Annotated in this window: 54 protein-coding genes (2 of these 54 cut by a window edge); 34 read left to right on the forward strand and 20 right to left on the reverse strand. The window is 64.2% G+C overall.

Features of this window, described 5'->3' with window-relative positions; genetic code table 11:
- A protein-coding gene (locus tag RQ479_RS18465; RefSeq protein WP_376702116.1) for an NADP-dependent malic enzyme crosses the window boundary here: on the forward strand, nt 1-1,897 show its 3' portion. It extends 383 nt beyond the left edge of the window; the window shows 1,897 of its 2,280 coding nt (coding positions 384-2,280); its start codon lies off the left edge, out of view; its stop codon occupies nt 1,895-1,897.
- Nucleotides 1,898-2,078: 181 nt separating this feature from the next.
- Here the strand turns inward: RQ479_RS18465 and RQ479_RS18470 are convergent, their stop codons facing one another.
- The gene (locus RQ479_RS18470; protein WP_352464283.1) at nt 2,079-3,071 is read right to left on the reverse strand and encodes an adenosine kinase; all 993 of its coding nucleotides are present in this window, start codon (nt 3,069-3,071) and stop codon (nt 2,079-2,081) included.
- 218 nt (nt 3,072-3,289) lie between these two features.
- Between RQ479_RS18470 and RQ479_RS18475 the strand changes: the two genes are divergently transcribed.
- Entirely contained in the window at nt 3,290-4,180 is an 891-nt protein-coding gene (locus RQ479_RS18475) for a DMT family transporter (protein ID WP_376702117.1), read from the forward strand.
- A gap of 79 nt (nt 4,181-4,259) precedes the next feature.
- On the forward strand, nt 4,260-4,955 hold the full coding sequence (locus RQ479_RS18480) for a sulfate transporter family protein (protein ID WP_376702118.1): 696 nt from the start codon (nt 4,260-4,262) through the stop codon (nt 4,953-4,955).
- On the opposite strand, the gene RQ479_RS18485 is transcribed toward RQ479_RS18480, so the two are convergent.
- The 4 genes from RQ479_RS18485 to RQ479_RS18500 form a co-directional block, all read right to left on the reverse strand.
- Nucleotides 4,952-5,950 carry a proline racemase family protein gene (locus tag RQ479_RS18485; protein WP_376702119.1) on the reverse strand — a complete coding sequence of 333 codons (999 nt, stop codon included), beginning with the start codon at nt 5,948-5,950 and terminating at the stop codon, nt 4,952-4,954. The two genes, RQ479_RS18480 and RQ479_RS18485, sit on opposite strands and share 4 nt — an antisense overlap.
- Nucleotides 5,947-6,750 (reverse strand): isocitrate lyase/phosphoenolpyruvate mutase family protein, encoded by an 804-nt coding sequence (locus RQ479_RS18490; protein ID WP_376702120.1) that lies wholly within the window; start codon nt 6,748-6,750, stop codon nt 5,947-5,949. Before RQ479_RS18490 ends, RQ479_RS18485 begins: the two co-directional genes overlap by 4 nt.
- A 77-nt stretch (nt 6,751-6,827) precedes the next feature.
- Nucleotides 6,828-7,685 carry a hypothetical protein gene (locus RQ479_RS18495; RefSeq protein WP_376702121.1) on the reverse strand — a complete coding sequence of 286 codons (858 nt, stop codon included), beginning with the start codon at nt 7,683-7,685 and terminating at the stop codon, nt 6,828-6,830.
- Between the two features lie 73 nt (nt 7,686-7,758).
- Nucleotides 7,759-8,169, reverse strand: coding sequence for an SRPBCC family protein (locus tag RQ479_RS18500; protein ID WP_376702122.1), 411 nt, complete (start codon nt 8,167-8,169; stop codon nt 7,759-7,761).
- An 81-nt stretch (nt 8,170-8,250) separates the two neighbouring features.
- On the opposite strand from RQ479_RS18500, the gene RQ479_RS18505 reads away from it, so the two are divergent.
- On the forward strand, nt 8,251-8,835 hold the full coding sequence (locus RQ479_RS18505) for a TetR/AcrR family transcriptional regulator (RefSeq protein ID WP_376702123.1): 585 nt from the start codon (nt 8,251-8,253) through the stop codon (nt 8,833-8,835).
- A gap of 33 nt (nt 8,836-8,868) precedes the next feature.
- On the opposite strand, the gene RQ479_RS18510 is transcribed toward RQ479_RS18505, so the two are convergent.
- The 3 genes from RQ479_RS18510 to RQ479_RS18520 all read right to left on the reverse strand — a co-directional run bounded on the left by RQ479_RS18510 (nt 8,869) and on the right by RQ479_RS18520 (nt 10,565).
- The gene (locus RQ479_RS18510) at nt 8,869-9,525 is read right to left on the reverse strand and encodes an HAD family hydrolase (RefSeq protein WP_376702124.1); all 657 of its coding nucleotides are present in this window, start codon (nt 9,523-9,525) and stop codon (nt 8,869-8,871) included.
- Entirely contained in the window at nt 9,525-10,010 is a 486-nt protein-coding gene (gene dut / locus RQ479_RS18515) for a dUTP diphosphatase (protein ID WP_376702125.1), read from the reverse strand. Before dut ends, RQ479_RS18510 begins: the two co-directional genes overlap by 1 nt.
- An 84-nt stretch (nt 10,011-10,094) precedes the next feature.
- Complete coding sequence (locus RQ479_RS18520) at nt 10,095-10,565, reverse strand: Lrp/AsnC family transcriptional regulator (protein ID WP_376702126.1); 471 nt, start codon at nt 10,563-10,565, stop codon at nt 10,095-10,097.
- A gap of 115 nt (nt 10,566-10,680) precedes the next feature.
- Here RQ479_RS18520 and RQ479_RS18525 point away from each other — a divergent pair, with 115 nt between their 5' ends.
- Both RQ479_RS18525 and RQ479_RS18530 read left to right on the forward strand, forming a co-directional pair.
- On the forward strand, nt 10,681-10,896 hold the full coding sequence (locus RQ479_RS18525; protein ID WP_023717932.1) for a DUF6356 family protein: 216 nt from the start codon (nt 10,681-10,683) through the stop codon (nt 10,894-10,896).
- 172 nt (nt 10,897-11,068) lie between these two features.
- Complete coding sequence (locus RQ479_RS18530; RefSeq protein WP_376702127.1) at nt 11,069-12,442, forward strand: amidase; 1,374 nt, start codon at nt 11,069-11,071, stop codon at nt 12,440-12,442.
- On the opposite strand, the gene RQ479_RS18535 is transcribed toward RQ479_RS18530, so the two are convergent.
- The gene (locus RQ479_RS18535) at nt 12,436-13,512 is read right to left on the reverse strand and encodes an NAD(P)/FAD-dependent oxidoreductase (RefSeq protein WP_376702128.1); all 1,077 of its coding nucleotides are present in this window, start codon (nt 13,510-13,512) and stop codon (nt 12,436-12,438) included. The genes RQ479_RS18530 and RQ479_RS18535 overlap by 7 nt on opposite strands.
- A 117-nt stretch (nt 13,513-13,629) precedes the next feature.
- On the opposite strand from RQ479_RS18535, the gene RQ479_RS18540 reads away from it, so the two are divergent.
- From RQ479_RS18540 to RQ479_RS18550, 3 genes are all read left to right on the forward strand, one after another.
- Nucleotides 13,630-14,220, forward strand: coding sequence for a TetR family transcriptional regulator C-terminal domain-containing protein (locus RQ479_RS18540; RefSeq protein ID WP_376702129.1), 591 nt, complete (start codon nt 13,630-13,632; stop codon nt 14,218-14,220).
- Between the two features lie 4 nt (nt 14,221-14,224).
- Complete coding sequence (locus RQ479_RS18545; RefSeq protein WP_376702130.1) at nt 14,225-15,151, forward strand: haloalkane dehalogenase; 927 nt, start codon at nt 14,225-14,227, stop codon at nt 15,149-15,151.
- 92 nt (nt 15,152-15,243) lie between these two features.
- On the forward strand, nt 15,244-16,836 hold the full coding sequence (locus RQ479_RS18550) for a peptide chain release factor 3 (protein ID WP_376702131.1): 1,593 nt from the start codon (nt 15,244-15,246) through the stop codon (nt 16,834-16,836).
- A 259-nt stretch (nt 16,837-17,095) separates the two neighbouring features.
- Here the strand turns inward: RQ479_RS18550 and RQ479_RS18555 are convergent, their stop codons facing one another.
- Complete coding sequence (locus RQ479_RS18555) at nt 17,096-17,569, reverse strand: VOC family protein (protein ID WP_376702132.1); 474 nt, start codon at nt 17,567-17,569, stop codon at nt 17,096-17,098.
- A gap of 287 nt (nt 17,570-17,856) precedes the next feature.
- Between RQ479_RS18555 and ilvD the strand changes: the two genes are divergently transcribed.
- The 4 genes from ilvD to RQ479_RS18575 all read left to right on the forward strand — a co-directional run bounded on the left by ilvD (nt 17,857) and on the right by RQ479_RS18575 (nt 22,743).
- A complete protein-coding gene (gene ilvD, locus RQ479_RS18560) occupies nt 17,857-19,701 on the forward strand; it encodes a dihydroxy-acid dehydratase (RefSeq protein ID WP_376702133.1) in 1,845 nt (614 codons plus the stop codon).
- Between the two features lie 28 nt (nt 19,702-19,729).
- Nucleotides 19,730-21,004, forward strand: a complete 1,275-nt coding sequence (locus RQ479_RS18565; RefSeq protein WP_376702134.1) for an amidohydrolase family protein — start codon at nt 19,730-19,732, stop codon at nt 21,002-21,004.
- Between the two features lie 114 nt (nt 21,005-21,118).
- Nucleotides 21,119-22,039, forward strand: coding sequence for a DMT family transporter (locus RQ479_RS18570; protein ID WP_376702135.1), 921 nt, complete (start codon nt 21,119-21,121; stop codon nt 22,037-22,039).
- A gap of 230 nt (nt 22,040-22,269) precedes the next feature.
- On the forward strand, nt 22,270-22,743 hold the full coding sequence (locus RQ479_RS18575; protein ID WP_352464320.1) for a DUF805 domain-containing protein: 474 nt from the start codon (nt 22,270-22,272) through the stop codon (nt 22,741-22,743).
- 126 nt (nt 22,744-22,869) lie between these two features.
- Here RQ479_RS18575 and RQ479_RS18580 read toward each other — a convergent pair whose 3' ends face one another.
- On the reverse strand, nt 22,870-23,772 hold the full coding sequence (locus RQ479_RS18580) for a phosphotransferase (protein WP_376702136.1): 903 nt from the start codon (nt 23,770-23,772) through the stop codon (nt 22,870-22,872).
- Between the two features lie 103 nt (nt 23,773-23,875).
- Between RQ479_RS18580 and RQ479_RS18585 the strand changes: the two genes are divergently transcribed.
- Nucleotides 23,876-24,508, forward strand: a complete 633-nt coding sequence (locus tag RQ479_RS18585) for a class I SAM-dependent DNA methyltransferase (RefSeq protein WP_376702137.1) — start codon at nt 23,876-23,878, stop codon at nt 24,506-24,508.
- Nucleotides 24,509-24,526: 18 nt separating this feature from the next.
- Here the strand turns inward: RQ479_RS18585 and RQ479_RS18590 are convergent, their stop codons facing one another.
- Nucleotides 24,527-26,980, reverse strand: coding sequence for an FAD-dependent oxidoreductase (locus tag RQ479_RS18590; RefSeq protein ID WP_376702138.1), 2,454 nt, complete (start codon nt 26,978-26,980; stop codon nt 24,527-24,529).
- Nucleotides 26,977-27,861 (reverse strand): phosphotransferase family protein, encoded by an 885-nt coding sequence (locus tag RQ479_RS18595; RefSeq protein ID WP_352464769.1) that lies wholly within the window; start codon nt 27,859-27,861, stop codon nt 26,977-26,979. Before RQ479_RS18595 ends, RQ479_RS18590 begins: the two co-directional genes overlap by 4 nt.
- 435 nt (nt 27,862-28,296) lie before the next feature.
- Here RQ479_RS18595 and RQ479_RS18600 point away from each other — a divergent pair, with 435 nt between their 5' ends.
- Complete coding sequence (locus RQ479_RS18600) at nt 28,297-29,073, forward strand: DeoR/GlpR family DNA-binding transcription regulator (protein ID WP_376702139.1); 777 nt, start codon at nt 28,297-28,299, stop codon at nt 29,071-29,073.
- Here RQ479_RS18600 and RQ479_RS18605 read toward each other — a convergent pair.
- Complete coding sequence (locus RQ479_RS18605) at nt 29,070-29,966, reverse strand: NAD(P)/FAD-dependent oxidoreductase (protein WP_376702140.1); 897 nt, start codon at nt 29,964-29,966, stop codon at nt 29,070-29,072. The genes RQ479_RS18600 and RQ479_RS18605 overlap by 4 nt on opposite strands.
- Complete coding sequence (locus RQ479_RS18610) at nt 29,956-30,405, reverse strand: RrF2 family transcriptional regulator (RefSeq protein ID WP_376702141.1); 450 nt, start codon at nt 30,403-30,405, stop codon at nt 29,956-29,958. Before RQ479_RS18610 ends, RQ479_RS18605 begins: the two co-directional genes overlap by 11 nt.
- 89 nt (nt 30,406-30,494) lie before the next feature.
- On the opposite strand from RQ479_RS18610, the gene RQ479_RS18615 reads away from it, so the two are divergent.
- From RQ479_RS18615 to RQ479_RS18640, 6 genes are all read left to right on the forward strand, one after another.
- Entirely contained in the window at nt 30,495-31,421 is a 927-nt protein-coding gene (locus RQ479_RS18615; protein ID WP_023717947.1) for a LysR substrate-binding domain-containing protein, read from the forward strand.
- A 200-nt stretch (nt 31,422-31,621) separates the two neighbouring features.
- A complete protein-coding gene (locus RQ479_RS18620) occupies nt 31,622-32,776 on the forward strand; it encodes an ABC transporter substrate-binding protein (protein WP_376702142.1) in 1,155 nt (384 codons plus the stop codon).
- 189 nt (nt 32,777-32,965) lie between these two features.
- Entirely contained in the window at nt 32,966-33,964 is a 999-nt protein-coding gene (locus RQ479_RS18625) for an ABC transporter ATP-binding protein (RefSeq protein ID WP_376702143.1), read from the forward strand.
- 14 nt (nt 33,965-33,978) lie between these two features.
- Complete coding sequence (locus RQ479_RS18630) at nt 33,979-34,929, forward strand: ABC transporter permease (RefSeq protein WP_376705971.1); 951 nt, start codon at nt 33,979-33,981, stop codon at nt 34,927-34,929.
- Nucleotides 34,919-35,734 carry an ABC transporter permease gene (locus RQ479_RS18635; RefSeq protein ID WP_352479858.1) on the forward strand — a complete coding sequence of 272 codons (816 nt, stop codon included), beginning with the start codon at nt 34,919-34,921 and terminating at the stop codon, nt 35,732-35,734. Before RQ479_RS18630 ends, RQ479_RS18635 begins: the two co-directional genes overlap by 11 nt.
- Before the next feature lie 26 nt (nt 35,735-35,760).
- The gene (locus tag RQ479_RS18640) at nt 35,761-37,188 is read left to right on the forward strand and encodes a gamma-aminobutyraldehyde dehydrogenase (protein WP_376702144.1); all 1,428 of its coding nucleotides are present in this window, start codon (nt 35,761-35,763) and stop codon (nt 37,186-37,188) included.
- Nucleotides 37,189-37,209: 21 nt separating this feature from the next.
- Here the strand turns inward: RQ479_RS18640 and nhaA are convergent, their stop codons facing one another.
- From nhaA to RQ479_RS18665, 5 genes are all read right to left on the reverse strand, one after another.
- Complete coding sequence (nhaA, locus tag RQ479_RS18645) at nt 37,210-38,403, reverse strand: Na+/H+ antiporter NhaA (RefSeq protein WP_376702145.1); 1,194 nt, start codon at nt 38,401-38,403, stop codon at nt 37,210-37,212.
- Between the two features lie 91 nt (nt 38,404-38,494).
- Entirely contained in the window at nt 38,495-39,058 is a 564-nt protein-coding gene (locus RQ479_RS18650; protein WP_023676342.1) for an ActR/PrrA/RegA family redox response regulator transcription factor, read from the reverse strand.
- Between the two features lie 63 nt (nt 39,059-39,121).
- Nucleotides 39,122-40,447: an ActS/PrrB/RegB family redox-sensitive histidine kinase gene (locus tag RQ479_RS18655; protein WP_376702146.1), complete on the reverse strand. Its 1,326-nt coding sequence runs from the start codon at nt 40,445-40,447 to the stop codon at nt 39,122-39,124.
- A 90-nt stretch (nt 40,448-40,537) separates the two neighbouring features.
- Nucleotides 40,538-43,156, reverse strand: coding sequence for an ATP-dependent helicase HrpB (hrpB, locus tag RQ479_RS18660; protein ID WP_376702147.1), 2,619 nt, complete (start codon nt 43,154-43,156; stop codon nt 40,538-40,540).
- Between the two features lie 73 nt (nt 43,157-43,229).
- The gene (locus tag RQ479_RS18665; RefSeq protein ID WP_376702148.1) at nt 43,230-44,120 is read right to left on the reverse strand and encodes a DMT family transporter; all 891 of its coding nucleotides are present in this window, start codon (nt 44,118-44,120) and stop codon (nt 43,230-43,232) included.
- A gap of 27 nt (nt 44,121-44,147) precedes the next feature.
- Between RQ479_RS18665 and RQ479_RS18670 the strand changes: the two genes are divergently transcribed.
- From RQ479_RS18670 to RQ479_RS18730, 13 genes are all read left to right on the forward strand, one after another.
- Nucleotides 44,148-44,837, forward strand: a complete 690-nt coding sequence (locus RQ479_RS18670; protein WP_376702149.1) for a PIG-L deacetylase family protein — start codon at nt 44,148-44,150, stop codon at nt 44,835-44,837.
- Nucleotides 44,838-45,049: 212 nt separating this feature from the next.
- Nucleotides 45,050-46,381, forward strand: coding sequence for an ABC transporter substrate-binding protein (locus RQ479_RS18675; RefSeq protein WP_376702150.1), 1,332 nt, complete (start codon nt 45,050-45,052; stop codon nt 46,379-46,381).
- A 112-nt stretch (nt 46,382-46,493) separates the two neighbouring features.
- On the forward strand, nt 46,494-47,441 hold the full coding sequence (locus RQ479_RS18680; protein ID WP_031211681.1) for a carbohydrate ABC transporter permease: 948 nt from the start codon (nt 46,494-46,496) through the stop codon (nt 47,439-47,441).
- Complete coding sequence (locus tag RQ479_RS18685) at nt 47,438-48,388, forward strand: carbohydrate ABC transporter permease (RefSeq protein ID WP_376702151.1); 951 nt, start codon at nt 47,438-47,440, stop codon at nt 48,386-48,388. The genes RQ479_RS18680 and RQ479_RS18685 overlap by 4 nt, the downstream gene beginning before the upstream one ends.
- Nucleotides 48,385-48,585 (forward strand): hypothetical protein, encoded by a 201-nt coding sequence (locus RQ479_RS18690; RefSeq protein WP_023717960.1) that lies wholly within the window; start codon nt 48,385-48,387, stop codon nt 48,583-48,585. The genes RQ479_RS18685 and RQ479_RS18690 overlap by 4 nt, the downstream gene beginning before the upstream one ends.
- Nucleotides 48,586-48,588: 3 nt before the next feature.
- Nucleotides 48,589-49,701 carry an ABC transporter ATP-binding protein gene (locus RQ479_RS18695; protein WP_376702152.1) on the forward strand — a complete coding sequence of 371 codons (1,113 nt, stop codon included), beginning with the start codon at nt 48,589-48,591 and terminating at the stop codon, nt 49,699-49,701.
- Nucleotides 49,694-50,707, forward strand: a complete 1,014-nt coding sequence (locus tag RQ479_RS18700; RefSeq protein WP_376702153.1) for an ABC transporter ATP-binding protein — start codon at nt 49,694-49,696, stop codon at nt 50,705-50,707. Before RQ479_RS18695 ends, RQ479_RS18700 begins: the two co-directional genes overlap by 8 nt.
- A 67-nt stretch (nt 50,708-50,774) precedes the next feature.
- Nucleotides 50,775-52,418 carry a dihydroxyacetone kinase subunit DhaK gene (locus RQ479_RS18705; protein WP_376702154.1) on the forward strand — a complete coding sequence of 548 codons (1,644 nt, stop codon included), beginning with the start codon at nt 50,775-50,777 and terminating at the stop codon, nt 52,416-52,418.
- An 81-nt stretch (nt 52,419-52,499) separates the two neighbouring features.
- The gene (gene dhaL, locus RQ479_RS18710) at nt 52,500-53,102 is read left to right on the forward strand and encodes a dihydroxyacetone kinase subunit DhaL (RefSeq protein ID WP_376702155.1); all 603 of its coding nucleotides are present in this window, start codon (nt 52,500-52,502) and stop codon (nt 53,100-53,102) included.
- Complete coding sequence (gene dhaM / locus RQ479_RS18715) at nt 53,099-53,488, forward strand: dihydroxyacetone kinase phosphoryl donor subunit DhaM (RefSeq protein WP_352448466.1); 390 nt, start codon at nt 53,099-53,101, stop codon at nt 53,486-53,488. The genes dhaL and dhaM overlap by 4 nt, the downstream gene beginning before the upstream one ends.
- A 22-nt stretch (nt 53,489-53,510) precedes the next feature.
- Nucleotides 53,511-53,813 carry an HPr family phosphocarrier protein gene (locus RQ479_RS18720; RefSeq protein ID WP_292659371.1) on the forward strand — a complete coding sequence of 101 codons (303 nt, stop codon included), beginning with the start codon at nt 53,511-53,513 and terminating at the stop codon, nt 53,811-53,813.
- Nucleotides 53,797-55,413, forward strand: coding sequence for a phosphoenolpyruvate--protein phosphotransferase (gene ptsP, locus RQ479_RS18725; RefSeq protein ID WP_376702156.1), 1,617 nt, complete (start codon nt 53,797-53,799; stop codon nt 55,411-55,413). Before RQ479_RS18720 ends, ptsP begins: the two co-directional genes overlap by 17 nt.
- Before the next feature lie 8 nt (nt 55,414-55,421).
- Nucleotides 55,422-55,654: the 5' portion of a hypothetical protein gene (locus RQ479_RS18730; protein ID WP_376702157.1), read on the forward strand. 190 nt of this gene lie beyond the right edge of the window; 233 of the gene's 423 nt are visible here — the first part of the coding sequence; its start codon is at nt 55,422-55,424; its stop codon lies beyond the right edge, outside the window.

Raw genomic sequence — 55,654 nt, forward strand, 5'->3', positions numbered from 1 at the left:
CAACTGCGTGCGCTTTCTCGGGCCCTCTTTCGGCGGCATCAACCTCGAGGACATCAAGGCGCCGGAATGCTTCATCATCGAGCAGCGGCTGCGCGAGCTGATGGACATCCCGGTCTTCCATGACGACCAGCACGGCACCGCCATCATCTCGGCCGCCGGCCTGATCAACGCGCTGGAAATCACCGGCCGCGACATGAAGACCACGAAAATGGTCTGCAACGGCGCCGGTGCTGCCGGCATCGCCTGCATCGAATTGATGAAGGCGATGGGCTTTGCGCCCGAAAATATCATCCTTTGCGACACCAAGGGCGTCGTCTTCCAGGGCCGCACCGAAGGCATGAACCAGTGGAAGTCGGCGCACGCCGTGAAAACCGGCGCGCGCTCGCTGGCCGAGGCGCTGGACGGCGCCGACGTGTTCCTCGGCCTCTCGGCCAAGGGCACGCTGACCACCAGGATGGTGCAGTCGATGGCCAAAAACCCGATCATCTTCGCCATGGCCAATCCCGACCCCGAGATCACGCCGGAGGAGGTCGCCGAGATCCGCACCGACGCCATCATGGCGACGGGACGGTCCGACTACCCGAACCAGGTCAACAACGTGCTTGGCTTCCCCTACATCTTCCGCGGCGCGCTCGATGTGCGGGCGACCACCATCAACGACGACATGAAGATCGCCGCCGCCCGGGCGCTGGCGGAGCTGGCGCGCCAGGACGTGCCCGACGACGTCGCCGCCGCCTACCAGGGCAACCGGCCGAAATTCGGCCCCAACTACATCATCCCGGTGCCGTTCGATCCGCGGCTGATATCGGCGATCCCGATCGCGGTCGCCAAGGCGGCGATGGACTCCGGCGTCGCGCGCAAGCCGATCCTCGATCTCGATCGCTACGCGCAGGAGCTTTCCGCCCGCCGCGACCCGATCGCTTCGACGCTGCAGCGCATCTACGACCGGGTGCGCCGCCAGCCCAAGCGCATCGTCTTTGCCGAGGGCGAGGAGGAGCAGGTGATGCGCGCCGCCGTCTCCTATGTGAACCAGCGGCTCGGCACCGCCATCCTGCTCGGCCGCGACGACATCATCAAGGAAAACGCCAGGAACGCCGGCATCGACCTCGGCAAGCAAGGCATCGAGATCATCAATGCGCGGCTGTCGCGGCGCAACTCCGTCTACACCGACTATCTCTACGAGCGCATGCAGCGCAAAGGCTTCCTGTTCCGCGACTGCCAGCGGCTGATCAACAACGACCGCAACCATTTCGCCGCCTGCATGGTGGCGCTGGGCGATGCCGACGGCATCGTCACCGGCGTCACCCGCAACTATTCGACGGCGCTCGACGATATCCGCCGCGTCATCGACGCAAGGCCCGGCCACTGCGTCATCGGCGTATCGATCGTGCTCGCGCGGGGTCGCACCGTGCTTGTCGCCGACACCGCCGTGCACGACATGCCGAATGCCGAACAGATCGCCGACATCGCCGAGGAGGCCGCCGGCTTCGCCCGCCGCATGGGCTACGAGCCGAGGCTCGCCATGCTCGCCTATTCGACCTTCGGCCATCCGCAGGGTGAACGCTCCGAGCGCGTCCAGGAAGCGGTGCGCATCCTCGACAAGCGCCGCGTCGATTTCGAGTATGACGGCGAGATGGCCGCCGACGTGGCACTCAACGCCCGCGCCATGGCGCAGTACCCGTTCATCAGGCTGACCGGCCCGGCCAACGTGCTAGTCATGCCGGCCTTCCACTCGGCCTCGATCTCGACCAAGATGCTGCAGGAGCTCGGCGGCTCGACCGTCATCGGCCCGCTGCTGGTCGGCCTGAACAAGCCGGTTCAGATCGTCTCGCTGAACGCCAAGGATTCGGATATCGTGAATATGGCGGCGATTGCGGCGTATAGCGCGGGGGCTTGAGGAGCGGTCTACGGCAGCGCCCTTTCCTTCTCCCCTTGTGGGAGAAGGTGGCCGAGCGAAGCTCGGTCGGATGAGGGTGTTCCAGCTTAGCCCGGCGGCACTCCGTCCAACACCCCTCAACCGTCTCGGCGCTGCACGCCGATCCACCTTCTCCCACAAGGGGAGAAGGAAAGAGGTGCTGCTACAGCAATCCCGCCTGTTCGGCCTCGCGGCGCAGATTCTGCCTTGGCCTTGGGCCGATTTGCTGGATGACCAGTCCGGCCGCTAGCGAGCCGAGATCGCCGCACTGCTTCAGGCTGCGGCCTTGCGTGTAGCCGTAAAGGAAGCCGGCGGCGTAGAGGTCGCCGGCGCCGGTCGTGTCGACCAGTTCGCGGATCCTGGTCGCCTCGATGGTGACGGTCTCGTCGCCGCGGACGATGACCGAGCCCTTTTCCGAGCGGGTGACGGCGGCGATCTTGCAATCCTTGCGGATCTGCGCCAGCGCCTCGTCGAAGGACGCGGTCTGGTAGAGCGACTTGATCTCGTGGCTGTTGGCAAAGACGATATCGACGGTGCCGGAGCGCATCAGGTCGAGGAACTCGTCGCGGTAGCGGTCGACGCAGAACGAGTCCGACAATGTCATCGACACTTCGCGCCCGGCGGCGTGGGCGAGCTTGGCCGTCTGCCGGATCGCTTCCTTGGCGCGCGGCGGGTCCCATAGATAGCCCTCGAAATAGGTGACCGCGGCGCCCGACGCCTTGTCGGCCTCGACGTCCTCCGGGCCGAGCTCGATGCAAGCGCCGAGATAGGTGTTCATCGAGCGCTCGCCGTCCGGCGTGACGAAGATCATCGAGCGCGCCGTCGGCGGTTCGCCGTTGAGCGGCCTGGTGTCGAAGGCGACGCCCTGGGCATGGATGTCATGCGCATAGATTTCGCCGAGCGCGTCGTTGGAGACCTTGCCGAAGAAGGCGGCGCGACCGCCGAAGGAGGCGACGCCCGCCGCCGTGTTGCCGGCGCTGCCGCCCGAGGCTTCAATGGCCGGGCCCATGCGGCTGTAGAGCAGTTCGGCGCGCCTCGTGTCGATCAAATTCATCGCCCCCTTGATGATGCCGTTGGTCTCCAGGAACGCCTCGTCGCACTGGGCGATGATGTCGACGATGGCATTTCCGATACAAAGCACGTCATAGTCCGGCATCAATTCATGTCTCCGCCAAAAAACCACCGGCTTTCTGCCACGCCGGGCGCGGGCGGGTCTAGCGGTTTGATGCGGCTTTGCCTAGTCGCCAATGCGGCGATCCGACGAATGTCGGCATAGCGACCATCGTTGGATGGCGGCCGAAGCATTTCCCGCGTGCCTGGCTTACAAGCAGGGCCGAGATGAGCGATGCCCAGAGGTTCCCGCCGGCCATGTCCATGAAAACCGACACGAGGATCGAGCTGGTGCTGCTCGTCGTATTGGCGGTGCTGTGGGGCGCATCCTACAGCTTCATCAAGATCGGCGTCGCGACGATCCCGCCGGTGACGCTGATCGCCGCGCGAACCCTGATCGCGGGTGGCATCCTGTTCGCCCTGATCCGCTGGCGCGGGCTGGCCTTGCCGGGTGACGCCGCAAGCTGGCGCCGGTTTGCATTCCAGGCATGCCTCAACAGCGTCGTGCCGTTCACGCTGATCGCTTCGGCCGAGCGCTCGCTGGACGCCGGGCTGGCCACGATCCTCAATGCGACCTCGCCGATCTTCACCTTTCTGCTGACCGCCCTCATCACCCGCCACGAACCGGCGACCATGCGCAAGCTGTTCGGCGTCGCGGCGGGAATAGCCGGAATATGCCTCGTTGTCGGCGCCCCGGCGCTAGGCGGCCTCGGACAGCAATTGTTGCCGCAACTTGCCGTGGTCGCGGCGACGATCTGCTATGCAGGCGCTGCCGTTTTCGGCCGCGGCTTCAGGGGGCTCGACCCGATGGTGCCGGCCGCCGGTTCGATGCTCTGCGGCGCCGCGATGCTGATCCCGTTGAGCCTTGCGTTCGACAGGCCATGGACCCTGGCGCCATCGACAGCTTCGGTCCTTGCGCTGCTCGGGCTTTCGGTGTTTTCGACCGCGCTGGCCTTCTCAATCTATTTCCGCCTCCTGCACACACTAGGCTCCGTCGGCACCACCTCGCAGGCCTATCTGCGGGTGCCGATCGGCGTCGCTATCGGAGCCGTGTTCCTTGGCGAAAGCCTTGCCCCGAACGCGTGGTGGGGAATGGCCCTGGTCGTCATCGGCGTGGCGGCCATGACCATTCCCCAGGCGAAGGTCGCGCGCTAGGGCGCTTGCGGCCTGCCCTGTCTCCGCCTATTCCGGAGATATCAGCCACGGGCATGTTTGACAGGGAATTGGAAACGCCGTGATCCTCGATGCCGCCCGCGCCGCCTTGAGCCGGCTGTTCTCGCCCGAATTCCGTTCCGTGTTCGTGAAGACGCTGGGGCTGACCTTGCTGGCGCTGGCGGCGCTGTGGTTCGGGATCAAGGGGCTGTTCGAATGGCTGGCCTGGCCGTGGATCGATGCATGGCTGCCCGCCCTTCCCTCCTGGGCCGGATGGGTGGGCGCCGTCGTCGCCGGCATCGGCCTTGCACTGGGGCTGGCGCTTTTTATCGCGCCGGTGACGGCGATCATTGCCGGCCTGTTCCTCGACGACGTCGCCGAGACGGTCGAGCGCACCGACTATCCCAACGATCCGCCCGGCCGCGCCGTGCCGGCGCTGCGCTCGCTGGTGCTGGCGATCCGCTTCTTCGGCGTCGTCATCCTCGGCAATATCGTCGCCCTGCTGCTTCTGCTGGTGCCGGGCATCAACATCGCCGCTTTCTTCATCGTCAACGGCTATCTGCTCGGGCGCGAGTTCTTCGAGTTCGCCGCCATGCGCTTTCGCCCGGAGGCCGAGGCCAAGGCGCTGCGCAGAAAGCACGCGGTCACCGTGTTCCTGGCCGGGCTGGTCGTCGCGGCCTTCCTCGCCGTGCCGCTGCTCAACCTTTTGACGCCGCTATTCGCCGCCGCCATGATGGTGCATCTGCACAAGGCGATCTCGGCGCGGGAAAGGAGCTAGCGCAGCAGAAAGCCGCGCCCCAGCTCGTCGTCGTCCTCGACGATGAATTCGGCTCGCCCTGAGTAATAGGCGCGGCCGCCGACGCGGGCGATGATGGCGTCATGCGGCCCGGCTGTGGCCGTGCGTACGATCGCACCGGAAAAGCGCGAGCCGGCGATGCTCTCGAAGGTCCGTGCCTGCCCGATCGCGATGTCGCCCTTGGCATGCATGGCCGCCAGCCGCGCGGTGACGCCCGAGCCGGTCGGCGAACGGTCGACCTCGGCCTCGGCGAAAACGCAAATGTTTTTGGTCGGCGTATCGGAGAACGCATCCTGTCCGTCGGTCAGGATTGTGCCGTAGAGAAAGGCGAGATCGGCATGGTCGGGATGCGACAGCGGAAATTCGGCCTTGAGCCTATTGGTCAGCGCCGTCGCTGCATCGACGAAATCGCGCACCCGATTCCTGCCGAATTCCAGCCCGAACTGGCGGCAGTCGGCGAGCGCATAGAAGGCGCCGCCATAGGCGATGTCAAAGCCGACCGCACCATAGCCCGGCAGTTCGATCCGCTGGTCGCGGGCGAACAGAAACGCCGGCACGCTTTCGAAGGACACCGCACCGGCCTTGCCATTCCTTACTTCGACAGAAGCGGAGACCAGCCCGCATGGCGCCTCGATATTGACGGTCGTCAGCGGCTCGCGTGGCGCCACCAGCCGCTCGTCGACGGCGTAGCGGCCGAGCGCGACGATGGCGTGGCCGCACATCGTCGAATAGCCCTCATTGTGCATGAACAGCACCGCGAGGTCGGCGCCCGGCAGGTCGGGCTCCACCAGCAGCGCGCCATACATGTCGTAATGGCCGCGCGGCTCGAACATCAGGATCTTTCTGAGATGATCGAGATGGTCGCGCACATAGGCACGCTTTTCGAGGATCGTGCCCTTGGGAATATTGGGATAGCCGCCGGTGACGATCCGCAGCGGCTCGCCGCCGGTGTGCATGTCCACGACGGTGAGGGTCATTCGCCGGGCTTGGCAAATAGCGCCTGCAGCTTGCCGAACGGCATGGCGGCGCGGGTGAAGCCGAAGGTGCCGTCCTGCTGGATCTCGCGCGCCGCGGTCTCCAGCATGCCAAAGGCGAAATTGGTGAGCCATGGGCCGAGCGAGACGCGTTTTACCCCCGCCATGGCCAGATCGGCGATGGTGAAGCCGGGCTTGGCCATGACGTTGACCGGCTTGGTCAGCGCGGAGCAGACGGTTCGAACCATCTCGATGTCGCCCAGCCCCGGTGCATAGAGCACGTCGGCGCCGGCTTTCTCGAAGGCCTGCAGCCGCTTGATCGTATCGTCGAGGTCGGGCTTGCCCCACAGGAAATTCTCGGCCCGCGCGGTGAAGACGAAATCGCGTTTCAGCGCCCGTGCCGCTTCCGCCGCCGCCGCGACGCGCTCGACGGCATGCGCAAAATCATAGATCGGCTTGTCGGGCTCGCCGGTATGGTCCTCGATCGAGCAGCCGGCGAGGCCTGCCGCCTCGGCGGCGAAGATGGTTTCGCCGGCACTTGTCGCGCTGTCGCCCTTGCCCTTTTCGAGGTCGGCCGAAACCGGCAACCCGGTCGCCGCCGACACTTCACGGCAATGATGGATCATTGCCTCGAACGTCACCGCGCCATCGGGCAGGCCACGCGAAAAGGCAAAGCCGGCGCTGGTCGTGGCCAGCGCCTTGAAGCCGAACGAGGCCAAAAGCTTGGTCGTGCCGACGTCCCAGGAATTGGCCATGACGAAGATCGAGGCATGCAGGTCGCGAAAAATCTTGCCCTTGTCCATGGATGCTCCCCTCCAGTGCAGAATGTGAGGCAAATTCTAGCCCGGCGGAAGGCGCCGGGCAAACAAATGCGGTTGGCTCAGAAGCGTTTGGCGTTCTCATCTGCCAATCGGTCCAGCGCGTCGGAATCCTTGACGTAGCGCGAAGCGTTTTTGTCCCAATGGTAGGTGACGGAAATGTCGCGCGAAGACGCCTCTGGCGGCGGCTGGCCGTCGCAGCTTTCTTCTCCCGGCAGCGTCGCGTCGGTCACCGTGACCTTGATGGCTGCATAGGGCTGGCCGTCGGCGATCGCCTGGAAGGCCGCATTTTGCGTCCTCCTATGAGTGCAGAGGTTTTCGTCGAACGTATAGATCATGTCGATCAGCTCGAACCTGTCGTTACGGACCATGATCAGCGGCGTGATCCCATAGCCCTGGCTCGAATTGAAATGCATGCTCATGCTGATGATGGCGTCGTCACCAGGCCCGATCGGCAGCTTGCCCGGATCGCGAAGATAGGTGATGCGGTCGACGGCGACATTGACCGCGTCGAGCAGCGCCGGCTTGCCGATGATGTCGTAGAGCGCCAGCACGGCATAGCCCTCGGCACTGTCAGGCGAGTCGCCAAGGTCGAACAGCATGGCCAGCCGCTCCTTGCCGCCGGCCTTGATGCCGAGCACGCCGGCATTGGAAAGACCCGACGTCGCCGGCGGCGAGCCGCCGTAATCCGGTCCAGCGATGTGACGCATCTCGATCGGCATCGAACCCCGGAAAAAGCCGTCCTTGTCCGCGGCCAGATCGGGAATGACCATCCTGGCAAGATCGAGATAGGTGACATCGCCGTGGCCGGGGACAGCGCTGCCGAGCTCCGGGAAGCTGACGGCCTCTGCGCTGGCCGTCGTCCAGAGACAAGGGAGCAGCAGGCAGGCAAGGAGGAAACGAAGCAGGGGGAAGGTCATGCGCACGCTCGTTATCTCGGGCGCGCAAGCTAGAGCATTTTGCGGCCAAGAGGAAACACCTGGCGTTGCGTCACTATGTTGGTTTGGCTTCGGTCGCCAGGTTCTGCTGGAAAACCGTCACCAGCTGATCCATGGCGGCTGCGAGCCACGCGCCGAGTTCGTCGGGCAGGGTGTCGTGGATCCAGACCAGGCGGCTCCGGCCCTCGCCCGCGGCAAAGACCTGCATGGAGGTATTATCATGGGTAACTTCGTCGCCGAGCCATCCCCACACGATCCGCCGGTTCCGCTCGTCGCGCGCGATGAGCCGCTCTCGCACGATCTTGCCGTCGGCGAAAGTAAGGGCCCGTACGTCGCCCTCATCCACGCGGCAGTCGACAAAAACGCCTGGGGCTATCCGTTGGGCGCCGCCGGCGAAGTCGCCCACCGTCGCCCATACGCTTTCCGGTGAAGCATCTACGATGATTTCCCTGAATATCGAAGCCATGTTCGCTTTTCCTCGATTTGTAGGTAGACCTGTCTGTCTACATGTGGATGTATACAGACCTGTCTGCTATACAGTCAAGGCATGTCCGCAGCCCGAATCAACGATCGTCCCGAAAGTCTTGCGCGCCGTCGCATCCTCGATACGGCGACCGCGCTGTTTTCTCTGGAGGGGGTGCGCGCAGTCGGCATCGACCGCATCATCGCCGAGGCCGGCGTTGCCAAGGCGACGTTCTATCATCACTTCGCGGCCAAGGACGATCTCGTCCGCGCCTACATCGAGGAGCTCAGCAAGGGGGGACGGGCGGCAATCGCGAGACTTGGCCGGCGGCCACCTCGCCAGATGATGCTTGCCACATTCGATCTCATCGCCGATGCGGCGGATCAGCCGGGCTATCGCGGCTGCCCGTTTCAGAACGCCGCTGCCGAATATCCCGACCCGAGGAGCCCGGTTCGCGAGGCGATCGACCAGCATCGTCACTGGAAGTGGGGCATTCTCAAGGAGTTGCTGATCGCGGACGCAAATCCTGATCCGGACCGCACCGCGGACGCGCTAACGGTGGCGGCGGACGGCCTCCTTGTCGTCAGTCATCTCGACAGGCCGGCCAATCTGCGCAGTCTCATACGCGACACGGTCGACCGAGTACTTGGAGCCCCACGCCCGGTCTGAGACCGGGTGCGCATGCAGCCTGCGCAAAGGCGATCAGTGGATCGGCACCAGCCCGGCCAGTTCGCGCATGTCGTCGAACAGGATGCCGCCGGCTTCGCTCAGTCCGTCACGGTCGGAAAGCGGGTCGCCGTGGTAGGAATAGACGCGCATGCCGGCGGCGATGCCGGCTGCCGTGCCGGCGACGCTGTCCTCGATGACGATGCAGTCGGCGGGCGCGAAGCCCATCGTCGCTGCCGCATGCAGGAAGAGATCGGGGAACGGCTTGCCGCGCGACACCATCGTCGAGCTGAACAGCGCATGCTCGAACAGCGGCAGCAGCCCGGTCTGGCCGAGCGTGATGTGCATTTTGGACACCCGTGCCGACGAGGCGACGCAGGTGGCGATGCCGGCGGCGTGTACGGTTTCGATAAACTCGCGAACGTACGGGATGGCCTCGACGCCATGCACGAACAGGTCCGGCAGGCCGGCGTTCCAGCGCTCGACGAAATCGGCGCCGAGGCTGACGCCGGTCGCCTCGACTTCCTTCTGCACCGAGACCATGCTGCGGCCGGAAAAATTCTTGCGGCAATATTCGAAGCTGGCCGGAAAGCCGGCCGCGGTCAGCCACTCGGCGAGGCGCCGATTGGCCAGGTTCTCGGTATCGACCAGAACCCCGTCGCAATCGAAGATGACGAGCTTGGGGATTTTCATCAGGCCGTGCCGGTCGATCCGAAGCCGCCCGAGCCGCGCGTTGTACCGCCGGCCAATGTGCGCTCCTCGACGGTCGCCCGCGTCACCGGGGCGAAGACGATCTGGGCGATCCGCATGCCGCGCGTTACCGCGAAATCCTCGTCGCCGAGATTGATCAGCAGCACCTTGACCTCGCCGCGGTAGTCGCTGTCGATGGTGCCCGGCGTATTGAGGCAGGTGAGCCCGTGCTTGAAGGCAAGACCGGAACGCGGCCGGACCTGGCCTTCGACGCCCTCGGGAATTTCCAGGACCAGCCCGGTCGGCACCAGCGCGCGCTTTCCCGGCAGAATCAAGAGCGGCCTGTCATCCGGGACGGCGGCGCGCAGGTCCATGCCGGCGGCGCCCGAGCTCTCATAGGCAGGAAGCGGCAATCCCTCGCCATGCGGCAGCCTGACGAAGCCGACAGCCGGACCGATCACGGAGGTAGGATAAAGTGCTGCGCGCATGAGGCTGATCCTATCGTCGCGAACGCCGGTTCAGTCAACTCGGCGGCAATGCTATCAACGGCTTTCTTTCAGCACAGTTCCGCTTCAGCGCAGTTCCATCGGAACGACCGTGGTCTCCTTGATCTCCTCCATGACGAAGGAGGCCGAAACGTCCGATAGCGCCACCTTGGCGATTAGCCGCTGATAGAGCCGGTCGTAGGCTTTGACGTCGGCGACGCGGGCGCGCAGGACATAGTCAAGATCGCCGGACATGCGGTAGGCGCCGGTGATCTCGGCAAAGCCGGTCACCGCCGCCCGGAATCTTTGCAGCCAGTCCGGATCGTGGTTCGAGGTGCGGATCAGGATGAACACGGAAAGGCCGAGCCCAAGCTTGTCGGCATCGACCAGCGCCACCCGGCCGGTGATGACGCCGTCCTCCTCCAGCCGCTTGACCCGGCGCCAGCAGGCATTGCGCGACAGCGATATTCTTGCCGAGAGCTGGTCGACGGACAGCGTGCCGTCGCGTTGCAGCTCGGCCAGCAGTCTCCGGTCTATTTCGTCGATTTCCGGCAGCATGTGGGATGTTTGTCCCAAAACTTGGCTTGAGACAAGGACAATTTGAGACCGATCAACCGAATAGCCGTGGCAGGATATTCATTGCCGGCTCTTCATGCCGGCAGGAGGGATCGACATGACAGCACGGCTCGCAAGACTTTTCACCTCTCACCCGGCCGCGGTCGGCGAGAGCTATTTCGGCCATATGGCTTTCGCCGCATGGTTCTCGTCGCGATTGTTCATGGCGGCCTTTGCCGCGCTCATTCATGCTTTCTTGCCGTTTCTGTTCGAGACCACGGCAAGCGGCATCATCCGTGAGCTTTACGAGCGGACGCATAACAGGGGACGGTAAGCCGTGGAGGTGCCGATCGCGGCGAGGCCGCTGGACAGCGCCGACCCTCAACGGATCCCGGCAGCGCAATCCCGATCAAGCGCCGCCGTCGTCGAAATGCCGAGCCAGGCTTGAAGCCGCGCCGCAATCCGCCATTTTGAGGAGCGCGGCGCGATAGCCCGGAGCATTCACCATGGATATCGTCTTTTCCTCGACCACCAAACTGGCCGCGGCCATCCGCGACCGTACGGTTTCCGCAATAGAGGTGCTGAACGAGCACCTGGCGCAGATCGACAGGCACAATGAGGCGGTTAACGCCGTCGTAATCCTCGATCGGGACTGTGCGCGGCAACGCGCCGGCAAGGCCGACGAAGCACAGGCGCGCGGCCAGGCACTTGGGCCGCTGCATGGCCTGCCGTTCACACTGAAGGACACGCACGAAACCGCTGGCATGAGAACCACCGTCGGCTTCCCGGCCTTCGCCGACTATGCCCCTAGGGCAGACAGTCCGGTCGTTGCCCGGCTGAAGGCGGCAGGCGGCATACTGGTGGGCAAGACGAACGTGGCGACAATGCTAGGTGACTGGCAGTCGAGCAATCCGCTGTTCGGCCGCACCGGCAATCCCTGGAATCTCCAGCGCACCGCCGGCGGCTCCAGTGGCGGTGCGGCGGCGGCGCTCAGCACCGGAATGACGTCTTTCGAGGTCGGCACCGACATGCAGGATTCGATCCGGCTGCCCGCTGCCTTTTGCGGCGTCTACGGCCTCAAGCCAACCGAGCACCGCGTCTCGCTCGCCGGCGCCTTCCCCGATCCAGGCGGGGCGCCGCGCAGCGTACGGCTGATCTCCTGCCTCGGACCGATGGCGCGCAGCGTCGAGGACCTGGCGCTGATCTACGGCCTCATTGCCGGGCCGGATGGAAGCGATACCGACCTTGCGCCGGTACCGGTCGAAACCACGCCGGAGCTGGATCTCAGGAATTTGCGTATTGCCGTCGCGCCGTCCTTTCCAGGCTTGCCGGTGGCCGGCGAGATCAGCGCGGCGGTCGAAAGCCTGGCAAAAGAGCTTCAGGCCGCGGGCGCCATCGTCGAGGAAGCTAAATTGCCGGAGTTCGACCTGCACGACGACCTGAAGCAGGGCGGCGTCCTGATCGGCATGATGCTGGAGGCGGCGCAGCCCGAACCGCCGGAAAAGCCGACCCCGGTCTCGCGCTGGTTCGAGGCGCTCGCCCGCCGCGACCGCTCCATCCTGGCGTGGGAACGGTTCTTCGACGGCTGCGACGCCTTGCTGTGCCCCGTCGCCATGGTCACCGCCTTTCCGCATTGCGAGCCGGGAACGCCGATCGAGGTCGACGGCAGCGAGCAAAGCTACTGGATGCTGCCGGCCTATGGTGCGGTGTTCAATTACAGCGGCCATCCGGCACTGTCGCTGCCCTGCGGACAGGACAGTAATGGCCTGCCCATCGGACTACAGCTTGTTGGCAAACGCTGGTCGGAGTCGCGCCTGCTCGGGATCGGCAGGGCAATCGAGCCGCTAACCGGCGGCTTTCGCCGCCCGCCCGGTTATTGAGTAAACCGCCCCGGTCCGTAGGGATCAAGCAGCGGATCGCGCTCGCCGTCGAGGACTTCGCGGGCGGCGAACAGACCGACGGCCGGGGCCAGCGTGATGCCGGAATGCATGACCGCGACGTAGACGCCGCGCACGCCTTCGGCGCGGCCGATGATTGGAAAGCCATCGACCGGCGTCGGCCGGTAGCCAATGGTGTGGAAATCGAGTTCCAGCTCGTCCGCGCCGCGCAGCATCGCCTTCATCGCCGCAAACAGGTCGTGGGCGGTGGCCGCGGCATCCATGCCGGGATCGGCGCCGCCGAAATCCGAGCCGGCGATGATGCGGCCTTCCGCCGTCTGGCGCATATGCAGGCGGTCGCCGATCACCAGCCCGTTGAGCAGCTTTTCGTAAGGGCGCGAATGCACGATCAGGCCGGGTGGCGTCTCGATCGGCAGTTCTATCCCGGCTGTTGCCGCTAGTGCCGGAGAGCCGGCTCCGGCCGCGATCACCACCTCGTCGGCAGCAATCCGCCCGCCGGATGTATCGACGCCGGCCATCCTGCCGTTGCCCTGCACAAGCGAGGTCGCGGTGACTCCCGTCAGCAGCCGCGCGCCGCGCCGTTCGGCGTCGGTCAGCAGTGCTTGCGTGGCGGCGACCGGCTCGGCGACACCTTCCTCGGCGATGTAAAGGGCGAAAGCGGGAAGTTCGACTACGCTAGGCTCGATGCGCGCCGCCCCGGCGCGATCGACACGCTCGATGCCATAGCCCCATGAGGAGTGTTCGGCGGCATAGGCCTCGAGTTCGGCTGTGGGCAGGTCCCAGCACAAACCACCGCACCATTGCAACGGGATGCCGGGCACCTCGTTCGCCAATCGCGTCCATTCGGCCATCGACCGAATGCGCAGGCGGAAATAGACCTCCGGATTGCCCCAGCTGGCATTGATCCAGGCAAAGGAATTCGGTGTCGCGACGCCGCCGGCGCCGCTGCCGGCAATGACCGTCACCTTTGCTCCGGCCCTCGTCAGGTGCCAGGCGATGGAGGCGCCGATGATGCCGGCGCCGATGACGATGACTTCTTTCGCCGCTGTCATGCTTCACTCCTCGTTCCAGCGCCACCACTGCGATGCCATTGCCCGTGGGTTCTGCCAAGAGCGCGCGGTATCAAATATGCCTCTTGACTTTAATACGTACGTACGTATTGTTTCGATATGGCCAGACATTCACTTCGCGAAAAACTTCTCGACGCCGGTTTCAAAACCATCTGGAATTCCGGCTATTCGGCCGCCGGTGTGCGCGACATCGTCGCCGCGGCCGATGCCCGCCCGGGGTCCTTCACCAATCATTTTGCATCCAAGGAGGCGTTCACCGGCGAGGTGCTGGATCGCTATTTCGCCTATGTGAGCGGTTTGGTGGAGCAGGCCCTCGCCCGGGACGGCACGCCCCCGGTCGGGCGCTTGCGCCGCTATCTCGAAATCATCACGTCGAAACTGGAGGCGCATGATTGGGCACGGGGCTGCATGATCGGCAATCTCAGCCTCGAGACGGCGGCTCACAGCGAGGCGCTGAGGCTGCAACTCGTCGCCATTTTCGAACGCTGGCGCAAGCCCTTCGCCGAGTGCATCGCCGAGGGCCAGGCGGCCGGCGATATCACCGACGCGTTCGATGCCGAGGATCTCGCCGATTTCCTTTTGAGTTCCTGGCAAGGCGCGATGCTGCGCATGAAGGTGGAGCGCAGTCCCGAACCGCTCGAGCGTTTCAAGAACATCGTTTTCAAAACAGTCTTCGCAAAAAGGAGCTGATCCGATGAACCCTAAACTCGAAAAGCAGCAATCCCGCACAATGTTGCCGCGCTCGCAAGTCGCGGTACTCGATTCCACCATCTCCTATGTCGAGGCAGGCACGGCCGGTCCGACTGTGCTCTTCCTGCACGGCAACCCGACGTCGTCCTACATCTGGCGCAACATCATCCCGCATGTGGCGCCGTGCGGCCGCTGCATCGCGCCCGACCTGATCGGCTATGGCCAATCCGGCAAGCCGGACATCGACTATCGCTTCTTCGACCACGTCCGCTATCTCGACGCTTTCATCGAGACACTTGGCATCACCGACATGGTGGTCGTCGCGCAGGACTGGGGCACCGCGCTCGCCTTCCATCTCGCCGCACGGCGGCCGCAGCGGACCCTCGGCCTCGCCTTCATGGAATTCATCCGCCCCTTCGAGAGCTGGGACGATTTCCACCAGCGTCCGCAGGCGCGCGAATTGTTCAAGGCAATGCGCACGCCTGGCGTCGGTGAGAAGCTTGTCCTGGAAGACAACGTCTTCATCGAAAAAGTGCTGCCGGCCGCTGTGCTGCGCACCATGAGCGATGAAGAAATGGCCGCGTACCGGGCGCCATTCTCGACGCGGCAATCGCGCAAGCCGATCCTGCGGCTGCCGCGCGAACTCCCGATCGAAGGCCAGCCCGCCGATGTCGCCGCCATCAGCGAGAACGACCATCGGGCGCTCCGGCTTTCCTCCTACCCGAAGCTGCTTTTCTCAGGCGATCCTGGCGCCCTCGTCTCGCCGCAGGCGGCACGGGAATTCGCGGCGGGCCTGAAGAACTGCCGGTTGATCGATCTCGGACCCGGCGCGCACTATCTGCAGGAGGACCATGCCGACAGGATCGGCGCCGCAATTGCCGAGTGGATTCCCGAGGTGGCCTCCCAGAGCCATGCGGCCGAACCGGCCTGACGGGACGTGAACCGGCGGCTGCGGCGGCCGGAGAGGTCGACAGCACTGCACTCCGCTGCTAGAAGCCCGGCCTCACACGGAAATCCTGAAAAATGTCCGAAATGATTACAGAAGCGGTATCGCGCCGCCGCACTTTCGCGATCATTGCCCACCCCGACGCCGGCAAGACCACGCTCACCGAAAAGCTGCTTTTGTTCGGCGGCGCCATCCAGCTTGCCGGCGAGGTCAAAGCCAAGAAGGACCGCATCCAGACCCGGTCGGACTGGATGAAGATCGAGCGCGAGCGCGGCATTTCGGTGGTCACCTCGGTGATGACCTTCGAATATGAGGACACCGTCTTCAACCTGCTCGACACGCCCGGCCACGAGGATTTCGCCGACGACACCTATCGCACGCTGTCGGCGGTCGACAGCGCCGTCATGGTCATCGACGCAGCAAAAGGCATCGAACCGCGTACGCTAAAACTGTTCGAGGTCTGCCGGCTGCGCGATATCCCGATCATCACCTTCGTCAACAAGATGGACCGCGAAAGCCGTGATCCGTTCGACATCCTCGACGAGATCGAGCAGAAGCTGGCGCTCGACACCGCACCGATCACCTGGCCGATCGGCCGCGGCAAGACCTTTTCCGGCACCTACCATCTGGCGCTGAACGCGGTGCGCAAGGGCGACGCCGAGAAGGAGCGCACCCCGGTCAACGGTCCCGATTCCAACCGCGTTGCCGGCCTGTTGCCGGAGAACGAGCGCGAGGCTTTCATCGAGGAGCTGGAGCTGGCGCGCGAGGCCTGCCGCCCGCTCGACCTGGAAGCTTTTCGCGAAGGCCATCTGACCCCGGTCTATTTCGGCTCGGCGCTGCGCAATTACGGCGTGCGCGACCTGATCGAGGCGCTCGGCGCCTATGGGCCGCCGCCGCGCGCGCAGGAGGCCGACAGCCGCAAGGTCGAGGCGACTGAGGACAAGATGACCTCCTTCGTCTTCAAGATCCAGGCCAATATGGACCCCAACCACCGCGACCGCATCGCCTTCGTCCGCGTCTGCTCTGGCAAGCTCGAGCGCGGCATGAAGGCCAAGCTGGTGCGCACGGGAAAGCCGATGAGCCTGTCGGCGCCGCAATTCTTCTTCGCCCGCACCCGCGTCACCGCCGACGAGGCATTCGCCGGCGATGTCGTCGGCATCCCCAACCACGGCACGCTGCGCATCGGCGACACGCTGACCGAGGGCGAGGAGATCCTGTTTCGCGGCGTGCCGAATTTCGCGCCGGAAATCCTGCGTCGCGTTCGCCTCGGCGACGCGATGAAGGCCAAGAAGCTCAAGGAAGCGCTGCACCAGATGGCCGAGGAAGGCGTCGTGCAATTGTTCTCGCCGGAGGACGGCTCGCCGGCCATCGTCGGCGTCGTCGGCGCCCTGCAGCTCGACGTCCTGAAAGAGCGGCTGAACTTCGAATACACACTGCCGGTCGATTTCGAGCTGTCGCGCTTTTCCGTCTGCCGCTGGATATCGGCCGACGACAGGGCCGAGCTCCAGCGCTTCATCGAGGCGCATCGCGGCGACATTGCCCGCGACCTCGACAACGATCCGGTGTTCCTCGCCCAGCACGCCTTCTCGCTCAACTACGAGGCCGAGCGCTGGAAGGCGATCCGCTTCGCGGCGGTCAAGGATTATCAGGTCCGCGACAGAGCGGCTTGATGCAGTATCTCCAAGGCAATCGCTTAAAGGTTGAATTTCGTCCCTAAACAGTCCGGCGTCAGTGCTGCCCCTCACCTGCCTGCCGGCATCCTCTCCCCGTATAGCGACGGGGAGAAGGGGGGCTCTCATCGATGGTTTCGCCAATGCCCAGCGCTGCAGGATGCACGCTGAGGTTGTGGACGGTCCCCTTCTCCCCGTCACTATACGGGGAGAAGTGCCCGGCAGGGCGATGAGGGGCGGCGCTGACTTGGGCAATTGTTCACCCCTTGGCTGCCTCTTCGATCTTGGCGATGTCGATCTTGGTCATCTGCATCATCGCCTGCATCACGCGGCCGGCCTTTTCCCTGTCGGGGTCCAGCAGCAGCTTGGGCAGCTGCTCGGGAACGACCTGCCAGGAGAGGCCGAATTTGTCCTTCAGCCAGCTGCACTGGCTGGGCTCGCCACCGCCCGCGATAAGCCTGTCCCAGAAATAGTCGACCTCTTCCTGCGTCTTGCAGTCGATGGAGAGCGAGACTGCCTGGGTGAACTTGAATTGCGGGCCGCCGTTGAGCGCCTGGAACTGAACGCCGTCGAGCTCGAATGAGACCATCAGCACCTTGCCCTCACGATCGCCGCTGCCCTTGGGCCAGCGCATCACGCTCAGCACCTTCGAGTTCTTGAAGATGGAGACGTAATGGTTCATGGCCTCCTCGGCCTGGTCGTCGAACCACAGGCAGGTGGTGATCTTTTGCATTCTCTTGCTCCTCGGGCTGGTTTTGTTTTGCTTTCACTCGTGAAACGGCTGGCTGGCGATTGATGCCCCTCCCTGCCGTCTGCCCAAGGACGCTCGAGCAAAACACGATCCGACAGCACTTCTGACTTTTTTACGCCTGGACTAGCTGCGTCTTTGGCTGGCCGCTCGTTCCGCTCCCTGGCGCAGCGCAAAATTGTGGCCAGACCTGAGCGTGGCGTCTATAAGGCCTGCGGCTCAATTCCGGTTTTCCGCGCCTTTGGCGCGACGCAGACAGCAAGGACAGTTCAATGCCCGCCTACCGTTCCCGCACCACCACCCATGGCCGCAACATGGCCGGCGCCCGCGGCCTGTGGCGCGCCACCGGGATGAAGGATTCGGATTTCGGCAAGCCGATCATCGCCGTGGTCAATTCCTTCACCCAGTTCGTGCCGGGCCATGTCCATTTGAAGGATCTCGGCCAGCTGGTTGCCCGCGAGATCGAAAAAGCCGGCGGCGTCGCCAAGGAGTTCAACACCATCGCCGTTGATGACGGCATCGCCATGGGCCATGATGGCATGCTCTATTCGCTGCCGTCGCGCGAATTGATCGCCGACTCGGTCGAATACATGGTCAACGCGCATTGCGCCGATGGGATGGTCTGCATCTCGAATTGCGACAAGATCACGCCGGGCATGCTGATGGCGTCGCTGCGCCTCAACATCCCGACCGTCTTCGTCTCCGGCGGGCCGATGGAAGCCGGCAAGGTGGTGCTCGCCGGCAAGCCCCAGGCGCTTGATCTGGTCGACGCCATGGTGGCGGCCGCCGACGACAAGATCTCCGACGAGGACGTTAAAACCATCGAGCGCTCGGCCTGCCCGACCTGCGGCTCCTGCTCGGGCATGTTTACCGCCAATTCGATGAACTGCCTGACCGAGGCGCTCGGCCTGTCGCTGCCCGGCAACGGCTCGACGCTGGCGACGCATGCCGACCGCAAGCGCCTGTTCGTCGAGGCCGGCCACCTGATCGTCGATCTTGCCCAGCGCTATTACGAGCAGGACGACGACACGGCGCTGCCGCGCAGCATCGCCTCGAAGGGCGCCTTCGAGAACGCCATGACGCTCGACATCGCCATGGGCGGCTCGACCAACACGGTGCTGCATATCCTTGCCGCAGCGCATGAGGGCGAGGTCGACTTCACCATGGAAGACATCGACCGGCTGTCGCGGCGGGTGCCGGTGCTTTGCAAGGTGGCTCCGGCCAAGGCCGACGTCCATATGGAGGACGTCCATCGCGCCGGCGGCATCATGGCGATCCTCGGCCAGTTGGATAGCGCCGGGCTGATCAACCGCGACCTGCCGACGGTGCATACCGCGAGCCTCGCCGAAGCACTCGACCATTGGGATATTTCGCGCACCACCAGCCAAAACGTCCGCGATTTCTTCCTCGCGGCACCCGGCGGCGTGCCGACGCAGGTCGCCTTCAGCCAGGACCGCCGCTGGGACGATCTTGATCTCGACCGCGAGAAAGGTGCTATCCGCTCGGCCGAACATCCTTTCTCAAGGGATGGCGGCCTTGCCGTACTGAAAGGCAATCTGGCGCTCGACGGCTGCATCGTGAAGACCGCCGGCGTCGATGAATCGATCCTGAAATTCACCGGTCCGGCAAGAGTGTTCGAAAGCCAGGAGGCCAGCGTCAAGGCAATCCTGTCGAACGAGATCAATGCCGGCGATGTCGTCGTCATCCGCTATGAAGGGCCACGCGGCGGCCCCGGCATGCAGGAAATGCTCTATCCGACCAGCTATCTCAAATCGAAGGGCCTCGGCAAAGCCTGCGCACTGATCACCGACGGGCGTTTTTCCGGCGGCACCTCCGGCCTGTCGATCGGCCACGTCTCGCCGGAAGCGGCTGAAGGCGGGCTGATCGGGCTGGTCATGGAAGGCGACACGATCGAGATTGATATCCCCAACCGCACCATCCGGCTGGCCGTCGACGACGCCGAACTCGCCGCCCGCCGCGCGGCGATGGAGGCCAGGGGAACGGCCGCCTGGAAGCCCGAGGAAAAGCGCAAGCGCAAGGTAACGACGGCCTTGCGCGCCTATGCGGCGATGGCGACAAGTGCCGCCAAGGGGGCGGTGCGGTACGTGCCGGAATAGGCATCATTCTTCAACGAGGTGGCGATAGATGGATTTCGACCTTGTGGTGCGCGGGGGTACGCTGCCCGACGGCAGGATTGCCGATATCGGTATCGTCGGCGAAACGATCACAGCGATAGAACCCGAGCTGAACGTCAGCGCCGGCACGGCGATCGATGCCCATGGCAATCTGGTCTCGCCGCCCTTCGTCGATCCGCATTTCCATATGGACGCCACGCTTTCGCTCGGCATTCCGCGCATCAATGTCTCGGGCACGCTGCTTGAAGGCATTTCGCTGTGGGGCGAGCTGAAGCCGCTTCTGACCCACGAGGCAGTGCGCGACCGCGCGCTTGCCTATTGCGACTGGGCGGTGTCGATGGGCCTGCTCGCCATCCGCACCCATGTCGATGTTTGCGATGACCGCCTGTTGGCGGTCGAAGCGCTGCTCGACGTGAAAAAGACCGTTGCCCCTTATATCGACCTGCAGCTGGTCGCCTTCCCACAGGACGGGCTCTATCGCTCGCCGACAGCGCACCAGAACACCGTCCGCGCGCTCAACCTGGGCGTCGATGTCGTCGGCGGCATCCCGCATTTCGAACGCACCATGGCCGACGGCACGCGCTCCGTCACCGAGCTCTGCGAGATCGCGGCCGAGCGCGGCCTGATGGTCGACCTGCATTGCGACGAGACTGACGATCCGCTGTCGCGCCACATCGAGCAGCTTGCCTATGAGACGCAACGTCTGGGATTGCAGGGCAGAGTGGCCGGCTCGCACCTGACCTCGATGCATTCGATGGATAATTACTACGTCTCGAAGCTGTTGCCGCTGATTGCCGAGGCCGGCGTTTCGGCGATCCCCAATCCGCTGATCAACATCATGCTGCAGGGCCGCCACGACACCTTTCCCAAGCGCCGCGGCCTGACGCGGGTCAACGAAATGCTGGCGCACGGGATCCGCGTCGGCTGGGGCCAGGATTGCGTGCTCGACCCCTGGTATTCGCTGGGCACGGCAGACATGCTCGACGTCGCCTTTATGGGCCTGCATGTCGCGCAGATGTCGAGCCCGGCCGAGATGGCGCGCTGTTTCGACATGGTCACCAACGTCAATGCCGCCATCATGGGCCTCGACCACCTTGGCCTTGCCGTCGGCAAGCGCGCCAGCCTGGTCGTTCTCGATGCCGGCAATCCGGTCGAGGCGCTGCGCCTGCGCCCCGAGCGTCTCTGCGTCATTGCCAGGGGCAAGGTGGTGGCCGAGCGGAGCCGGCAGGACACTCGGCTTTCGATCGCCGGAAGGCCGGGCACGGTGAACCGGCGCCACGCTTAGTCCAGCCGATTTCCGGCGCTGGTCTTACCGAATTCTCGATTTCTGCCTCGTCACGGCCGCTGCTAGCGACTACGACGCGGGTCACCGTACCCACGGCGAGGAACCGGTAACGGAATGGCGCAGCCCGCAGCCCAGAACTCAACGATCAGGAACGTGCTGCTGGCCGGTATCCTGCTGATGCTCGCCGGCGATTTCCTGTTTGCGCTGAACGACGCTATGGGCAAGTGGCTGGTCGCCAGTTTTTCCGTCGGCCAGGTCGTGCTGATCCGCTCGATCGGCGCGTTTTTCATACTCGGGCCGATGATTGCTCATCAGGGTGCGGCCAAGCTGTTTCGCATGGAGCGGCCGGAGCTGCAGCTGCTGCGCGTGGTGATGACGACGCTCGACACGGCGCTGTTCTACGCGGCGGTCGTCTATCTGCCGCTCGCCGACGTGATGAGCTTTTACATGGCCGGGCCGATCTATGTGGCGGCGCTGTCGCACTTCCTGCTCGGCGAAAGGGTCGGCTGGCGCCGCTGGGCGGCTATCCTGGTCGGTTTCTGCGGCGTGCTGATCATGCTGAAGCCGTCTTCGGCCGCGTTCTCGCTGTCGTCGATGTTCGCGCTCGCCGGCAGCATTTCATTCGCCTTCGCCATCATCCTCAATCGGCGGCTGCGCGGCACCAGCGACACTTCGCTTGTCACCTGGCAAACCATCGGCACCCTGCTGATCGGCGCGGCGCTGACCATCGGCAGTTGGAAGACGCCGTCCTTGCTCGATTTCGGCGCCATGCTGCTTCTCGGCATCGTCTCCTGCGGCGCGCATCTGATGATCACCAGGGCATTGAAGCTGGCGCCGGCCTCGACCTTGGCGCCGCTGCATTACAGCCTGCTGTTGTGGGCAGTGGTCTTCGGCCTCGCCTTCTTCGGCGATGTGCCTGGGCCGCGCATCCTGATCGGCTCGGCCATCGTCGTGCTGGCCGGCCTGTTCATCTTCCACCGCCAGAAGGTGGTCGACACCGTGCCGCCAGAAAATGTGCCGAAGGGTGTGAACTGAAGCAACAAAGCGTAAAGCGCGTCGCATGGTACCGTTTTGAAGCGAAGCGTTTTAACATCTGTTGATTATATGATTATCGCTCGGAATTACTGGAGTGTTCAGCCAAAAGTTCGGTATTTACATCGATATTTTGCGGTGTAAATTTCCTGTCGGGCGCAATCCTGGATTGATTCTTGGCGGGGATAGGCCGAAGACTAATATCTTCGGGGAAACTGTGATTGGGGGGAATAATGGGTAGTTTCTCTATATGGCACTGGCTGATAGTTTTGGTCTTAATCGGCCTGCCATTGGTATTTGTTTTAAGACCAGCGCCAGCTGGCTCCAATCGCTTCGGAGACATACCGCCCCCGATGAATTTTACGGAAGCTATTTCAAGCTTTTTCGGAAATTATGTGACTTTTTCGGGCAGAGCCAGTCGCTCGGAGTTCTGGTATTCCTACCTTTTCATTTTCATTGTCTCTGTCGTTGCGGTGATAGCTGATGCTGTTGTGAATAATGAAATTATCTCATCTCTTTGGAATCTTGCCGTCCTTCTGCCGACACTTGCCATGACCACTCGCCGACTGCATGACATCAACAGAAGCGGTTGGCATCAGCTCCTTGCGGGATTATTCCCCATCGGCACCATCGCGCTGATCGTCTGGTACTGCAAAAAGTCTGACGATACGTTGACGATGAGTGAAATAGAGCGGGTTTTCCAATAGAGGCTGACGTCCAGCGCTTTGCTCCAAGTCATGTCGCCTGACCTGCTCAATCATAATGCGCTTTTAGAGCATTCAAGCCTTTTACTGGATCGCTGGAGCTCTGGACCGCTCTCATAGGGAATTGCTCTAGCCCGCATGCACCGCCGCCAGATGCCTTGAAAACTCCGGCGTCTCCATCAGCGTCTTGCAGCGCGCAAACCGGCCGTCGGCATAGGCGCGAAAGTCGTCGGCCGGATTGTTGTTGGCAAGCTGGATCAAGCCCCACAGCGTCCACAACAGGTCGCACATCGCCTTGTAAATGACGATGCGGCCGCGCTCCGCCGGTCTCGGCTCGCCGCCGAAATAGGCCAGCGTCATTTCCTCGTCCTGCGCGGCGTCGAATTGCCCTTCGACGCTGAGGTCGCCGAGATCCCAGAGCGGATCGTTCATGCCGGAATATTCCCAGTCGACGATCCACATCCTGTCGCCGGTATCGAGAAAGTTTTCGCATAGCGGATCGCAGTGGCAGGCGACGATCGGCAGAGGATGAGCCGCAAGCGCCGCGCGCACTGCCTCCGCCTCGCGGACCACATCGTGATAGCCGGAAGGCAGAGCGACATCCTTGGTCGACAGCACCTGCAGATAGTCGTCGATCATCGCAAACAGCTCGAAGCGGAAGGGGAACACCGCGCCGGATGTGTGCAGCTTGCGAAAGGCCTTGCCGGCGCGTGCCGGGCTGCCCGGTCGGGTCTTGAACTTTTCCGGCGACATCGTCTCGGCACCGGCAACGAAGCGGGTCACCAACACGCCGGTCTCGGCATCGACATGCAGCACATCCGGACTGACGCCGGCTTTTGCCGCCTGCCGCGCCGCCACTGCCTCGTTGGCGCGGTTGATATATTCCTCGGTGCCCTTGCCGGGGATGCGCAGGCAGAAATCTTTCCCCCTGAAGACGAGGTTGGTGAGACCGCCGAGCCGTTCCAGCGGGCCGTCATAGCCGGCCAGCATCGGAATGGCCGCAAGTGCGGCGCGTGCCTGGTCATCCGCCATGGCTTTCGCTCCTTTCCCCGTGTTATTGCGACGATGACGGTTCCACAGTTTTCGCCGTTTGGCTATGATCGCGTTGCAGATCGATACCAGGCGACGGAAAGCGATGACGGACAGCAAACAGCAGAGCGCGCTCGCCGCAGCCTATGCGGCGAAGCGACCGGAAGACGTCGCGGCGCTCTACGACAGCTGGGCCGGCACTTATGACGCCGACATGTCGGCGGCCGGCTATCGCCATCCCACCATCTGCCTTGCCTTGCTGGCCCGCCATCTGCCGCGCGGCGCCGCACCTCTGCTCGATGCCGGGGCAGGCACCGGGCTCATCGGCGAATGGCTTGCCATCACCGGTTATCCGCAGGTCGAAGCGCTCGACATTTCGGAAGGCATGCTGGCGCAAGCCTCGCGCAAGGGCGTCTATTCTGCGCTGCACTGCCTGGCGCTTGGCGGACCGCTGCCCTTCGTGGACGATGCCTATGCTGGGATCATCTCCGCCGGCGTCTTCACGTCGGGCCATGTCGGAGCCGAGGGGCTGGACGAGCTGATCCGCGTCTGCCGTCCGGGCGGGGTGATCGTGCTGACGGTGAAGAACACGCTGTGGGATGCCGGGTTTGCCGCCCGGATCGCCGAGCTCGAGGCGCAAGGCACCGTCACCCGCGCCGAAGAGACGCCGCCCTATGTCTCGATGCCGGGCGAGGCCGATACGGTGCCGAGCCGGGGGCTCGTGCTCATCGTGAACTGAGGCTGAAACCGGAAGGCTCTAGGCCTTCACCTTTGCCCCCATCGGGTCGTAAAGTGGCTCGAGATGGATCTTAGCCAGCGTCCGTTCCATTGCTACCACCAGCTCGTAGTCGCCAGAGGTGAGGAAATCATCGCTGACGCCATCGGCATTGCGCACATAGCCGTAGCCGATGTTCTTGCCGATGGTGTAGCCATAGCCGCCGCTGGTGAGATAACCGACGGCGTCGCCGTTGCGCAGGATGGTCTCGCGCCCGAGCAGCACGACATCCGGATCATCGACAGTGAAGCCGGCAAAACGTTTCCTGAGCGCCGAGCCATCGAGCTTTTCAAGCGCCCGCCGGCCGAGGAAATCGGTGTTCTTCCTGAGCTTCACCGCCCAGCCGAGGCCGGCCTCCTGCGGCATGTCGCTGGGTGTGATGTCGGCGCCCCAGGCGCGGTAGCCTTTTTCCAGCCGCAGCGATTCCAGCGCCCGGTAGCCGACCGGGCGGATGTCGTGGACGGTGCCCGCCGCCATCAGTGCGTCGAAAACGTCGCCCGTTGCCGCGATCGGCGCATGCAGTTCCCAGCCGAGCTCGCCGACATAGGTGACGCGCAGCGCCCGAACCGGATGGCCGGCAATGGCGATCTCGCGAACATGGCCAAACGGAAAGGCGGCGTTCGAGACGTCAGCATCGGTCACCGCTGACAGCACGTCACGGGCGCGCGGCCCCATCAGCGACAATGTGCCGAACTCCTCGGTGACGTCGGTCAGCGTCACGTCGAACTCCCTGCCGATATGATCGGCAATCCAGGAGAAATCATGCGTGCGGAAACCGGTACCGGTGACGAGATAGAATTTCTCCTCGCCGAGCCTCGCCACGGTCAAATCCGCCTCGATGCCGCCGCGCGTGTTGAGGAGCTGCGTGTAGGTCAGCCGGCCGACCGGCTTGGCGACGTCATTGGCGCAGATCCAGTCCAGCGCCTTCAGCGCGTCCGCTCCGGTCATTTCGTATTTGGCGAAAGACGACTGGTCGAAAATACCGATCTTTTCGCGCACGTGGCGGTGCTCGTCGCCAACCGCCGAGAACCAGTTCTGCCGGCCCATCGAATAGACGTCCTTCGGCTCGATGCCTTCCGGCGCGAACCAGTTAGGCCGCTCCCAGCCAAGTTTCGAGCCGAACACGGCGCGATGTTTTTGCAGCCGCTCGTACAAAGGCGAGACGATGCGCGGCCGGCCGCTGACATATTCCTCATGCGGGAAGCCGATCGCGTAGTGCTTGCCGTAGGCTTCCAATGTGCGGTCGCCGACCCATTGCCGGTCGCGGTGCAGATCGGAGAAGCGGCGGATGTCGACCACCCACAAATCGAGCGGCGCCTCGCCGTCGACGACCCATTGCGCCAGCACCCAGCCGGCGCCGCCGCCGGACGCGATGCCGAAGGCATTGAAGCCGGCGCCAACGAACATATTGGCGCATTCCGGCGCCACGCCGAGGATGAAATTGCCGTCCGGCGTAAAGCTCTCCGGGCCGTTGATCATCTGCTTGACGCTGGCATTGGCGAGCGCCGGGACACGCTCGATCGCCTGGCTCATATGCTGCTCGAAATGATCGTAATCATCGTCGAACAGCCGGAACTCCCAATCCTCCGGCACATCACCGCCAGGCAGACCGGTCGTCCAGGCCTGCGGGTTCGGCTCGTAGCCGCCCATCACCAACCCGCCGACCTCCTCCTTGAAATAGGTGCGGCGATCGGGGTCGCGAATCGTCGGCGCGTCGGTCGCCAAGCCATCGATCTTTTCGGTGATGATGTACTGGTGCTTCACCGGCTGCAGCGGCACGTTGATGCCAGCCAGCGCACCCACCTGCCGCGCCCATTGCCCGGCGCAGTTCACCACCTTGTCGCAGGCGATATCGCCCTTGCTGGTCTTCACCGCGGTGATGCGGCCGTCTCTCATTTCGAAGCCGGTGACCCGCACCTCCTCGAACAATTTTGCGCCGTGCATGCGCGCGCCCCTGGCCAGCGACTGGGTGATGTCGGAAGGGCTTGCCTGACCGTCGGTCGGCAGCCAGGACGCGCCGACGAGGTCGCCGGTTTCCAGCAGCGGCCACATTTCCTTGACCTCGGCCGGCGACAGCAAATGCATATCCATGCCGAAGCTCTTTGCCGTCGTTGCCAGCCGCTTATACTCGGTCCAGCGGTCGGCATTGGTGCCTAGCCGCAGGCAGCCGGTCATCTTCCAGCCGGTGGCGAGGCCGGTTTCGGCTTCCAGCCCCTTATAAAGATCGACCGAATATTTGAGCACCCGCGTAATCGACGCCGACGAGCGCAACTGGCCGACCAGCCCGGCAGCATGCCACGTCGAGCCCGAGGTCAGTTTGCCCTGCTCGAGCAGCACGACATCGGCCTTATGGTCGCGCGCCAGATGATAGGCCGTCGAACAGCCGATGATGCCACCGCCGATGACGACGATCTCGGCCTGGGCGGGCAGGGTCATGTCCGCGTCCCGTATTTTGTCCTGTAGTTCTCCAGGGCGGTTTCGAGCCGCGCCAGGTTTTCGTCGGCGTAGGCGGCGTAGTCGATGCCGGGCGCGTCGAGGTAGAGCTCGGAAACCATGCCCCACATCGCCTCGCGCAGCAGCGACGCGCATTGCATGGCGGCGTGCGAGCGCCGTATTGCCGGGTCCGGCTCCTTCATGAAATAGGCGGTCAGAAAGGCGAAGGATTCCTCATCGCTCATGCCGGCATTCGACGCCGCGCCGGCAAGGTCGAACATCGCGGTGTTGAAGCCGGCATATTCGAAATCGATGAGCCAAAGCCTGTGACCGTCGTCGATTATATTAGCCGGCAAAAGGTCGTTGTGGCCGAAGACGATCGGCAGCAGTTTTTGCGCGCGCTCGAGCTCGTCCGCCAGCGTCAACAGGCGCGGCAGTTCGCCCAGCTTGCGGCTGCCGCCTTCCTCCAGCGTGCGCGCATAGTCGCGAATGACATGGAATACCCAGAACATGAAGCCGGCGCCGGAGACATGACCGGGCATTTCCCGGTGGAAGCCGCGCAGCAACGCGGCAACGCGGCCGAGATCGGCGCGCACGTCCTGTGCGACATAGGCCTTGGCGCCGAGATACTCCGTCACCATGACGCCGGGTCCGGTGTAGTGGACGGCCGGAGCGAAGCCTGCCGCGTGCGCTGCTCGCGCGGTCATCATCTCGCGCTCGCGAAAGACATGGTGGAACGGATAATCCTGGCCGATCCGCACGACGTGCCGCCCGACCGCGTCCTTAACCAGATAATTGGCATTGCTCAGCCCGCCCGGCAGCGGCGCAATGTCGATGCTGCCGGTCCAGCAAGGCAGCGCGCGGATGCGGTCTTCGACAGTCACGATCTCGTCCAACATTGGGTCAATTTTCCACGCATGTCACGGCTGGCCAGCGATGACAATCGGACGGAGGAATGGAGGCAACGCGAAGATCTCGTCGGTGCAGATCTCGGGATCGGTATCCCGCACCGCACCGACGAGCCCCTTTGTGCCGGGTTCTTCGACGCCGGCATCCGCCCCCGCGGATCCTGAATTTCGGCACCCTTGTACCCGACAGTTTCCCGGGCGTTCGGGCAGGCGATTTTTCGTGCGGCTCAGCCCCGTCCTCCGTTCCGAGCCTGTCACAGCGATAATGTCGCGCCACGCTGGAGACGTTGTCAACGCGAAATTGTGGTGTTTTCTGGTTTTTCGCCCGAATTTTGCTAAATTCCTTGGAGTTAGTGGCATTTATGCCGTAGAAACGGTCAGCAGTGCAACAATCCGACCGGATGGAAACCGATGGTCCACTCGAAGCGGCATGGCGAAATCCTGCGCCTCCTCAAGGAGGAAGGCACTGTCACCATTGCCAGCCTGGCCGACCGGCTGGGCGTCTCGCTGGAGACGGTACGCCGCGACGTCAAGCCACTGACCAACGACGGTTCCATCCTCAAGATGCACGGCGCCGTCGGCCTGCCGTCGATTGCCGGCGAAGCGCCGTTCGAGCGGCGCATGCGCGAGAACGCCGACGCCAAGCGGGCAATAGCGCGCATGGTCGCCGCCACCATCCGCGACGGCGAATCGATCATGCTCGACACCGGCACCACCACCTCTTTCCTGGCGCGGGAACTGCTCGGCCACCGGCGGCTGACGGTCGTCACCAACTCCTCCGACATCGCCCGCACGCTGGCCACCGTCAACGGCAACAAGGTCTATATGGCCGGCGGCGAGCTGCGCAGCGATTCCGGTGCTGCCTTTGGCGTCTCGGCCATCGAATTTGTCAGCCGCTTTTCCGTCAGCCATGCGGTGATATCGACCGGTGCGGTCGATGCCGTCACCGGCGTCATGGACTATGACTTGGAAGAGGCCGAGTTCGCCCGCATGGTGCTGTCGCGCGGCCAGCGTTCGCTTGTCGTCACCGACCACAGCAAATTCGGCCGCCAGGGCCTGGTTCAGGTCTGCGGCTTCGACGGCTTTTCCGAACTCGCCACCGAGCGGCCGCCGCCGCGCGACATTGCCGCGGCGCTTGCCCAGGCGGGCGCGCGGCTCAGCATTGCCGGCGGCGAAAGCGGGTTCTAGTCGAAGACCAGCGATTGGTGGGCGCATATGCCCGCGAAGGCGCCACCTGATACGGCGAAGGCGATGTTGTGCATCGATCGTGCTGCATCTCCGGCGGCATAGACGCCGGGCACGGTCGTCTGCTGCCGGTCGTCGACGGTGATCACCGGACCGAGAAAGCCTTCCGTGAAGGTGCAGCCGAGCTGCTCGGCCAGCGGGCTCGCCATGGTGTTGCGCGGTGCTGTGAACAGCGCCCTGACGCCGGCTTTGCGGCCGTCTTCGAGACTGACGACCAGCCCGCCCGCACCATCTTTTTCCAGCTCCGCCACGCCGGCCGGTTCGAACCGCACGTTTCGCCTTTCCAGCGCAAGCATCTGTTCCGCGTCGGGTTCGAACATGCCGTTTGCGAACAGCGTGACGTCGCCCCAGTCGGCGATCAATTGCGCCTGATGCACCGCCATCGGGCCGGTTGCGAGTACGCCAAGCGGTCCGCCGTCCACCTCATAGCCATGGCAATAAGGACAATGCAGCACGCTCTTTCCCCAATGCTCGGCAAGCCCGGGGACATCCGGCAGGATATCGCGCACGCCGGTGGCAAGCACCAGCCGCGCGGCACCGAATGCCTCGCCGCGATCCGTCGTGACCTCGAAGCCGGAACCGGCGGCAGCGGCCTTGTCCGCCAACCCGGCGATGACCTTGGCTGTCGGATAGGCCAGCACTTGCTGCCTTGCGTCGTCCAGGGTTGCGCCGGGCGCGCGCCCGTCCTGCCCGAGGAAGCCGTGCGAGTGTTCGGCAAAACGATTGCGCGGCTGGCCTGCGTCGATCACCAGGACGTTGCGCCGGGCTCGTGCCACCTGGATGGCAGCCGACAGGCCGGCAAAGCTGCCGCCCACAACAATCAGATCATACTGCATGGCTGGTCACTCCAATCAGCTCGTAACGGCGGTGGAAATCGGCGGCGAGGTCGGCAAGCGTGATGCGGCTGAGTTTTTCCGCCAGCAGCTTCTCGGCCTCAACGCGAAAATCATCGAGCGCCGCTATCACCGCTTGTTCGACAAGGCAGCCGGGGCTCTCCGGCTCGGTGCCGAACGGCAGCAGCGGTTCGCCGAGCGCGTCGCTGATCTCGGCCAGCGAGATTTGCTCGGGCGCACGGCCAAGTTGCCAGCCGCCGCCATGCCCGCGCGAAGAGGTGACGATGCCAGCTTTACGCAAGCCGGCGACGGTCCGGCGGACGACGACCGGGTTCGTGTGGATGAATGTGGCGAGTTGCTCGGAGGTCAGCGCGTGCTCCTGCGTTTCGGCCATGTGGACGAGAATGTGCAGGGTCGACGAGAGTCTGCTGTTTCGTTTCATGTAACTTATTTAGTTACGAGTCTTTCGGCCGTCAAGTGTTGTCGGTCGCCCCACTTCCCAGCGCCGCTTCCGCCGTGTTTAGTCCGGCCATGGCCTTTACCATCCGCCAATTGCAGTTCTTCATCGCCGTCGCCGAGCAAGGCACGGTGTCGGGCGCCGCCCAGAACCTGTCGATCTCGCAATCCTCGGTCACCGAGGCGATCAAGGAGTTGGAGCACGATCTCGGCGTCGAGTTGTTCGAGCGCCACCCGCGCGGCTTGAACATCACCCACAAAGGCCACCAGTTCCTGCGCCATGCGAGGAAGATCCTGGCCGACGTTTCCGATGCGCGACGCGCCTTCTTCGGCGAACAGATCGCGGCAAGCGGGCGGCTGCAACTTGGCGTCACCTCGCTGGTCGCCGGCTATGTGCTGTCCGATCTTCTTGCCCGCTACCGCCGCGCCTATCCGGGTGTCGAGGTCTCGGCGATCGAGGACAATGGCGATTATCTCGAGCACCTGTTGATCGGCGGCAAGCTCGACATTGCCGTCATGGTCACCTCGAACCTGCGCGACCGCACCGCGCTGCAGTCCGAAATCCTCGAAGTCTCGGCCTACCGGCTGTGGCTGCCGCTCGGCCATCCCTTGGCCGGCGCCGACATTATCGGCATCGGTGACATCGCCTCGGAACCGTTGATCATGCTGACCGTCGACGAGATCGAGGAGAACACCGGAAAGCTGCTGACGGCGATCGGCGCCAAGCCGCATGTCGCCTTCCGCACCCGCTCGGTCGAAGCGGTGCGCAGCCTCGTCGCCACCGGCGCCGGCGTGGCGCTACTGCCCGACCTCGTCTACCGGCCATGGTCGCTGGAAGGCGATCGCATCGAATCGCGCGATATTTCGGGGTCGTTGCCGGTCGTCCAGGTCGGCATGGTCTGGCGGCGCGGCTCCGGTCTGCCGCAGGCGGCGCGCGACTTCATCGGGCTTGCCCAGTCGCAGCGCATGGTGCGCCAACGGCCCGAGAAGATCGGCCGCTGATGTATCGGAAAAACCGATATCGGCTTTCTGATAAATGAATTTGCGAAACCGGAAATTTCGCAGCACTTTTCGGTCAGGGAACAAAGCTGCCGCCGGAGCACGGCCCTTCAGAGCCGCGCATCTAACGTTTTTAAACGGTCGCATGACCTTTTCCGAAAGCCGAAACCGGTTTCAGGGTCATGCAAAATGGGAGATCGACGATGAATTCATTGCTGAAATCATGCACTGCCTTGACGGTCGCGCTGACCTTCTCCGGCCAGGCCATCGCCCAGGTCAAGGAGCTCGGCAAGGGCGAAGGCGAGGTCAATATCGTCGCCTGGCCGGGCTATATCGAGCGCGGCGAAACCGACAAGGGCTACGACTGGGTCACTTCGTTCGAAAAGGAAACCGGCTGCAAGGTCAACGTCAAGACCGCCAACACTTCCGACGAGATGGTCTCGTTGATGAACGAAGGCGGTTTCGACCTTGTCACCGCCTCAGGGGACGCCTCGCTGCGCCTCGTCGCCGGCAAGCGCGTCCAGCCGATCAACACCGACCTCATCCCGAGCTGGAAGACCGTCGACGACCGGCTGAAGGATGCGCCCTGGTTCACCGTCGGCGGTGTCCATTACGGCGTACCGTACCAATGGGGGCCGAACGTGCTGATGTACAACACCGAAGTGTTCAAGGAGGCGCCGAAGAGCTGGAGCATCGTGTTCGAGGAAATGAAGCTGCCCGACGGCAAGTCGAACAAGGGCCGCGTCCAGGCCTATGACGGGCCGATCCACATCGCCGACGCCGCCAATTACCTGATGGCTCACAAGCCGGAGCTCGGCATCAAGGATCCGTACGAACTGACCGAGGATCAGTACAAGGCCGCGCTCGACCTGCTGCGGGTCCAGCGTACACTGGTCGGACGCTATTGGCATGACGCCGCCATCCAGGTTGACGATTTCCAGAACGAAGGCGTCGTCGCCTCCGGTTCTTGGCCCTACCAGGTCAACACGCTGATCGCGGCCAAGAAGCCGGTCGCCTCGACCATCCCCGAGGAGGGCGTCACCGGCTGGGCCGACACCACGATGATGGAGGCCGATGCGGCCCACCCGAACTGCGCCTACATGTGGATGGAGCATTCGCTGTCGCCGAAAGTGCAGGGCGACGTCTCCGCCTGGTTCGGGTCGCTGCCGGTGGTGCCCGCCGCCTGCAAGGGCAACGAACTGCTCGGCGAAGAGGGCTGCAAGACCAACGGCTACGACAATTTCGACAAGATCAAGTTCTGGAAGACGCCGGTGTCGAAATGCGCCACCCAGAACGACCAGTGCGTGCCCTATTACCGCTGGGTGTCGGACTATATCGGCGTCATCGGCGGGCGGTGAGTTCGCCTCACCTACCAAGCTCGGCGCTGCCCCTCACCCTTACCCTCTCCCCGTGAAGAACGGGGGGTCGCCAGCGTTGGAGCGCCTCCCTTCTCCCCGTCCACTATACGGGGAGAAGGTGCCGGCAGGCGGATGAGGGGCGGCGCAACCGTCTGAAATTTGATGAGCCTGACAGATCAGGACAGCCCCATGACCTCCGCCGTTTCCTTCCAAAACGTCTCCCGCCATTTCGGCACCGTGCGTGCCGTCGACGCGGTCGATCTCGACATCGTGCCGGGCGAGTTCTTCGCCATGCTCGGGCCTTCCGGCTCGGGCAAGACGACGTGCCTGCGCCTCATCGCCGGCTTCGAGCAGCCGACGGCTGGGTCGATCTCGATCTTCGGCGAACGCGCCGAGGGCGTGCCGCCCTATCGCCGCAACGTCAACACCGTGTTCCAGGATTATGCGCTGTTCCCGCATCTCAACGTGCTCGACAACGTCGCCTATGGGCTGATGGTCAAGGGCATCGGCAGACCGGAGCGGCAAAAGGCGGCGGAAGAGGCGCTTGCGCTGGTGCGGCTTCCCGGCTACGGCGCGCGTCGCCCTGGCCAACTTTCCGGCGGCCAGCGCCAGCGCGTCGCGCTCGCCCGTGCGCTGGTCAACCAGCCCAAGGTGCTGTTGCTCGACGAGCCGCTCGGCGCGCTCGACCTCAAGCTGCGCGAAAACATGCAGGAGGAGTTGAAATCGCTGCAGAAGGCGCTCGGCATCACCTTCGTGTTCGTCACCCACGACCAGGGCGAAGCGCTGTCGATGGCCGACCGCGTCGCCGTCTTCAATGACGGCAAGATCATGCAGATCGGCACGCCGGAAGACATCTACCAGCGCCCCAAGACCCGCTTCGTCGCCGATTTCGTCGGCTCGTCCAACGTGCTGCCGCCGGATTTCGTCCAGCGCTATGCCGGCCAGCATCGCTGGGGCAGCCTGCGGCCCGAATCCATCCGCATCGGTCGTGCCGCCAAAGGCGACGGCGTTGCCGCTCGTCTTGTCTCGACCAACTATCTCGGCGCCACGACAAGACTGGCGCTCGATGCAGAGGGCTTGCGGCTACATGCCATCGTGCCGGCGGGTGCTGCCTTGCCCCGGGAAGGCGAGGCGGTGGTGCTCACCTTCAACCGCGAGCATTTGCATTTGATGGACGAGCTGGGATGAGCCTTGACGCTGCCATGCCGCGGGCCACGGCCCCCGCCATCCTGCCGGGCAGCGGCGGCGTACGCGGCGCGCTCTCCGACCTCTTCTGGCGCCGGCCGCAACTGCTGCTTCTGCTCATGCTGCTGCCGCCGGTTCTGTGGCTCGGCATCGTCTATATCGGCTCGCTGGTCGCACTGCTCCTGCAGAGCTTCTTTTCGATCGACGAGTTCTCCGGCCTGATCAACCGCGAGTTCACGCTGAAGACTTACGGCGACCTGCTGCAGGCCGCCAATCTCGACATCATCCTGCGCACGGTGACGATGGCGGCGCTGGTGACGCTCGCGTCGGCGGTCATCGCCTTTCCCATCGCCTATTACGCGGCGCGCTATGCGCGTGGCCGTTGGAAAGCGTTGTTTTATCTCGGCGTCATGCTGCCGCTGTGGTCGAGCTACCTGGTCAAGATCTATGCCTGGAAGCTGATCCTCGCCAAGGAAGGCATCCTGACGTGGCTGCTGGCCAAATTGCATCTTCTGTGGCTGCTTGATGCCTGGCTATCGCTGCCGGTCGTCGGCGGCAACTCGCTGTCGGTCTCCTCAACCGGCACCTTCATCGTCTTCGTCTATGTCTGGCTGCCCTTCATGATCTTGCCGGTGCAGGCCGCCCTCGAGCGCGTGCCGGGCAATTTGGTCGAAGCCTCGTCCGATCTCGGCGCCTCGCCCCGCCAGACCTTCCGCAACGTGCTGTTCCCGCTGGCGCTGCCTGGCATCGTCGCCGGCTCGATCTTCACCTTCTCGCTGACGCTCGGCGACTACATCATCCCGCAGATCATCGGCACGTCGCGGCTGTTCATCGGCCAGGCCGTCTATTCGCAGCAAGGCACTGCCGGCAACATCCCGCTCGCCGCCGCCTTTACCGTGGTGCCGATTGTCATCATGGGCTTCTATCTCTGGGGCGCCAAGCGCATGGGGGCTTTCGATGCGCTCTGACCGTGGCCCATCCGCGCCGATCGGCCTGAAGCTCGCTGCCACCGGCGGCCTGCTCTTCCTGCACCTGCCGATCCTGCTGATCTTCGTCTATGCCTTCACCACCGAGGAGAAGAGCTTCGTCTGGCCGCCGCCGGGCCTGACCACGCAATGGTTCGCCGTCACCTGGAACCGGCCTGACGTCTGGCAGGCGCTGTCGTTGTCGGTGCGCGTCGCGGCGATCTCGACCGCCATCGCGCTCGTCCTCGGCACGCTGTGCGCCGCGGCCGTGTCCCGCACAAAATTCTTCGGCCGCGAAACCATCTCGCTGCTGGTCATCCTGCCGATCGCGCTGCCCGGCATCATCACCGGCATCGCGCTGCGCTCGGCCTTCGCGCTGGCCGAAATCCCGTTCTCGTTCTGGACGATCGTGCTCGGCCACGCCACCTTCTGCGTGGTCGTCGTCTACAACAATGCCGTCGCCCGTTTCCGCCGCACGTCCGGCTCGATGATCGAGGCGTCGATGGATCTCGGCGCCGATGGTTTCCAGACCTTTCGGCATGTCGTGCTGCCCAACATCGCAACCGCGCTGCTGGCCGGCGGCATGCTGGCCTTTGCGCTGTCCTTCGACGAGGTCATCGTCACCACCTTCACCGCCGGCCAGCAGCAGACGGTGCCGATCTGGATGCTCGAAGAGTTGATCCGTCCGCGCCAGCGTCCGGTCACCAATGTCGTGGCGATGGTCGTGGTGCTGGTGACGCTGCTTCCCATCCTCGCTGCCTATTACCTGACCCGCGACGGCGACCAGATCGCCGGTTCGGGCAAATGACTTCAGTTCATAAGGGAGAGATTTCCATGGACACGCAGATGCTGATCGGCTCGAGATTCGAGAAAGGCGCCGAGACCGAGGAACCGATCCTCAACCCGAAGACCGGGGCGACCATCCTCAATCTGCCCGAGGCCAGCCCGGCGCAGATCGAGGCGGCAGTGCTTGCCGCCGAAAAAGCCTTCGTCACCTGGTCCCGCACAACACCGGCGCAGCGCGCCGGCTATCTCCTGAAGATCGCCGATCGCATCGAGGCTGCTGCACAGGATTTCGCGGCGCTCGAGGCGCTGAACTGTGGCAAGCCGATCAATGCCGTGCTCAATGACGAGATCCCGGCGATCGTCGACTGCTACCGCTTCTTTGCCGGCGCGGTCCGCTCGATGCCTGGACAGGTCGCCGGCGAATACATTCCCGGTCATACCTCGATGGTCCGCCGCGACGCCATCGGCGTCGTGGCGTCGATTGCGCCGTGGAATTATCCGCTGATGATGATGGCCTGGAAGCTGGCGCCGGCGATTGCCGGCGGCAACACCGTCGTCTTCAAGCCGTCGGAGCAGACGCCGCTGACTGCGCTGAAGCTGGCAAAAATCCTTTCCGAGATCCTGCCGGAAGGCGTCGTCAACGTCGTGCTCGGCCGCGGCGACAGCGTCGGCAACACGCTGATCAACCATCCGAAGGTCAACATGATCTCGATCACCGGCGACGTCGCCACCGGCAAGAAGGTGCTGCAGGCCGCCGCCAAATCGGTCAAGCGCACGCATCTCGAGCTCGGCGGCAAGGCGCCGGTCATCGTCTTCGATGACGCCGATCTCGGTGCGGTGGTCAACGGCCTGCGCGCCTTCGGCTATTACAATGCCGGCCAGGACTGCACCGCCGCCTGCCGCATCTATGCCGGCAAGAAGATCTACGACAAGCTCGTCGCCGACCTCTCCGCTGCGGTCTCGACCATCAAGTATGATCGCCCCGACGATACCGAGAACGAAATCGGGCCGCTGATCTCGCGCCGCCAGCGCGACCGCGTCTCGAGCTTCGTCGAGCGCGCCTCCGAGCTCAAGCACATCGAGATCACCACGGGCGGCAAGCCTGGCGAGGGCTCCGGCTTCTTCTACCAGCCGACTGTCGTCGCCGGCGCCCTTCAGGAAGACGAGATCGTGCGCCGCGAAGTGTTCGGCCCGGTGGTCTCGGTCACCCGTTTTTCCGAAGTCGACGAAGCGGTGAACTGGGCCAATGATTCTGACTATGGCCTGGCATCGTCGGTGTGGACCACGGACGTTTCGCGCGCCATGGCGACGGCCGCCCGCCTGCAATATGGCTGCACCTGGATCAACACCCATTTCATGCTGACCAACGAGATGCCGCATGGCGGACTGAAACAATCCGGCTACGGCAAGGACATGTCGCTCTACGCGCTGGAGGACTACACCGCCGTCCGCCACGTCATGGTTGCGCACGGGTAGCGCCCCGCGAGGAGACGGGGCCTATTCTTCCGCCTCCTCCGCCTCGCCTGCGGCCGGCGCCACGAGCAGCACAGCGGCGCCGAGGAGCGCGGCAATAAAGGAGCCGGCGAGGATGCCGACCTTGACCGCGTCCTGCAGAGCGACGTCGCTGGCGAAGGCGAGCAGGCCGATGAACAGGCTCATGGTGAAACCGATGCCGCAGAGCAGCGAAATGCCGATCATGTGCAGCCACCCGGCATTGATCGGCAGATCGGCGAAGCCAAGCCGGATGGCGAGTGCGGAAGACCCGAACACGCCGACCAGCTTGCCGGCGACGAGACCGGCGGCGACGCCGAGCGTCAGCGGCTCGGCCAGGGCGGCAGCGCTGAGACCGCCGAGCGAGACGCCGGCATTGGCAAAGCCGAAAATCGGGATGACGAAGAAGGCGACGACTTTGTGCAGGCCGTGTTCGAGCCGGTGCAGCGGCGAATGGTCGAGATCATGGCCGCTGCCGGGCGAGATTTTCAGCGGTATGGCGAGGGCCAGCGCGACGCCGGCGAGCGTCGCATGGACGCCCGATTTGAGCACCAAAACCCACAGAACGATGCCGAGCAAGATGTACGGCAGCAGCGTCAGCACCCGCATGCGGTTGAGCACCACCAGCAGCGCGATGACGGCAAAGGCGGCGCCGAGATAGGCGAGCGACAGGCCGCTGGTATAAAACACCGCGATGATGAGCACGGCGCCGAGATCGTCGATGATGGCGAGCGCGGTGAGGAATATCTTCAGCGAGCCCGGCACGCGGCTGCCGAGCAGCGACAGCACGCCGAGCGCAAAGGCGATGTCAGTGGCGGTCGGAATCGCCCAGCCGGACAGAGCGGCTGGATTGTTGCGGTTGACGGCCACATAGACCAGTGCCGGTACTGCCATGCCGCCGGCGGCGGCGATGCCGGGCAGCACGCGGCGCGGCCAGGTCGAGAGCTGGCCGTCGAGCATCTCGCGCTTGATCTCGAGGCCGACCAGCAGGAAGAACACTGCCATCAGGCCGTCATTGATCCAGTGCGAGACGCTGAGCGGTCCGAGATAGGCATGGAGGGCGGAGAAATAAGCCTCGCCCAGCGGCGAATTGGCGACGATCAGGGCAAGGGCCGCCGCAGCCATGAGGATGAGGCCACCGGCCGCCTCGCTGTCGAGGAATTCGCGCAGCATGGAGACCAGCCGCTTTTCGTCCTGCATGTCGCCTCCGTCGTATCAGCGGCAAGGTCCGACACCGCCAAGCGATGATGCGCAAACAGTGCTGGCCGGGCAAGCCTGTAGTCAGAGCCTTTTAGCGCGGCGCCCGCTTGGCGAGGATGCGCTGCAGTGTGCGGCGATGCATGTTCAGGCGGCGTGCGGTTTCCGAGACGTTGCGGTCGCACATTTCGTAGACGCGCTGGATGTGCTCCCAGCGTACCCGGTCGGCCGACATCGGATTTTCGGGCGGCGCCGCGCGTTCGCCCGCCGTGCGGGTCAGGGCTGCAAAGATATCGTCGGCGTCGGCCGGCTTCGACAGATAGTCGATGGCGCCGAGCTTCACCGCCGTCACCGCAGTGGCGATGTTGCCGTAGCCGGTGAGGATGATGGCGCGGGCATCGTCGCGCTTCTCGCGGATCGCGGCGACGACGTCGAGGCCGTTGCCGTCGGCCAGCCGCATGTCGACCACCGCATAGGCCGGCGGATTGGCGCGCGCCTTTGCAACCGCTTCCTCGACGCTCTCGGCCGTCTCGACCACGAAACCCCTGGTTTCCATGGCGCGGGCAAGCCGCGTCAGGAACGGCTTGTCGTCGTCGACGATCAGCAGCGAGGTGTCCTCGCCTTCGACCATTGCGCCAATCGTTTCGTCAGTACTCATCGTGCTGAAAATCCTGCTGCCTGATTTTTACGCAAATATAGTTTCGCAACGCTATTGTCCAATTTAGGCCGTGTCGAACATGGTGGCCGAAGCCTGCTCGGGATTGAGGAAGACGCTGCGCGGCCACGATATCTGCACGATGGCGCCCTCGCCGGGCTCGCTTGAATTGCGGAAATCGAGCGTCGCGCCGGAGCGTTCGAGCAAGGTCTTGGCGATGAATAGACCCAGGCCGAGGCCGCCGCCGGCTTCGGTGCCCTGGCGCGTCGACATATAAGGTTCGCCGATGCGGTCGATGATCTCCGGCGGAAAGCCCGGCCCGTCGTCGATGATCGAGAAGCTGACGGCGGCCTCGTTCCAGTTCCAGCGCACTGTCACGCTTTTGCGGGCGAAGTCGACGGCGTTCTCGACCAGATTGCCGAGGCCGTAGATGACGCCGGGATTGCGCCGGCCCACGGGTTCCGGGCCGATGCGCTCGCCCGGCCGAAGCTTGATCGAAATGCCGAAATCGCGGTGCGGCGCCGTCACCTCCTCGACCAGCGAGGTCAGTGGCAGACGCGAGAGGTGCACCTCGCTCTCGGAGGAAAGGCTGGTCAGGCGCTTCAGGATTTCGCGGCAGCGCTCGCTCTGCGAACGCAGCAGCTTCACGTCCTCGCCGTATTTCGGATCTTCGCCAAGCGCCTTCTCCATCTCCTTGGCGACAAGCGTGATGGTGGCGAGCGGCGTGCCGAGCTCGTGCGCGGCGGCCGCGGCGAGGCCGTCGAGGGCCGAGAGATGCTGCTCTCGCTGCAGCACCAGTTCGGTGGCGGCAAGCGCGTTGGCAAGCAGCCGCGCCTCCTCGGCCACCCGGAAGGCATAGATCGCGGTAAAGGCGATGGAGCAGAACACCGCCATCCATATGCCGGCCACATAGACGAACGGCATCGCCAATGGCGCGCCCTCATGCCAGGGCAGCGGCAGGTGGTAAAAGACCAGCAGCGTCGCCGCCACGATCACCAGCGCGCCGAGCATGGCGGTCAGCCGCAGCGGCAGCGACGTCGCCGAGACGACGACGGGCACGGTCATCAGCAGCGAAAACGGATTGGTGAGGCCGCCGGTCATGTAGAGCAGGCCGGCAAGCTGCAGGCTGTCGAAGGTCAGGATGGCAAAGGCCGAGAACGGGGTAAGCCGATGCGCCGCCGGATAGCGGAAGGTCAGCAAAAGGTTCATCCAGGCCGAACAGGCGATCAGCGCAAAACACATGCTGACCGGCAGCGGAAATTTCAGCCCGTAAGCGACGACAAGCACGGTCAGGCTCTGGCCGACGATGGCAAGCCAGCGCAACCTGATCAGCGTGTTGAGGCGCAGCCGCTGGCTTTGCTGGAAGTCGGGTGCGTGCAGGATGTTTATCATGACCAATGATTATAGAGGGGAAACATCCGGAGGTCTTTTCCGAAAAACCGCCGAAGTTGGCCTTCGGTTCGGGATGACAGCCTAGAAGCATCAGGTACCGCGCGGCTTGGCGCGGCTGGTGGCGGCGGCGAGAAGCGGGTTCTCCGGCCAGACATGCCTGGGATAGCGGCCGCGCATGTCTGCCCGCACATCGGCCCAGGAGCCGCGCCAGAACCCGGGAAGGTCGCGCGTCGTCTGGATCGGCCGATGCGCCGGCGACAGCAATTCGAGCGTCAGCGGCACAGTGCCGTTGGCTATCGCGGGATGCCGGTCGAGGCCGAACAGTTCCTGCACGCGGATCGCCAGCACCGGCCATTCGCCGTCATAGCGGATCGGTAGCCGGCTGCCCGACGGCGCGTCGAAATGGGTCGGCGCCAATGTGTCTATCTTGCGCTGCAATTCGTGCGGTACCAGCGTCATCAGGCCTTGCGAAAGCATGCTGGGATCAATCGCCGCAAAGGATGCGGCACCGGAAAGGAACGGCAGCAGCCAGTCGTCGAGGCGCTCGACGAGCGCGGCATCGGAGACATCGGGCCATGGCGCGCCGAGGCCGCGATGCAGCCAGCCGAGCCGCTGTCGCAACGTCTCCGCCTCCCTGTTCCACGGCAACAGCGACAGGCCGTGTTCGCGCAAGGCGTCGAGGATGGCGCGATCCGCGTCGGCACCGGTCGGCGCCGGCAGCATGCGTTCGGACAGCGTGATGGCGCCGAGGCGAACCGCTTCGCGCACCCGCACCGCGCGCCTGTCGCGGTCGAAGCTTACCTCGCGGCGGGTCTCGATCTTCTCCGCCAGCGCGGTACGAATATCGGTCTCATCGATGGCTGCCGCCGCGGTGATGCGGGCGTTCTGTGCCTTGCCCTGCAGGTCGGCGACGACGAGCCAGGTCTCGCCGGCCAGCGGATCGGAGGCGTCGAGCATGGCGCCCGAGCCGTTGGCAAGCACGAAGCGGCCACGCTCGCCGCGCGCCCTGGCGACCCGATCCGGCCAGGCATGGATGAGGAGAGCGCCGGCGGTGCTGCCCTCCCCCTTGAGGGGGTCCGAAGGACGGGCGAGACCCGCGGCTCGCCCCGGCGCGTCGATCCGCGTAGCGGATCGGGGTGGGGTCGGGTCGGGCACGCCATCGGCGACCCCACCCCGTCTCCCTCGCTTCGCTACGCTTAGCTCGCTCGCCGACCCTCCCCTCAAGGGGGAGGGTGAAGCCTGCTTTGCCAACCTCTCTGCAAGCTGGCGGGCAGCGGTGGCACGCGGCGATCTTTCGGCGTGAAAGCGCATCAGCCGCCGTTCGAGATCGGCACCGTCGCCGCCAAGGCCGCGCTCGGTCAATAGCACGGCGAGCATCGCCGCCTCGAGCGCCTGTCCGGTCCTTGCCGCCTCGGCGACCATGTGGGCGAGCCGAACCGGTAACACCAGCCTGCGCATCGCGGCACCGGCCTCCGTCAGGCGTCCTGCCGCATCGACAGCATCGAGCGCGCGCAGCAGTGCCCTCGCCTCGGTGAGCGCCGGAGCCGGCGGGGGGTCGAGGAAGGACAGGCTGGTCGGATCGGCGACGCCGAACGCGGCGCAATCGAGCAACAGGCCGGAAAGATCGGCTTCGAGGATTTCCGGCGGCGTGAAGGCCGGCAGTGCCGCCGTCTGCTCGGCCCGCCACAACCGGATGGCGACACCGGGCTGCGTGCGCCCGGCACGGCCGGCGCGCTGGTCGGCGGAAGCGCGGGAAGCACGTACCGTCTCCAACCGCGTCAGGCCGCTCGCCGGCTCGTAGCGCGGCAGCCGCGATAGGCCGGAATCGATGACGACGCGCACGCCGTCGATGGTGATGGAGGTTTCGGCGATCGACGTCGCCACCACCACCTTGCGGCGGCCGGGCGGCGCCGGCTTGATCGCCGCGTCCTGCGCCTTGTTGTCGAGCATGCCGTAGAGCGGCACGATGTCGGTGTCGGCGCCGACCTTGCCCGCCAGCCGATCGGCGGTGCGCTCGATCTCGCGCTGGCCGGGCAGGAAAGCGAGCACGCTGCCCTCCTCCCCGGCAAGCGCCGAGCGGATCGCCCTGGCCATCGCATCCTCGATGGTGACGCCGGCCAGCCGCTCGTCATAGCGGATGTCGACCGGGAAGGCGCGGCCTGCGCTCTCGATCAGCGGCGCGCCGGACAGCAATTTTGCGACACGCGCACCGTCGAGCGTCGCCGACATCACCAGCAATCTGAGTTCGGGCCTCAGCGCACTTTGCACGTCGAGCGCCAGCGCCAGCCCGAAATCGCCGTCGAGCGAGCGTTCGTGGAACTCGTCGAACAACACCGCCGCGACACCGGGCAGCTCGGGATCGTCGAGGATCATGCGAGACAGCACGCCTTCGGTGACGACGAGAATCCTGGTCTTTGCGGAAGTGCGGTTTTCCATGCGCATGGCATAGCCGACGGTTTCGCCGGGCTCTTGGCCAAGCAATTCGGCCATGCGGCGGGCGGCAGCGCGGGCGGCGAGGCGGCGAGGCTCGAGCAGAATGATCTTTCCGGCGCCGAGCCATTCAGCGTCGAGCAGCGCCAGTGGAACCAGCGTCGTCTTGCCGGCACCGGGCGGCGCCACCAGCACGGCGCTGTTACCATGGCCGAGCGCTTCATTGAGCGCCGGCAAGACAGCGGAGACCGGCAGTTCCGGCAAAGGTTTTGTGGTCATTGTCCCAAGGTGCAGCCAGTTGGCAGCGACCGCATATCAGCGGTGGTGGTCGCGGCGCAACCTCGGCGCCGACTCAAAGCCTGGTCCGCGAAAACGGGTTCCAGCGCACGGTGCCGAGCCGCACCTCCTCGCGCACCATCGTCAGCAGACCGGAACCGCCGACCACGGCCAAGCCGACCAGCGACAGAAAATCCGGGTATTCCCTGAAGAACAGCGCGCCCAGGACCACGGCCCAGACGATTTGCGAGTAATGCGTTGGCGCGATGCGGTTGGCCGGTGCGTATTTGACCGCCAGCAGATGCAGCAGCTGGCCGCCGGCGGTGGAGGCGCCGGCGAGCACCAGCCACGCCCATTGCCTGCCATCCGGCAGCGAGAACGAGGTGGCCGCCGCACCGACGCCGTTGAAGAGCAGGCCGTAGCCGATCAGCACGCCGAGCATCGTCGTGCGCTTTTCCTGCGCGGCGAGCGAACGCATCAGGATGACGTTGGTGGCGGCCAGGAAGGCGATGATGAACGCCGCCAGATGACCAAGATGCAACTCGCGAAACCCAGGCCTGACGACCAGCATGACCCCGGCAAAGCCGGCGACCACCGCCAGCCACCGCCATGGGCCGACCTTCTCCTTGAGGACCAGCGTGGCCAGGATGGTGACGAATAGCGGCGCCAGGAAGATGAGCGCATAGACTTCTGCCAGCGGGATGGTGGTGAAGGCGTAGACGCTGAGCACGCCGGAGGCGATGCCGGCCCAGGCGCGGGCCTGTACCGCCCAGGGCCGGGTCGTGCGCCAGAAATCGCGCCAGCGCTCGCTTGGCGGCCTGGCAAAGAGCAGAAAGCAGCCGGCAAACAATGTCGAGAAGAAGCCGATCTCGAAGACGTTGAACTGCCCGCCCAGGCTTTTGACAACGGCGTCGCTGCACGAATAGCTTGCATAGGCGATGAGAGCGAGCAGAATTCCGTTGGGCACGTTTTTCCGTTTCCGGGAGAGATGAGAGTGAAGATACTGGCGCTTGGCGCGCATCCGGACGACATCGAGATCTTCATGTTCGGTACGATGGCGGCCTATGCCGCGCAAGGCGCAGAACTCTTTTTTGCCATAGCCACGGATGGCGCCAGGGGCGGCTACGGCGATCCGGCCGCGCTTGCCCGCGCGCGCCGCAGGGAGGCGACGGCGGCGGCCGGCCTGCTTGGCGTGACGCCGCGCTTCCTCGACTTTCCCGATGGGGCGCTGGTGGCGGATGCCGCGCTGATCGGGGCGCTGAAAGCGTTGATCGGCGAGATAGGGCCGGATCTGGCGATCACCCATGCGCCGAACGATTATCACGGCGACCATCGCGCGCTGTCGGACGGCGTGCGCATAGCCGCGTCATTCTCTGTGCCGGTGCTGCACGCCGACACGTTCGGCGGCACCGGGTTTTCGCCAACGCACTATGTCGATACCTCCAGGCATTTCGATCTCAAGGCGGAGGCGATCCGGGCGCACCAGTCGCAGGATCCCGAGCGTTTCGTCGATGCGGCGCGCACGCAGAACGCCTTTCGCGCCGGCCAGTGCAACGGCCCAGCCGGATCGTTCGCCGAGGCCTTCCGCTTCGAGCCGGTCTTCCCCTTCGCCGATATCCGCGCGCTGCTGCCGCCGGCCCCAGTGATCCGTCCGGTGGCGGTCAGCAACAAGACGGTGACCTAGGCAGGTCGCCGCAACCTCTCACGTTGCTTTCCTATCCAGCATGCTGCGATGCAGCAACGAATTCGCTTGCCTTGTTTAGTAAAAATTGCATCACTAAACAAATTACTAAACATCCGGTGCGCCGTCGCGTCGTTGTGTTTGGGCCCCGGAGGAGGGGTTTAGCGGGCTCTTGAAACCGTCATCCGGACGCGTTTCGCAAATGGGAGGAAGGCATGAAATCGACCTTGAAACTGACGTTGGGACTGGCCTCGACACTCTTTGCGTCGACAGCCGTTTCGAACGTCGCGCACGCAGAAGATCTGACGCTTTGCTGGGCAGCCTGGGACCCGGCCAACGCGCTTGTGGAATTGTCCAAGGACTTCACCAAGGAAACCGGCATCGGCATGAAATTCGAATTCGTGCCGTGGACCAACTATGCCGACCGCTTTCTCAACGAGCTGAATTCGCACGGCAAGCTGTGCGACCTGATCATCGGCGACAGCCAGTGGATCGGCGGTGCCGCCGAGAACGGCCACTACGTCAAGCTGAACGACTTCTTCGACAAGGAGAAGATCAGCATGGACGATTTCGTGCCGGCGACCGTCGTCGGCTACTCGGAATGGCCGAAGAACTCGCCGAATTACTGGGCGCTGCCGGCCATGGGCGACGTTGTCGGTTGGACTTACCGCAAGGACTGGTTCTCCAAGCCGGAGCTGCAGAAGGAATTCAAGGAAAAGTACGGCTGGGATCTCGGCCCGCCGACGACCTTCGACCAGCTGAAGCAGATCGCCGAATTTTTCCAGAAGCGCGAGATCGACGGCAAGACCGTCTATGGCGCGTCGATCTACACCGAGCGCGGCTCGGAAGGCATCACAATGGGTGCCATGGACGTACTCTACAGCTTCGGCTTCCAGTACGAAAACCCGAAAAAGCCCTACGAAATGGAAGGCTTCGTCAACTCCGATAAATCGGTAAAGGGCCTGGAATTCTACAAGGCGCTCTACGATTGCTGCACCCCTCCCGGCGCCTCGAACAGCTACATGGGCGAAGGCGTCGATGCCTTCAAATCCGGCCAGGTGGCAATGCACATGAACTTCGCCTTCACCTGGCCAGGCCTGCAGAAGGACGAGAATGTCGGCGGCGACAAGATCGGCTATTTCGTCAATCCCAAAGGTCCGGACGGCGACCAGTTCGCCCAGCTCGGCGGCCAGGGCATCTCGGTGGTCTCCTATTCCGACAAGCAGGAAGCCGCGCTCAAATACATCAAATGGTTCGCCAACAAGGACGTGCAGTCCAAATGGTGGTCGCTCGGCGGCTATTCCTGCCTCAACGCGGTCGTCAAGGACCCGGCCTTCCCGGCCAGCCAGCCCTACGCGCAGACCTTCCTCGACTCGATGGCCATCGTGAAGGACTTCTGGGCCGAGCCGAGCTATGCGCCGCTGCTGCAGGCATCGCAGAAGCGCTTCCACGACTATGTCGTTGCCGGGCAAGGCTCGGCCAAGGATGCTCTCGACGGCCTCGTCAAGGACTGGACCGAGGTCTTCCAGGACGACGGCAAAATGTAACCGGCTCCTCCCGAGCCCATGACCGAACCGTCCCGTGCCACCCTTGGCACGGGACACAGTTCAGATAAATTCCATTGTCGAGACGAGCCAAGTGACCGAAGCAGGACTGACCATGCTCAATCGGACGGCGGACAGCGTTGCCCGGGCTACGCCCGAGCCGTTGGCCCGCAAGGTCCGGGGCATCAGCGACAAGGGCCTCGCCTGGCTGTTCATCTCGCCGACGATCCTGTTGCTTCTCGCCATCAATATCTTCCCGCTGTTCTGGGCGATCTATCTGTCCTTCACAAACTTTCGCGCCAATCGCCCCAACGAGGTGGTGAAGAACCTCGGGCTGGCGAATTACAAGCGCATCCTCGCCGACCAGGACATCTGGATCGCCATGCAGACGACGGCGCATTTCGTGTTCTGGACCATCCTGCTGCAGACGTTGATCGGCTTCACGCTGGCCTGGCTGATCGACCGCAAGTTTCGCGGCCACGCCTTCTGGACGACCATCATCCTGGTGCCGATGATGCTGTCGCCGGCGGTGGTCGGCAATTTCTGGCGCTTCCTCTACGAGCCGCAGATCGGGCTGTTCGCCTACGCCGTTTCGTTCGTCACCGGCATACCAGCAACCGAAATCAGCATGCTCTCCAACGTGTCGCTGGCGCCATGGTCGATCATCATCGTCGACACCTGGATGTGGACGCCTTACGTGATGCTGATCTGCCTCGCCGGCCTGCGCTCGATCCCCGAGTACATCTACGAAGCGGCCGAGGTCGACCGCGCCTCCAACTGGCGGCAGTTCTGGTCGATCACACTGCCGATGGCGCTACCCTTCATCATGCTGGCGGTGCTGTTTCGCGGCATCGAGAACTTCAAGATGTTCGACATGGTCAATTTGCTCACCGGCGGCGGGCCGGGATCGACCACCGAAGTGGCCTCGATCACGCTGAAGCGGCAGGCCTTCGAAAGCTGGCGGACGGGCTATTCCTCGGCCTTCGCCATCATCCTGTTCGTCGCGGTGTTCGGGCTGGCCAACATCTACGTCAAGGCGCTCAACAAGGTGAAGCAGAGATGAGCCTGACGTCAGCCCATTCCGTTGTCGCGCCGTCGGCCACGTCGAAGCGCGTCGCCGGCACGATCATCGTCGCCTACGCGCTGATCTCGATCGTGCCGCTGCTGTGGATCTTCGCCACCAGCTTCAAGACGCCGCCCGATTCCATCGCTTACCCACCGAAGATCCTGTTCCAGCCCAGCGTTGAGGGCTACTGCAACCTGTTCACGACGCGGACAAGGCAGACGCCGGAATACATCAACTCGCTGGGGCCGGCGACGGGCCTTTGCGACGAGACGGTGCGCAAGCGCAACATGGTGATCGCCGGCCCGTCGAACTTCATGCCGCGCTTCGTCAATTCGCTGATCATCGCCTTCGGCTCGACCTTCTGCGCGGTGTTCCTCGGCACCCTGTCGGCCTATGGTTTTTCGCGCTTCAAGGTGCCGCTCGCCGACGACCTTCTGTTCTTCATCCTGTCGACGCGGATGATGCCACCGATCGCCGTCGCGATTCCCATCTACCTGATGTACCGGGAGCTTGGCCTGTCGGACACGGCGCTCGGCATGATCCTGCTTTATACGGCGGTCAACGTGTCCTTGGCGGTGTGGCTGCTGAAAGGCTTTATCGACGAGATCCCGCGCGAATATGAAGAAGCGGCGATGATCGACGGCTATACGCGGCTGCAGGCGTTCTGGCGCACCGTGCTGCCGCAGGCGACCACCGGCATTGCCGCAACCGCCATATTCTGCCTGATCTTTGCCTGGAACGAATATGCCTTCGCCGCGCTGCTGACTTCGGGCACGGCGCAGACCGCGCCGCCCTTCATCCCGACCATCATCGGCGAAGGCGGCCAGGACTGGCCGGCGGTCGCTGCCGGCACGTCGATCTTCCTGGTGCCGATCCTGGTCTTCACCATCCTGCTTCGCAAGCAATTGCTGCGCGGCATCACCTTTGGCGCGGTGCGCAAATGAACCTGACCGCAAAACGCAAATCGCGCTGGCCCGTTTGGGCCAGGCGCGGGCTGATGGAAAACGTCGCCACCGCGATCATCGCGATCGGCTTCCTGATGCTGTTCCAGCCCTTCGCACTGGCGCTCTACACCTATTCCTTCATCACCATGCTTGCCGGCACGGCGATGTTCATCATCGTCTCGAAATTTCCGGAGTAGACGATGGCCGAGATCAGGGTCGAACATCTGAGGAAGGCATTCGGCGATTTCGTCGCCGTGCAGGATTCCAACTTCGTCGTCGAGGACGGCGAATTCTTCGTCATGCTGGGGCCGTCGGGCTGCGGCAAGACGACGACGCTTCGTATGATCGCCGGGCTCGAACTGCCGACCGGCGGCAAGATCCTGCTTGGCGGCGAGGACGTCACCATGCGGCGTGCCCGCGAGCGCGACATTGCCTTCGTATTCCAGCTGTTCGCGCTCTATCCGCACATGAATGTGAGGAAGAACATCGGCTTTCCGCTGCTGGCGCAAGGCATGCCAGGCGCTGAAATCCGGAGCCGAGTGGAAGAGACGGCGAAGCTTTTGCGGATCGACCATCTGCTTAACAAATCCGTCTCCGGGCTTGCCGGCGGCGACCGCCAGCGCGTTGCGCTCGGCCGCGCCATCGTGCGGCGGCCAAAGTGTTTCCTGATGGACGAGCCGCTCGGCACGCTCGACACCGAATTCCGCGATTTGATGGTCCATGAGCTGCGCGAACTGCACAACCGCATCCACGCCACCACCGTCTATGTCACGCACGACCAGATGGAAGCGATGTCGATGGCCGACAAGATCGCGGTGATGAACCATGGCGTCATCGAACAATTCGGCACGCCGCGTGAGATCTACGACCGGCCGGCGACGATGTTTGTCGCCGACTTCATCGGCTCGCCGCCGATGAATTTCCTCGGCTTCGGCGGCGGGCTTTCAAAGGGCACCAGGGAAATTGTTGTGCAAGGCGCGAAGGTGGCCGTGCCGGAGGTGCGCGAGGATATTGCGCCGGCCGAGATGGCGCTTGGCATCCGGCCGGAGCACATCCGTTTCGATGATGCTTCAAAGCTGCGCGGCGCCATTTATGGCGCCGAATATCTCGGCACCACGCAGATTGTGGCAGTGGAGACGGCAGACGGCATCATCAAGGCCAGGGTGCCGGCCGAAATCCGGCTCAATCCGGGCGACCATGTGGGCCTGGCGCTGAGCAGCGCGCGGCTGTCGCTGTTCGCAAAAGGATCCGGCCGTGCGGTGCGCACCGAAATCCATGACTCGGCCTCCCAGGGGAGAGCGCATCATGGCTGATGTTCACATCAAAGGCGTGACCAAGGTTTTTGGCGAGCATGTCGCCGTCGACAATCTCGACCTGCATATCGCCGACGGCGAATTCGTCGTGCTGCTCGGGCCGACCGGTGCCGGCAAGACGACGACGCTCAGGCTGATCGCCGGGCTGGAGCGGCCGGAAGCGGGCTCGATCCATATTGCCGGCCACGACACGACGACGCTGTCGCCGGCCGAGCGCGACACCGCTTTCGTCTTCCAGCAATATTCGCTCTATCCGCATCTGTCGGTCTACGACAACCTCGCCTTTCCGCTGCGCTCACCGGCGCGGAAAATGCCGGAGGACCAGATCCGCCGCCGCGTCGAGGACGTGGCCAAGATGGTGCGCATCCACCACAAGCTGAATAATCGCTCGACCAAACTGTCGGGCGGCGAGATGCAGCGCGTCGCCATCGGCCGCGCTCTGGTGCGCAAACCGTCGATCTACCTGATGGACGAGCCGCTGTCGTCGCTCGACGCCAAGCTGCGCGCCGATCTCAGGCTCGAGCTGAAGCGCATCCAGGCCGAACTCGGCGCCACAATGCTCTACGTCACACACGACCAGATCGAAGCGATGACCATGGCCGACCGCATCGGCATCCTCGCCGACGGCGTACTGGTGCAGATCGGTTCGCCGCGGGCGATCTATTCTGAGCCGGCAAACCTTCACGTCGCGGCAAGGCTCGGCCAACCGGCAATCAATTTGTTGCCGGTCGGACTGCTGCCGGATGGCGGCGCGCCGGCGGGAACAAAGACGATCGGAGCGCGCACCGAACATCTTTCAATCGAGAAGGCGGCGAACGGCCATGCCGACGGCGTCGTCGATTGGGTCGAGCATCTCGGCGACCAGAACCATCTGCACGTGACGGTCGGGGGCAGGAAGCTGGTGACGCTGACCGACCCCGACACCGACCTGGCGCAGGGCGACAAGATCATGATCCGCTATCGCTCGCCGCTGTATTTCGGCGCCGATGGGCGACGGCTGATGTGAGCGCTGCGCGAGTGTTTTCCTGGCACCTTTCAACCGGCAATTTCGGGCACCGGACTGGACCAATTCGATGAAGCATTTTTTCAATCGCAGGGATACGATCGTAACTGAGGCCCTGGACGGCTTTCTTGGCACGACCGGCGCCGGCGATCTCGCTCGCCTCGACGGCTATCCCGAAATCAAGGTCGTCCTCCGTGCGGACTGGGATAAGAGCAAGGTCAGCATCATCTCCGGCGGCGGGGCCGGGCACGAACCCGCGCATGCCGGCTTCGTCGGCGTGGGCATGCTGACGGCGGCAGTATCAGGCGAGATCTTTGCTTCGCCGAGCGTGGAAGCGGTATTGGCCGCCATCCGCGCGGTGACCGGTCCCGCCGGGTGCCTGCTGATCGTCAAGAACTATACCGGCGATCGCCTCAATTTCGGCTTGGCCGCCGAGAAGGCGCGCGCCGAAGGCTTCCGCGTCGAGATGGTGATTGTCGCCGACGACATTGCCCTGCCTGACATTGCCCAGCCGCGTGGCGTTGCCGGCACCTTGTTCGTGCACAAGATCGCCGGCCATCTGTCGGAAGCCGGCGTCGATCTGGCGACGGTTGCCGCGGCGGCGCGGGCCGCGGCGGTGGAAATCGTTTCCCTCGGCATATCGCTGTCATCCTGCTCGATCCCCGGCCAGAGCCATGACGAAAGATTTGGCGCCGACGACGCTGAGCTCGGCCTCGGCATCCATGGCGAACCGGGCGTTGAGCGGATTGCGGTGCAAAGTGCCGAAAGACTGGTCGCGATCATGTCGGAGCGCCTTGCCGCGCGGCTCGATCCCGCCAGTGACTACGCCTTGCTGATCAACAATCTCGGTTCGGTGCCGCCGTTGGAAATGTTACTTGTCGCCAATGCGGTATTGGCTTCACCGCTGGCACAAAAGGTGACGCTGACGATCGGGCCCGGGCAGCTTATGACCGCGCTCAACATGAACGGCTTTTCCCTGTCGCTGATCCGGCTCGATGCGCCGCGCGAAGTAGCCTTGCGGGCGCCGGTAGGGCCTCACGCCTGGCTGCCGGCAAGAGCCGTTCGCCAAGCCAGCGTCGTGCCGATGGCCAAAGCCGCCGGCCCGAACAACGCGTCGAAAGCCAGCCAGGACGCACGCACCGACCGGTTGGTTGTCGCGGTCTGCGAACGGCTGATCTCGCTTGAAGGCGCGTTGAACGGACTGGACGCCAAGGCGGGAGACGGCGACACCGGATCGACTGTGGCGGCCGGTGCGCGCAGCGTGCTTGGCCGCATTGCGACACTGCCGCTCGCTGACCCTGCCGCAACGCTCGCCGCCGTCGGCGACATCCTGAGCGCCAGCATGGGCGGCTCTAGCGGCGTGCTGTTGTCGATCTTCTTCACCACCGCCGCGCAGGTGCTGGAGTCTGGCGAAACGCTTCCCAAGGCGCTTCTCGCTGGCCTGGATCGGATGTCCTTCTATGGTGGAGCGAGGATCGGCGATCGCACGATGATCGATGCCCTGGAACCCGCCTTGAGGGCGCTGGATAGGGGGGGTCTGGAAGATGCGGCGGTCGCGGCTCAACGCGGAGCCGAGGCCACCGCTGCCATGCGCAAGGCCAAGGCCGGGCGGTCCGCCTATATTGGCAGCCAGCTCGACGGCGTGGTCGACCCCGGCGCCTTTGCCGTCGCCGAGGTCTTCACTGCCCTCGCTGCGTTGCTCGAACCCGCTTGACTGGGGAAAAGAATGCTTCAATTGCCGGATATGCAATTTTCTCGTACTGCCGGCAGCGCAGGGGCCAGGAGCATGGGCGATATGGCGGCAGCGGATCTTTCCAGGCTGATCGAGGCGGCGGCAAACACCATCGCCGCCCATGCCGAAGAGCTGACCGGGCTCGACCAGGCGATCGGCGACGGCGACCATGGGCTCAACATGAAACGCGGCTTCGAGGCAGTGCGGGCCGAGGCCGGCGCGTTCGCGGCAAAGCCATTGCCCGAGGCGCTGAAGGCGATCGGCACCAAGCTGGTGATGACGGTCGGCGGAGCCTCCGGTCCCTTGTTCGGCACGCTGTTCATGGCGCTCGGCAAGGAGATTTCCGCCGCGCCGGATCGCGCCAATCTGGCGGCGGCCTTCGGCAAGGCTATCGAAGCGGTGGCCGCCAGAGGCAAGTCGCAGGCCGGACAAAAGACCATGTTCGACGTGCTGCAGCCGGTGCATGAGGCCCTGCTGCAGGGAAAGACGGCAGCGGACATCGTCAACATTGCCGACAGTGCAGCCGAGGCGACCGTGCCGATGAAGGCGCTGCGCGGGCGCGCCTCGTTCCTTGGCGACCGTTCGATCGGTCATATGGATGCCGGCGCACGCTCGACCGCGCTTCTGGTGCGGGCCGTAGCCGAAGCAATCGAGAGGCGCGCATGAGCAATGTCGGAATCGTCATCGTATCGCATTCGCCGCTGGTCGCCGAAGGCACCGCCGACATGGTGCGGCAGATGGTCGGCAACGAAGTGCCGCTTGCATGGTGCGGCGGAAACGGCCATGGCGGGCTGGGAACCAATGTCGAGGCGATCATGGGCGCCATCGACAAGGCCTGGTCGGAGGCGGGTGTCGCGATCCTCGTCGATCTCGGCGGTGCCGAGACCAATAGCGAGATGGCGGTCGAGATGATCGGCGAACCACGCGCCCAGAAGATCATCGTCTGCAATGCGCCAATTGTCGAAGGCGCGGTGATGGCGGCGACCGAGGCTTCCGGCGGCGCCTCGCTCAGGGAAGTGGTGGCGACGGCGCACGAACTGTCGCCGTCGTGAATGAACGGGAATTTTGACAAGCATGTCCGCAGCAGCCGAAGCCAGCGTCCTGATCACCCATGAGGTGGGACTGCATGCGCGTCCTTCGGTGAAGTTCACCAAGCTTGCCAAGACGTTTTCGGCCGACGTCGAGATTGCGCTCGCGGCCAACGGGCCGTGGCTCGACGCCAAGAGCATCGTCAAGGTAATGGCTGCGAAAGCGCCGAAAGGTACTGTCCTGCATATCAGAGCCAGAGGGGACGGCGCCGGTGAGGCGGTCGGCGCGCTGGTCGAGCTGGTGCGGCGCGATTTCGACGAAGGCAAGGACCATGCCCGAACCGCTTAGGCTGCAGGGCATTTCGGCATCGGCCGGCTATGCCGAGGGGCCGCTGTTCGATCTGGACCAGGCTGCTGTGCGTTATGTCCGCAAGGCGACTGCCGCGGACGAGAAAGCGGCGCTTGAGGCCGCCATCTCCATTGCCGCAGGCCGGCTCGCGACATTGATCGAAACCAGCGACAGCGAGGCGGCCGGGATCCTCGAATTCCAGCTCGCCATGCTGGAGGACGACGCGCTGACCGGCCCGGCTTTTTCGCACATCGCCGAGGGCATGGCTGCTGATGTGGCTTGGCGAACAGCGCTCGACGCCGAGATCGCCGGCTACGAAACATCCGACCAGGACTATTTCCGGGCGCGCGCGGCCGACATGCGCGATATACGCGACCAGGTGCTACGCGCGCTGACCGGGGGCGGCGACATTGCCGCACCGGCGGGTGCGATCTTCTACGGCGAGGATATCGCACCGACGCGCTTCCTCGAAACCGACTGGAGTGCCGGCGGCGGCATAGCACTCACGGCCGGAAGTGCTGCAAGTCATGTCGCAATGCTGGCACGCTCACGCGGCGTGCCAATGGTGGTGGGGCTTGGGCTCGTGGCGCGTGGGGTGGCCGGGCCTGGTGCTTCGTCGGCTCACCTTGCCGAAATCGCTCTGCTCGATGCCGAACATGGCGGCATCGTGTTGGCGCCTTCAAAAGCGGAGATCGCCATATTCCGGCGATCGTCGTTGTCTTTCGCAGCGCATCGCGGCAAAGCGGCAGCCTATCTTACAAGACCGGCGGCGACGAAGACCGGCATAGCGATCCGGGTGCAGGTGAATATCGCCGATCCGTCCGATGTCGACGGCATCGATGTCGCGACGTGCGACGGCGTCGGGCTGATGCGGACCGAATTTCTGTTCGGCAAGACGCTGCCGGACGAGGAGACGCAGTATCGCGCCTACCGCAAAGTGCTGGAATGGGCAGGCGACAGGCCGGTGACGATCCGTACCGTCGATGCAGGCGGCGATAAGCCTGTGCCGGGCCTGACCGTCGAGGAAGGTAATCCATTCCTTGGCCTGCGCGGGATCAGGCTGTCGCTGGCGCGCCCAGAGGTCTTTCGCGTGCAGATCCGCGCCTTGCTACGCGCCGCCATGCACGGCAATCTGAAGGTGATGTTCCCGATGATCGCCGTTCCGGAAGAGTATGAACGCGCCACCGCGCTGTTCGCAGAGGAGCGGGCTGACCTTTTGGCGCGCGGCATCGCGCAAAAAATGCCGCCGCTTGGCATCATGGTCGAGGTGCCTTCGGTGGCGATTGCGCCGGAGGCATTCGCCAAGGCCGCCTTCTTCTCGATCGGTTCGAATGATTTGACCCAATACGTAATGGCTGCCGCTCGCGACAACATTTCGGTCGCACATCTGAATTCCGTCAGGCACCCGGCCGTGCTCCGGCTGATCGCCTCGGTTGCTGCCTTCGGCCGTGAGCATAATATGCCGGTCAGCCTGTGTGGCGATGCCGGCGGCGACCCCGCCTCGATCCCGGCCCTGCTCGAAACCGGCCTGCGTGACCTCTCCGTCGCTCCCGCCCAACTCGCGATGGCCAAGGCGGCCATCGCGGACGTTTCGATCTAGGCCCCGGCATGGCAGACAAGGCGTCGCAATCCGGCCCCGAAGAGGCGATCCGCGGCTACAAGACGATCCTGTCGAAGGTGATCGACCAGCGCCCGTCCGGCATGCGCCAGCGCCTCGCTGATGCGCTGGGCAAGCATCGCAGCTTCGTCACGCAGATTTCCAGCCCAGCGTATTCGACACCAATTCCGTCAAAGCATTTGCCGGCTATCTTCTCCGTCTGCCATTTCAGCCCGGCCGAACG

It is taken from the genome of Mesorhizobium sp. ISC25, from assembly GCF_042295465.1.
Taxonomy (GTDB): domain Bacteria; phylum Pseudomonadota; class Alphaproteobacteria; order Rhizobiales; family Rhizobiaceae; genus Mesorhizobium.

Excerpts from the sequence above, each read along its gene's own strand:
- RQ479_RS18635 (WP_352479858.1), top strand. The coding sequence starts at position 34,919 with ATGCGCTCTGACCGTGGCCCATCCGCGCCGATCGGCCTGAAGCTCGCT.
- RQ479_RS18655 (WP_376702146.1), bottom strand. The coding sequence starts at position 40,447 with ATGATAAACATCCTGCACGCACCCGACTTCCAGCAAAGCCAGCGGCTG.
- RQ479_RS18495 (WP_376702121.1), bottom strand. The coding sequence starts at position 7,685 with ATGACCTTCCCCCTGCTTCGTTTCCTCCTTGCCTGCCTGCTGCTCCCT.
- RQ479_RS18570 (WP_376702135.1), top strand. The coding sequence starts at position 21,119 with ATGGCGCAGCCCGCAGCCCAGAACTCAACGATCAGGAACGTGCTGCTG.
- RQ479_RS18590 (WP_376702138.1), bottom strand. The coding sequence starts at position 26,980 with ATGACCCTGCCCGCCCAGGCCGAGATCGTCGTCATCGGCGGTGGCATC.
- RQ479_RS18485 (WP_376702119.1), bottom strand. The coding sequence starts at position 5,950 with ATGACCCTCACCGTCGTGGACATGCACACCGGCGGCGAGCCGCTGCGG.
- RQ479_RS18705 (WP_376702154.1), top strand. The coding sequence starts at position 50,775 with ATGAAGCATTTTTTCAATCGCAGGGATACGATCGTAACTGAGGCCCTG.
- RQ479_RS18630 (WP_376705971.1), top strand. The coding sequence starts at position 33,979 with ATGCCGCGGGCCACGGCCCCCGCCATCCTGCCGGGCAGCGGCGGCGTA.
- RQ479_RS18535 (WP_376702128.1), bottom strand. The coding sequence starts at position 13,512 with ATGACAGCGGCGAAAGAAGTCATCGTCATCGGCGCCGGCATCATCGGC.
- RQ479_RS18685 (WP_376702151.1), top strand. The coding sequence starts at position 47,438 with ATGAGCCTGACGTCAGCCCATTCCGTTGTCGCGCCGTCGGCCACGTCG.
- RQ479_RS18650 (WP_023676342.1), bottom strand. The coding sequence starts at position 39,058 with ATGAGTACTGACGAAACGATTGGCGCAATGGTCGAAGGCGAGGACACC.
- RQ479_RS18550 (WP_376702131.1), top strand. The coding sequence starts at position 15,244 with ATGTCCGAAATGATTACAGAAGCGGTATCGCGCCGCCGCACTTTCGCG.
- RQ479_RS18605 (WP_376702140.1), bottom strand. The coding sequence starts at position 29,966 with ATGCAGTATGATCTGATTGTTGTGGGCGGCAGCTTTGCCGGCCTGTCG.
- RQ479_RS18580 (WP_376702136.1), bottom strand. The coding sequence starts at position 23,772 with ATGGCGGATGACCAGGCACGCGCCGCACTTGCGGCCATTCCGATGCTG.
- RQ479_RS18585 (WP_376702137.1), top strand. The coding sequence starts at position 23,876 with ATGACGGACAGCAAACAGCAGAGCGCGCTCGCCGCAGCCTATGCGGCG.
- RQ479_RS18600 (WP_376702139.1), top strand. The coding sequence starts at position 28,297 with ATGGTCCACTCGAAGCGGCATGGCGAAATCCTGCGCCTCCTCAAGGAG.
- RQ479_RS18510 (WP_376702124.1), bottom strand. The coding sequence starts at position 9,525 with ATGAAAATCCCCAAGCTCGTCATCTTCGATTGCGACGGGGTTCTGGTC.
- RQ479_RS18680 (WP_031211681.1), top strand. The coding sequence starts at position 46,494 with ATGCTCAATCGGACGGCGGACAGCGTTGCCCGGGCTACGCCCGAGCCG.
- RQ479_RS18530 (WP_376702127.1), top strand. The coding sequence starts at position 11,069 with ATGGATATCGTCTTTTCCTCGACCACCAAACTGGCCGCGGCCATCCGC.
- nhaA (WP_376702145.1), bottom strand. The coding sequence starts at position 38,403 with ATGCAGGACGAAAAGCGGCTGGTCTCCATGCTGCGCGAATTCCTCGAC.
- RQ479_RS18555 (WP_376702132.1), bottom strand. The coding sequence starts at position 17,569 with ATGCAAAAGATCACCACCTGCCTGTGGTTCGACGACCAGGCCGAGGAG.
- RQ479_RS18695 (WP_376702152.1), top strand. The coding sequence starts at position 48,589 with ATGGCCGAGATCAGGGTCGAACATCTGAGGAAGGCATTCGGCGATTTC.
- RQ479_RS18675 (WP_376702150.1), top strand. The coding sequence starts at position 45,050 with ATGAAATCGACCTTGAAACTGACGTTGGGACTGGCCTCGACACTCTTT.
- RQ479_RS18615 (WP_023717947.1), top strand. The coding sequence starts at position 30,495 with ATGGCCTTTACCATCCGCCAATTGCAGTTCTTCATCGCCGTCGCCGAG.
- ptsP (WP_376702156.1), top strand. The coding sequence starts at position 53,797 with ATGCCCGAACCGCTTAGGCTGCAGGGCATTTCGGCATCGGCCGGCTAT.
- RQ479_RS18700 (WP_376702153.1), top strand. The coding sequence starts at position 49,694 with ATGGCTGATGTTCACATCAAAGGCGTGACCAAGGTTTTTGGCGAGCAT.
- RQ479_RS18690 (WP_023717960.1), top strand. The coding sequence starts at position 48,385 with ATGAACCTGACCGCAAAACGCAAATCGCGCTGGCCCGTTTGGGCCAGG.
- ilvD (WP_376702133.1), top strand. The coding sequence starts at position 17,857 with ATGCCCGCCTACCGTTCCCGCACCACCACCCATGGCCGCAACATGGCC.
- RQ479_RS18500 (WP_376702122.1), bottom strand. The coding sequence starts at position 8,169 with ATGGCTTCGATATTCAGGGAAATCATCGTAGATGCTTCACCGGAAAGC.
- RQ479_RS18540 (WP_376702129.1), top strand. The coding sequence starts at position 13,630 with ATGGCCAGACATTCACTTCGCGAAAAACTTCTCGACGCCGGTTTCAAA.
- RQ479_RS18620 (WP_376702142.1), top strand. The coding sequence starts at position 31,622 with ATGAATTCATTGCTGAAATCATGCACTGCCTTGACGGTCGCGCTGACC.
- RQ479_RS18525 (WP_023717932.1), top strand. The coding sequence starts at position 10,681 with ATGACAGCACGGCTCGCAAGACTTTTCACCTCTCACCCGGCCGCGGTC.
- RQ479_RS18575 (WP_352464320.1), top strand. The coding sequence starts at position 22,270 with ATGGGTAGTTTCTCTATATGGCACTGGCTGATAGTTTTGGTCTTAATC.
- dhaM (WP_352448466.1), top strand. The coding sequence starts at position 53,099 with ATGAGCAATGTCGGAATCGTCATCGTATCGCATTCGCCGCTGGTCGCC.
- RQ479_RS18520 (WP_376702126.1), bottom strand. The coding sequence starts at position 10,565 with ATGCTGCCGGAAATCGACGAAATAGACCGGAGACTGCTGGCCGAGCTG.
- dhaL (WP_376702155.1), top strand. The coding sequence starts at position 52,500 with ATGGCGGCAGCGGATCTTTCCAGGCTGATCGAGGCGGCGGCAAACACC.
- RQ479_RS18475 (WP_376702117.1), top strand. The coding sequence starts at position 3,290 with ATGAAAACCGACACGAGGATCGAGCTGGTGCTGCTCGTCGTATTGGCG.
- RQ479_RS18625 (WP_376702143.1), top strand. The coding sequence starts at position 32,966 with ATGACCTCCGCCGTTTCCTTCCAAAACGTCTCCCGCCATTTCGGCACC.
- RQ479_RS18720 (WP_292659371.1), top strand. The coding sequence starts at position 53,511 with ATGTCCGCAGCAGCCGAAGCCAGCGTCCTGATCACCCATGAGGTGGGA.
- RQ479_RS18490 (WP_376702120.1), bottom strand. The coding sequence starts at position 6,750 with ATGGACAAGGGCAAGATTTTTCGCGACCTGCATGCCTCGATCTTCGTC.
- RQ479_RS18505 (WP_376702123.1), top strand. The coding sequence starts at position 8,251 with ATGTCCGCAGCCCGAATCAACGATCGTCCCGAAAGTCTTGCGCGCCGT.
- hrpB (WP_376702147.1), bottom strand. The coding sequence starts at position 43,156 with ATGACCACAAAACCTTTGCCGGAACTGCCGGTCTCCGCTGTCTTGCCG.
- RQ479_RS18565 (WP_376702134.1), top strand. The coding sequence starts at position 19,730 with ATGGATTTCGACCTTGTGGTGCGCGGGGGTACGCTGCCCGACGGCAGG.
- RQ479_RS18470 (WP_352464283.1), bottom strand. The coding sequence starts at position 3,071 with ATGCCGGACTATGACGTGCTTTGTATCGGAAATGCCATCGTCGACATC.
- RQ479_RS18640 (WP_376702144.1), top strand. The coding sequence starts at position 35,761 with ATGGACACGCAGATGCTGATCGGCTCGAGATTCGAGAAAGGCGCCGAG.
- RQ479_RS18545 (WP_376702130.1), top strand. The coding sequence starts at position 14,225 with ATGAACCCTAAACTCGAAAAGCAGCAATCCCGCACAATGTTGCCGCGC.
- dut (WP_376702125.1), bottom strand. The coding sequence starts at position 10,010 with ATGCGCGCAGCACTTTATCCTACCTCCGTGATCGGTCCGGCTGTCGGC.
- RQ479_RS18610 (WP_376702141.1), bottom strand. The coding sequence starts at position 30,405 with ATGAAACGAAACAGCAGACTCTCGTCGACCCTGCACATTCTCGTCCAC.